The organism is uncultured Alteromonas sp., assembly GCF_963976965.1.
GTDB classification, from domain to species: Bacteria; Pseudomonadota; Gammaproteobacteria; order Enterobacterales; family Alteromonadaceae; genus Alteromonas; species Alteromonas naphthalenivorans.
The window spans coordinates 1-57,671 of the sequence record NZ_CAXBMP010000009.1; the positions used below are offsets into that span (position 1 = coordinate 1).

The 57,671-nt window shown below is 44.9% G+C and carries 42 protein-coding genes and 1 pseudogene (1 of these 43 running past the window's edge); 26 read left to right on the forward strand and 17 right to left on the reverse strand.

Annotated features, from left to right (window positions below; translation table 11 throughout):
• On the reverse strand, positions 1-233 hold a 233-nt coding region (locus AAC006_RS08985; RefSeq protein WP_339891144.1), incomplete at its 3' end, for a hypothetical protein.
• A 307-nt stretch (positions 234-540) separates the two neighbouring features.
• On the opposite strand from AAC006_RS08985, the gene AAC006_RS08990 reads away from it, so the two are divergent.
• From AAC006_RS08990 to yeiP, 7 genes are all read left to right on the forward strand, one after another.
• Entirely contained in the window at positions 541-2,451 is a 1,911-nt protein-coding gene (locus AAC006_RS08990; RefSeq protein WP_339348900.1) for a DUF885 domain-containing protein, read from the forward strand.
• A 64-nt stretch (positions 2,452-2,515) separates the two neighbouring features.
• Positions 2,516-3,655 carry a VCBS repeat-containing protein gene (locus AAC006_RS08995; protein WP_126874031.1) on the forward strand — a complete coding sequence of 380 codons (1,140 nt, stop codon included), beginning with the start codon at positions 2,516-2,518 and terminating at the stop codon, positions 3,653-3,655.
• 78 nt (positions 3,656-3,733) lie between these two features.
• On the forward strand, positions 3,734-3,892 hold the full coding sequence (locus AAC006_RS09000) for a hypothetical protein (protein WP_013786451.1): 159 nt from the start codon (positions 3,734-3,736) through the stop codon (positions 3,890-3,892).
• Between the two features lie 39 nt (positions 3,893-3,931).
• On the forward strand, positions 3,932-4,525 hold the full coding sequence (locus tag AAC006_RS09005; RefSeq protein ID WP_126874032.1) for a GNAT family protein: 594 nt from the start codon (positions 3,932-3,934) through the stop codon (positions 4,523-4,525).
• A gap of 33 nt (positions 4,526-4,558) precedes the next feature.
• Positions 4,559-5,065 (forward strand): AAA family ATPase, encoded by a 507-nt coding sequence (locus AAC006_RS09010; RefSeq protein ID WP_208804534.1) that lies wholly within the window; start codon positions 4,559-4,561, stop codon positions 5,063-5,065.
• Positions 5,066-5,081: 16 nt separating this feature from the next.
• Positions 5,082-5,477 carry an MmcQ/YjbR family DNA-binding protein gene (locus AAC006_RS09015; RefSeq protein ID WP_013786448.1) on the forward strand — a complete coding sequence of 132 codons (396 nt, stop codon included), beginning with the start codon at positions 5,082-5,084 and terminating at the stop codon, positions 5,475-5,477.
• A gap of 99 nt (positions 5,478-5,576) precedes the next feature.
• Complete coding sequence (yeiP, locus tag AAC006_RS09020) at positions 5,577-6,143, forward strand: elongation factor P-like protein YeiP (protein WP_013786447.1); 567 nt, start codon at positions 5,577-5,579, stop codon at positions 6,141-6,143.
• 121 nt (positions 6,144-6,264) lie between these two features.
• Here yeiP and AAC006_RS09025 read toward each other — a convergent pair whose 3' ends face one another.
• Positions 6,265-6,711 (reverse strand): DUF3015 family protein, encoded by a 447-nt coding sequence (locus AAC006_RS09025; RefSeq protein ID WP_013786446.1) that lies wholly within the window; start codon positions 6,709-6,711, stop codon positions 6,265-6,267.
• A 22-nt stretch (positions 6,712-6,733) separates the two neighbouring features.
• Entirely contained in the window at positions 6,734-8,563 is a 1,830-nt protein-coding gene (locus AAC006_RS09030; RefSeq protein WP_013786445.1) for a DUF4105 domain-containing protein, read from the reverse strand.
• A 255-nt stretch (positions 8,564-8,818) separates the two neighbouring features.
• Here AAC006_RS09030 and AAC006_RS09035 point away from each other — a divergent pair, with 255 nt between their 5' ends.
• On the forward strand, positions 8,819-9,589 hold the full coding sequence (locus AAC006_RS09035; RefSeq protein ID WP_013786444.1) for a sulfite exporter TauE/SafE family protein: 771 nt from the start codon (positions 8,819-8,821) through the stop codon (positions 9,587-9,589).
• Positions 9,590-9,728: 139 nt separating this feature from the next.
• On the opposite strand, the gene AAC006_RS09040 is transcribed toward AAC006_RS09035, so the two are convergent.
• The 3 genes from AAC006_RS09040 to AAC006_RS09050 all read right to left on the reverse strand — a co-directional run bounded on the left by AAC006_RS09040 (position 9,729) and on the right by AAC006_RS09050 (position 13,674).
• Positions 9,729-11,822 carry a TonB-dependent receptor gene (locus AAC006_RS09040; protein WP_013786443.1) on the reverse strand — a complete coding sequence of 698 codons (2,094 nt, stop codon included), beginning with the start codon at positions 11,820-11,822 and terminating at the stop codon, positions 9,729-9,731.
• 77 nt (positions 11,823-11,899) lie between these two features.
• Entirely contained in the window at positions 11,900-12,322 is a 423-nt protein-coding gene (locus tag AAC006_RS09045; RefSeq protein WP_232363159.1) for a hypothetical protein, read from the reverse strand.
• A gap of 86 nt (positions 12,323-12,408) precedes the next feature.
• On the reverse strand, positions 12,409-13,674 hold the full coding sequence (locus AAC006_RS09050) for a sigma-54-dependent Fis family transcriptional regulator (protein WP_041453156.1): 1,266 nt from the start codon (positions 13,672-13,674) through the stop codon (positions 12,409-12,411).
• A gap of 176 nt (positions 13,675-13,850) precedes the next feature.
• Here AAC006_RS09050 and AAC006_RS09055 point away from each other — a divergent pair, with 176 nt between their 5' ends.
• The 6 genes from AAC006_RS09055 to AAC006_RS09080 all read left to right on the forward strand — a co-directional run bounded on the left by AAC006_RS09055 (position 13,851) and on the right by AAC006_RS09080 (position 21,395).
• Entirely contained in the window at positions 13,851-14,489 is a 639-nt protein-coding gene (locus tag AAC006_RS09055) for a DUF3365 domain-containing protein (RefSeq protein WP_013786440.1), read from the forward strand.
• A gap of 449 nt (positions 14,490-14,938) precedes the next feature.
• Positions 14,939-16,519, forward strand: coding sequence for a cytochrome ubiquinol oxidase subunit I (locus AAC006_RS09060; RefSeq protein WP_208804533.1), 1,581 nt, complete (start codon positions 14,939-14,941; stop codon positions 16,517-16,519).
• Complete coding sequence (gene cydB, locus AAC006_RS09065) at positions 16,516-17,652, forward strand: cytochrome d ubiquinol oxidase subunit II (protein WP_013786437.1); 1,137 nt, start codon at positions 16,516-16,518, stop codon at positions 17,650-17,652. Before AAC006_RS09060 ends, cydB begins: the two co-directional genes overlap by 4 nt.
• 10 nt (positions 17,653-17,662) lie before the next feature.
• The gene (gene cydX, locus AAC006_RS09070; protein WP_013786436.1) at positions 17,663-17,776 is read left to right on the forward strand and encodes a cytochrome bd-I oxidase subunit CydX; all 114 of its coding nucleotides are present in this window, start codon (positions 17,663-17,665) and stop codon (positions 17,774-17,776) included.
• A 128-nt stretch (positions 17,777-17,904) separates the two neighbouring features.
• Complete coding sequence (locus tag AAC006_RS09075) at positions 17,905-19,545, forward strand: ATP-binding cassette domain-containing protein (protein ID WP_126873866.1); 1,641 nt, start codon at positions 17,905-17,907, stop codon at positions 19,543-19,545.
• Positions 19,542-21,395, forward strand: a complete 1,854-nt coding sequence (locus tag AAC006_RS09080) for an ATP-binding cassette domain-containing protein (protein ID WP_244360142.1) — start codon at positions 19,542-19,544, stop codon at positions 21,393-21,395. Before AAC006_RS09075 ends, AAC006_RS09080 begins: the two co-directional genes overlap by 4 nt.
• 108 nt (positions 21,396-21,503) lie before the next feature.
• Here AAC006_RS09080 and AAC006_RS09085 read toward each other — a convergent pair whose 3' ends face one another.
• Positions 21,504-23,882: a TonB-dependent receptor gene (locus tag AAC006_RS09085; RefSeq protein WP_339891149.1), complete on the reverse strand. Its 2,379-nt coding sequence runs from the start codon at positions 23,880-23,882 to the stop codon at positions 21,504-21,506.
• A 537-nt stretch (positions 23,883-24,419) separates the two neighbouring features.
• Here AAC006_RS09085 and AAC006_RS09090 point away from each other — a divergent pair.
• The gene (locus tag AAC006_RS09090) at positions 24,420-25,739 is read left to right on the forward strand and encodes a dienelactone hydrolase (RefSeq protein WP_126873864.1); all 1,320 of its coding nucleotides are present in this window, start codon (positions 24,420-24,422) and stop codon (positions 25,737-25,739) included.
• A 180-nt stretch (positions 25,740-25,919) separates the two neighbouring features.
• Here AAC006_RS09090 and AAC006_RS09095 read toward each other — a convergent pair whose 3' ends face one another.
• The 5 genes from AAC006_RS09095 to AAC006_RS09115 form a co-directional block, all read right to left on the reverse strand.
• On the reverse strand, positions 25,920-28,901 hold the full coding sequence (locus AAC006_RS09095; protein ID WP_126873863.1) for a TonB-dependent receptor: 2,982 nt from the start codon (positions 28,899-28,901) through the stop codon (positions 25,920-25,922).
• A 66-nt stretch (positions 28,902-28,967) separates the two neighbouring features.
• Positions 28,968-31,640, reverse strand: a complete 2,673-nt coding sequence (locus tag AAC006_RS09100) for a glycoside hydrolase family 16 protein (RefSeq protein ID WP_126873862.1) — start codon at positions 31,638-31,640, stop codon at positions 28,968-28,970.
• A gap of 405 nt (positions 31,641-32,045) precedes the next feature.
• Positions 32,046-35,186, reverse strand: coding sequence for a carboxypeptidase-like regulatory domain-containing protein (locus AAC006_RS09105; RefSeq protein WP_126873861.1), 3,141 nt, complete (start codon positions 35,184-35,186; stop codon positions 32,046-32,048).
• Positions 35,187-35,296: 110 nt separating this feature from the next.
• Complete coding sequence (locus tag AAC006_RS09110; RefSeq protein WP_013786428.1) at positions 35,297-36,073, reverse strand: fimbria/pilus periplasmic chaperone; 777 nt, start codon at positions 36,071-36,073, stop codon at positions 35,297-35,299.
• 62 nt (positions 36,074-36,135) lie between these two features.
• On the reverse strand, positions 36,136-36,630 hold the full coding sequence (locus AAC006_RS09115) for a hypothetical protein (protein ID WP_208806046.1): 495 nt from the start codon (positions 36,628-36,630) through the stop codon (positions 36,136-36,138).
• A 511-nt stretch (positions 36,631-37,141) separates the two neighbouring features.
• Between AAC006_RS09115 and AAC006_RS09120 the strand changes: the two genes are divergently transcribed.
• Positions 37,142-38,092 (forward strand): cation diffusion facilitator family transporter, encoded by a 951-nt coding sequence (locus AAC006_RS09120; RefSeq protein ID WP_013786426.1) that lies wholly within the window; start codon positions 37,142-37,144, stop codon positions 38,090-38,092.
• A gap of 28 nt (positions 38,093-38,120) precedes the next feature.
• Here the strand turns inward: AAC006_RS09120 and AAC006_RS09125 are convergent, their stop codons facing one another.
• From AAC006_RS09125 to AAC006_RS09135, 3 genes and pseudogenes are all read right to left on the reverse strand, one after another.
• Entirely contained in the window at positions 38,121-39,842 is a 1,722-nt protein-coding gene (locus tag AAC006_RS09125) for a solute:sodium symporter family transporter (protein WP_126873858.1), read from the reverse strand.
• 19 nt (positions 39,843-39,861) lie between these two features.
• Positions 39,862-41,961, reverse strand: a pseudogene (locus tag AAC006_RS09130) (alpha-xylosidase).
• Positions 41,962-42,122: 161 nt separating this feature from the next.
• Positions 42,123-42,884, reverse strand: coding sequence for a sulfite exporter TauE/SafE family protein (locus tag AAC006_RS09135; RefSeq protein WP_126873857.1), 762 nt, complete (start codon positions 42,882-42,884; stop codon positions 42,123-42,125).
• A gap of 101 nt (positions 42,885-42,985) precedes the next feature.
• Here AAC006_RS09135 and AAC006_RS09140 point away from each other — a divergent pair, with 101 nt between their 5' ends.
• From AAC006_RS09140 to AAC006_RS09165, 6 genes are all read left to right on the forward strand, one after another.
• The gene (locus tag AAC006_RS09140) at positions 42,986-43,735 is read left to right on the forward strand and encodes a GntR family transcriptional regulator (RefSeq protein WP_013786422.1); all 750 of its coding nucleotides are present in this window, start codon (positions 42,986-42,988) and stop codon (positions 43,733-43,735) included.
• Between the two features lie 345 nt (positions 43,736-44,080).
• Positions 44,081-45,043 (forward strand): aldo/keto reductase, encoded by a 963-nt coding sequence (locus AAC006_RS09145; RefSeq protein WP_126873856.1) that lies wholly within the window; start codon positions 44,081-44,083, stop codon positions 45,041-45,043.
• Between the two features lie 9 nt (positions 45,044-45,052).
• Positions 45,053-46,045, forward strand: coding sequence for a TauD/TfdA family dioxygenase (locus AAC006_RS09150; protein ID WP_126873855.1), 993 nt, complete (start codon positions 45,053-45,055; stop codon positions 46,043-46,045).
• A gap of 5 nt (positions 46,046-46,050) precedes the next feature.
• On the forward strand, positions 46,051-47,052 hold the full coding sequence (locus tag AAC006_RS09155; protein ID WP_126873854.1) for a putative sulfate exporter family transporter: 1,002 nt from the start codon (positions 46,051-46,053) through the stop codon (positions 47,050-47,052).
• 63 nt (positions 47,053-47,115) lie between these two features.
• Positions 47,116-48,495 (forward strand): sulfite oxidase, encoded by a 1,380-nt coding sequence (locus AAC006_RS09160; protein ID WP_126873853.1) that lies wholly within the window; start codon positions 47,116-47,118, stop codon positions 48,493-48,495.
• Positions 48,496-48,498: 3 nt separating this feature from the next.
• Positions 48,499-48,852 carry a hypothetical protein gene (locus AAC006_RS09165; RefSeq protein WP_126873852.1) on the forward strand — a complete coding sequence of 118 codons (354 nt, stop codon included), beginning with the start codon at positions 48,499-48,501 and terminating at the stop codon, positions 48,850-48,852.
• Positions 48,853-49,026: 174 nt separating this feature from the next.
• Here AAC006_RS09165 and AAC006_RS09170 read toward each other — a convergent pair whose 3' ends face one another.
• Together AAC006_RS09170 and AAC006_RS09175 are read right to left on the reverse strand one after the other, a co-directional pair.
• Positions 49,027-51,585, reverse strand: coding sequence for a glycoside hydrolase family 3 N-terminal domain-containing protein (locus AAC006_RS09170; RefSeq protein ID WP_339891153.1), 2,559 nt, complete (start codon positions 51,583-51,585; stop codon positions 49,027-49,029).
• 13 nt (positions 51,586-51,598) lie between these two features.
• The gene (locus AAC006_RS09175) at positions 51,599-52,843 is read right to left on the reverse strand and encodes a sugar MFS transporter (protein WP_339891155.1); all 1,245 of its coding nucleotides are present in this window, start codon (positions 52,841-52,843) and stop codon (positions 51,599-51,601) included.
• 338 nt (positions 52,844-53,181) lie between these two features.
• Here AAC006_RS09175 and AAC006_RS09180 point away from each other — a divergent pair, with 338 nt between their 5' ends.
• From AAC006_RS09180 to AAC006_RS09195, 4 genes are all read left to right on the forward strand, one after another.
• Positions 53,182-55,125, forward strand: a complete 1,944-nt coding sequence (locus tag AAC006_RS09180) for a TonB-dependent receptor (RefSeq protein ID WP_013786413.1) — start codon at positions 53,182-53,184, stop codon at positions 55,123-55,125.
• A gap of 176 nt (positions 55,126-55,301) precedes the next feature.
• A complete protein-coding gene (locus AAC006_RS09185) occupies positions 55,302-56,456 on the forward strand; it encodes an HmuY family protein (protein WP_339891158.1) in 1,155 nt (384 codons plus the stop codon).
• A 3-nt stretch (positions 56,457-56,459) separates the two neighbouring features.
• Positions 56,460-57,638 carry an ABC transporter substrate-binding protein gene (locus AAC006_RS09190; protein ID WP_208806049.1) on the forward strand — a complete coding sequence of 393 codons (1,179 nt, stop codon included), beginning with the start codon at positions 56,460-56,462 and terminating at the stop codon, positions 57,636-57,638.
• Positions 57,635-57,671 carry the 5' portion of an iron ABC transporter permease gene (locus AAC006_RS09195; RefSeq protein ID WP_288389075.1) on the forward strand. It continues 1,217 nt past the right edge of the window, so 37 of the gene's 1,254 nt are visible here — the first part of the coding sequence; the start codon lies at positions 57,635-57,637; its stop codon lies beyond the right edge, outside the window. Before AAC006_RS09190 ends, AAC006_RS09195 begins: the two co-directional genes overlap by 4 nt.

The following is a 57,671-nucleotide window of genomic DNA, read 5'->3' on the forward strand; positions in this document are numbered from 1 at the left end:
CACCATCTATACTGAGTTCGTACGGTAGTAATCGGCAAGCCCGTAAATGTTCCAAGGGGCTCCGCTGCCGCATCCTTGCGGCAGAGGGTATGAGACTCGCTCTCCACCCTCACTCTGAAACATAGCTGGCTACTTCGCCACAGCATCCATGCTGTGGAGGGTTCCGATAGCCCTTGCACACCATCTATACTGAGTTCGTACGGTAGTAATCGGCAAGCCCGTAAATGTTCCAATGGGCTCTGCTGCCGCATCCTTGCGGCAGAGGGTCATAAGGCATGCGCTCCACCCTCACGCTGAAACTTAACATAGCTAGCTACTTCGGCACAGCATCCATGCTGTGGAGGGTTCCGATAGCCCTTGCACACCATCTATATTGAGTTCGTGCGGTAATAATCGGTAAGTCTGTGAATGTCTGGAAGGGCGCGCTCCGCTTCCAAGTTTTAGCAATATGTAAAATTGTTACCCATTCGAATCGGTTTGTTTTAATGTCGTAGATGAAATTAAAAAATAACAAATATAGATGCTTTAGGAGAGAAACGAATGCGGGTAAGAAAATGTAGCGTTACAAAAGCCCTTCCTAAAAGTGCGGTGGCATTTGCTGTATGTGCAGTAGGCTTAAGTACTACTTTATTAAGTGGCTGCAATCCCGCACCTGAAGATGCGCCTAAGCATGCACAGCAGGCTAGTGTTGATAAGCCAGAAAGCGTTAAACAGCAAGAAGATAAGCGACTTGTCGCGTTTATAGAGGCGCGTTTTGATAGGTTGGTGGCACAAAGCCCAAATCTCCAATCTTACCTAGGTATTAACAATGGCGCGCAATCTACGTGGAGTGACACGTCTGATGCGTTTGCTCAAAAGCAGTTAGAAAACACAAAGGCCGATCTGGCTAAATTAACTGCCGAATTCGACCGCAGTGACTTAAGCGACGAAGGTAAATTGAATTTTGATTTGTTTAAGCGAGAGCTAACTAACGAAATTGAAAATGCAGCCTTTCGTAAGCAAAGTTATGTGGTTGATCAGTTTAGAGGTCAATACACTTCAGCCATTACCTTGCTTAAAAATAATCACCGTATTGTGAATGAAGCTGGTGCACAGGCGTATATAAATAGGCTTGTAGGTTTTGAATCGCTCATGGACGATATTGTAGCGAGAATGAAAGACCGGGCAGCCTTTGGTGTGTTACCGCCTGCATTTTCGTTTGATTCAATGATCAACGACGTGAGTGCTATGTTAACCGGTGCACCTTTAGATGCCCCGGTTACGAGTAGTAGCAAGCTTCACCCCTTGTATGCAGACTTCAAAGAAAAGTTAGCCGCACTGCATTTAGAAGAATCAAAAGAAAATGCATTGCTTGAAGAGGCTAGTAGCGCGCTTAAAGGGCCATTTAAAAGAGGCTACAGCAGCTTACTCGCCACGTTGAAACAACAAAAGCCATTACAAGCTAACAATGATGGTGTTTGGTCGTTGCCTAACGGCGATGCTTATTACGCGAATCGAGTAAAAGCTGAAACCACATTAGCGTTGTCACCAGAAGAAATTCATGTGATTGGTTTAAATGAAGTTGCACGTATTCATCAACAGATGCAGCAGATAATGGATGAGGTTGAGTTTACGGGAACACTACAAGCTTTTTTTGAATTCATACGCACCGACCCAAATAATTTTTATGCCAATAACGACGAGGGTCGAGCGGCGTTTTTGGCTGATGCAAAAGCGCAAACCAGTGAAATCTTTGCCGTTGCCGATCAATATTTCCATACTCTGCCAAAAGCGGATTTAGAAGTACGTAGAGTAGAGCCTTGGCGTGAGAACTCTACGTCTATTGCGTTTTATAATCGTCCCAGTTTAGATGGAAGCCGTCCTGGTATTTACTATGCTAATTTGGCTGATATGACAGGGGTTCAAAAGTATGTGTTCAAAGCGATAACTTATCATGAAGGCGTGCCCGGCCATCATTTTCAAATTGCCCAGGCACAAGAACTAGAAGGGCTGCCGCGCTTTAGGAAGTATTTAGGTGTAGGGGCTTATATAGAAGGTTGGGCCTTGTATGCAGAACAATTAGCGTTCGAGATGGGCTTTTATAAAAACCCATTGCATAATTTTGGCCGTTTGCAGAATGAGCTTTGGCGAGCGGTTCGCCTAGTGACCGATACCGGTATTCACTACAAACGCTGGTCGCGAGAACAAGCCATAGAATACTTTGCTACCAACACGCCTTTATCACCACAAGACATTGAAACGGAAGTAGAGCGTTATTTTGTAAATCCAGGGCAGGCGCTTTCATACAAAATGGGTATGCTAAAAATACTGGAATTACGTGAAAAAGCGCAAGCGCAGATAGGTGATAACTTCGATATTCGCGACTTCCATTCAAGCGTACTGGGTGCTGGCGCATTGCCTTTGGACGCGTTAGAAAAGCGGGTAGAGCAATACATCAACACTAAACAATAATAGCAGAAGGACAATGCCCTACTTCTTCTCTGCGATCGGCGGTATAAATATCTGTAGGTGAAACATGAATGTATTAACTTCTACAAGTTATTTCCTTTTGATAACTATTGGCTTAGTTGACGTTTACGCGTCAGCAGAGACTATTGAAATAGATAGCATAAAATACACATCGTCCATTATTGAAGTAGGGGCTGGGCAACCATCGATTATCGCGTCGGATATTAACGCTGATGACAACCAAGATGTGATAATCGCGAACGCGTCTGATAATAATATTATCACTTACCTTTCAGACGGGAAGGGTACCCTAAACCGCGGCGGAATTTTTGCTGCAGGGGATAGCCCTTCTGGGTTAGCGATATCAGATATAAACGCAGACGGACACGTTGATGTGGTTGTTGCCAATCATGAAACTTCGTACATTACTGTGCTCTTTGGCAAGGGGGATGGAACCTTTGTCGAGCCGCCGCATTCCCCCTTAAATATTAACGTAAAGCCTCATCCCCACGTTGTGAAATTGAGTGACATTGATGGTGATGAAACGCCAGATTTAATTGTAGATAACAGAAGCCACAATGGACTTCTGGTACTAAAAGGCTTAAGTGCAGGAAGATTTAAAACGCCTGGTAAGGTTATTAACGCAGGTGGAGACCCATACCGAGGGTTTGCTGTTGGCGACATCAATAACGATGGTTTTGAAGATATGGTTACTCCAAATCAGCGAGATATTGGCGTATTGGTAAATACTGGCGATAAGCAAATGCGCTTTTCTTTAAGCAAGTTAGCCCAACCGGAATCGCCCTTTGCTATTGAACTTGCTGATATGAATGGCGACGGAAACCAAGATGTCATTGTAGCGACAAATGAAAGTATGATTACCATTATGCTCGGCGATGGTCGCGGTAATTTTCTAAAAGTCGCTAAATCAGAAATTAGCGCTTCAGCAGGCGCTAAACAAATTGCCACGGGCGATATAAATGATGACGGAATTGATGATGCGTTAATCAGCAGTTGGTCAGGTGAAGTGCTTGCAATATTGGGAACTAAGTCGTCATTTAAGTCTATCAGTTTCAAGCACCCTCAAATTTCAAACCCCTGGAGCCTTGCCATTCTCGATATAAATCAAGATGGTAAAAGTGATTTTGTCATTGGAGATGGTGACAGTAAACGGGCTGCTGTGTATGTTAGTAGCAATGACTTGTAGGCGTTGAGTTATTTAGTGTAGCTTTTAAGTAATCAACAGCGTCAGAAATAATATTCGTGCGCTAATAAAAGGGATATTTTGACAGAGCTTACTGTCGAAGATGTTGAAAAGTACCTGAATTCACTTGGTTCGCAGGGCTGGGAAATTATCGACCTAGATTTTCAAATGGACCCGACGATGCTCGTTGGTCCTATGCCTTTGCTTAAAGTGGCCAAAAGACCTAAAAAACAATGCTAACGCTAGTTTAGTTAAACTGAAAAGGAAGCAGGATATACAATGTTTTTACCAGAAAATGAACTTGATGCCGGATCAGTCGTGCTGGTGCCTTTGCGGGAAGAACATGCTGATGATTTGGCAGACGCTGCGAGTGATGGAAAACTATGGGAGCTCTGGTTTACTTCGGTGCCACGACCAGACGCTATTGACACTTATATTTCTCTGGCATTGCAGCAGCAAAAAGATGGCTTGTCCCAACCCTTCGTGGTGGTTGAAAAACTAAGTGGGAAAGTGATCGGCAGTACCCGTTTTTGCAATCTAGATTATGCAAACAAGCGAGTAGAAATTGGTTATACCTGGTATGCAAAAAGTCATCAGCGCTCGTCGGTAAACACGGAATGTAAATTAGCGCTACTGAACCATGCATTCGAGGTGCTTGACGTTATTGCTGTTGAGTTTAGAACTCACTGGCACAATCTTGAATCGCGTAAGGCAATTGCTCGTCTTGGCGCAAAACAGGATGGGGTACTTAGGCAGCATCAACGTCTACCAGATGGTTCGTTTAGAGACACAGTGGTATTTTCCATTATTAATTCTGAATGGGCGGCGGTAAAAAATAACTTAGTGTACAAGTTGGCAAGTTTTCGACAATAGAGCCACGTGATAGCGCTAATAACAAGGTGAGTCATGACAAAAATTGTCGTTTTTGGAAACTCAGGTTCAGGAAAGTCTACCCTGGCTAAGAATTTGGTAAAGGGGCACCACATCGCTCATTTAGATTTGGACTCGGTGGCCTGGGCGCCCTCAAATGCGACCTCTAGCCCACCTAGTCGTTTGCCTATCAGCGAATCAAAGGTGCTTATTGAAACTTTCTTATCTAAAAATACATCGTGGGTTATTGAGGGTTGCTATTCCGATTTGCTCGCTGAAGTCTTGCCTCATGCCGATGAGCTCATCTTCTTAAATCTACCCATTAACCTTTGTGTAGAAAATGCTAAGGCTCGCCCATGGGAACCTCATAAGTATGCGTCTAAGCAAGCGCAAGATGCGAATTTAGATATGTTGATAGACTGGATAAAGGACTATGAAAATAGAACGGATACCTTTTCCAAGCAAAGTCATCAAGTCTTGTACGATAGTTTTGAGGGAACCAAAACCATGTACACCTCAAACAGCCACAGTGAAAGACAATGAAAGATAGCGAAGCACAGTGACCTACGACGAGTTTAATCAGTTTTGTGGTGGCTTAAAGGCTACAACTTATGTAATGCAATGGAATAACTCCCATGTATGGAAGGTGGGCGGTAAAGTATTTGCCATAGGCGGTTTAGGCAAAAACGGTGAACCCGCTTTTATTTTCAAAACCTCAGAGCTTAATTACCATTTTTTGAGCGAGAAACCCGGGTATCGCCCCGCGCCTTATTTTGCGTCTCGGGGCATGAAATGGATCCAGCAATTTGGCGGCGATGAAACTCAACCTAAAATTGAATTTGAACAAAGTGTAGAAGCACTCAACGAAGAGTTGAGCTACTACTTACACGAGTCTTATAAATTAGTGTCGCTAGGACTTACTAAGAAAAAACAAAAGGAACTAGGGTTGAGTTAATCTTATAGCTTTGACTATAACACTCAATTACCGGAAGATAGGGCGATAATTTAACATGGCCCGCCAATCGTTAAAGGCCATTAATAACAGGGTAAGACCATGCCAAAGGCAAGTGAAATTAAAAAGAATCACACCATCGTTTATGGTGGTAAAACGTGTATTGTGAGAGATATCGAACGTTCAGTACCTCAGGGCCGCGCGGGTGGTAGTATTTATCGCATGCGTATGTACGACGTGGTTAGCGGCGCTAAGTTTGATGAAACCTTCAAAGATTCAGACATGCTAGAAATGGCTGATTTAGTGCGTCGCCCAGTGATGTTTTCTTACATAGATGGCGACGAGTATGTATTCCTCGATAACGAAGATTACACGCCGTACCACCTAAACAAAGAAAGCATTGCTGACGAAGCCTTATTTATTAACGAAAAGACTGAGTCTATTCAGGTGTTAATTGTAAGCGATGTGCCAGTGGCGCTAGATTTACCAATGAGTGTAGAACTAGAGGTAACTGAAACCGACCCTTCTATTAAAGGTGCGTCTGCAACCTCGCGGACTAAGCCTGCTACGTTATCGACGGGGCTAGTGGTTCAAGTGCCTGAGTACATCAGTACTGGCGAGTGGATAAAGGTAAATACCGAAGAGCGTAAATTCCAAAGTCGCGCGTAATATTTATTTAAGTACGATTTAAAAAAACGAGGGCGCATTGCGCCCTCGTTTATTATTGCTATATCACCGCTATGCGACAGTGGCATTCCCGCAAGCGGTCATTTCGCCACTGCCTATATAACTAGATGTTTGCTACAACAGCGTTGTAGAAAGCTTCTGGGCTAGTTGCTTCGTTTGCTGCAACTGATAGTGCCATTTCAGCACGAACAGCAGTAACAACATCAGCACGTGCCGCTTCGTTTACTTCTAAAATATCAAGCATTGCCGTTAGGTGTGCGCCTGAACCTTGGCTAGTTTCTTCAATAATGTTGTTAAAGTTATTTTGAATGAATACCGCCGCAGTAGCCATTTTACCTTCACAAGAATCAGCAGATGATACTTTTGAAGAAACCGCAGTCGTACCTAAATCCCAAATGATGTTTGAAATGGCAGCAGCTGTGCCATTGTCATCAAAAATAGCCGCGCCAATACCACAGTGTTTCCACGGGTTGATGTTGTCGTCAGCCGATACGTTTCCAGCAATGGCAGTAGTCGTAAGAAGTGCAGCAAGCGTTAGTTTTTTAAACATTGTTATATTCCTCTGATTGTTATTAGTAATAATGTGAAATGAGCAAGCCGAAGTCAGTACCATGCTTGTTATCAATATTGGCTCTCACATCCCAGCGCTGATTAATTGAATATCGCGCGGTAATAGAGAGGTAATGTTGATCCTTCGATGGCTGGTTCACAAACCATTGTTGTCCTACTGCCAATGACATTGCTATTTCAGACGTAACATGTGCTACGCCTCCCACTTCTGAACCCACAGCGATAAAGCCGCCATTCAGATTAGAGCTGGTAATAGAAGTGCTGAGCGCGGCATAACCTACAAGGTTGTGACGAAAGGCCCAAGACTTCCCAATAAAACTGTCGATATAACCTGCGCCGCAGTGGGTACAGTTGTTAGCCTGTTCTCTGTAGCCAAAGGCCAGTTTCCAAGCCCAATTGCTATCAAGTGGCAATCCAGATTCAGACGCATTAAGGTTAATAATTCGTACTGGCGTAAACTCTCTTACTGCTAACTCTTCACCCTCTAGGTAACGAAGACGAAGATTAAAGGTGGTTAGCTCAGAGTAAGGAATTCGCCCCGCATTCAGCGTGAGCAGATCGTAATAATTGGCCCTAAAGTTCAACTCCCCCGCCACGTCGCCTGATGGTGTGTCGTATAAACCAAGACCAATACGCGTGGTATCTTGTGCTTCATGAGGAGGGCGTCTATCTATGCTTTTCCAGTTTGGTTTAACGGGTGCCATACCAAACCGTTTTATCATGGCTTGCCGCTTTTGTGCTTGTTGTATAGTGGTGAGGTCGTCTTCTTTTTGTTCAATAAACGCAAAGTAGTCGTAAAGGGTATCGATAACCCGTATCGCCGATGCGTCACCTAAAGCAGCAAGTTGCTGTTGCGTGTCTTTAGGCGCACTTTCTAGAATTTGCAGTAAGGTTTGCTGTTCCTTGCTGGTTAATTGTTGCCAGCGATCATAAAGTGTTTGCTGACGTGAACCATGGTAGATAACGTCATTAAACATTGTACGGCTAGTTTGATGGCGTTGCATCATTACCACTAAATCAAATGGCATCACCCACACCTTATTGGGGGCAATCAGAGATTCATCGAAAACTAAGCTGAGTAACTTTGCTAATTGGTAGGCACAGTTTTGCTCAAAGAAGTAATAGGTCATTGTGGCATTTTCTAGCTCCCATAAATGGGCAAGTAGAAATTGAATATCGTCTTGGGATAGGGCAAGTTTATATTCCCACATATCGCGAAGCTCGGTTTCGCTATAAGTTAAATGATGATGGTGGTATTGCTGGTTAGAGAACTTACCTTGATAGCCACCCAATATGCCTTTAGTGATGTAAACCAACTTGTTTTCGTTATCGGGTACTTTAGCCCCATAAGAGAAGGTGTTATCGAGTAAGCCGTCTTCTGATTCGCCATTAAACTTTAAAAATACATGACCAAACATCGACGCGGGGTTACCTAAGTAGCCTGAAGCAAAAATAAGGCTGGCGCTGTGGGTAGAAAAAGCATCTAAATAATCTTCATACTTTGGACATGCCACGTCAGGGAAGCTAAGTGTGGGTAACTGTTTTTCTATAAAACGTTTACGTGCGGGAAATTGACACTGGCTTTTTGGGTTTTGTGAGAAGGCATGAATAGTCGCTTCAAGTTCCGAAAGTGGATTTTCAAAGCCATTTTCTGCTAAATAGAAGTTACTGCCATTGTGGTGTAGCGTTACTGCGGTTTGCTCAGCATGTAATAGCTGCTTCCACACCTTGTGTGATGCTAGGTTATTTATATGTTGAGACGCATCGTTAGCGTAAACTAGCGTTACGGTACACAAAAATACTATGCAACAGCGGGTGAAAAAGGAATACAACGCAACTTCCTAGACTAAATCCATTTAAATTCGCGACAACGACGTAAAATAAACCGTTTCGTTGCGCAATGAAGATTGCAGAATATGCCTTCGCTGCAGGGTATATACAAGTTCCAATTACAGATAATTTGTTACTAATTGCTACTAGGTGCCTTAAATTTCGCTTCAAAAAGGTGAGGTTAAAACCATTTTCTTTCACCTCGTTTGTGCTTGAGGGAAACTAAAAATCAATAAATTAAAAAAGGAGGGCTGTAATTGGATCTCGTTACTTATTGGCTAACCGCTGATGGCGCTATCTCGTTAACTACCGCCGCAGTGCTAATAGCAACCTCTACGATGACGTCCTTGATAACCGCCACCTTTGGTATTGGCGGTGGCGTGTTGCTTATTGCGGTAATGGCGGGAAGCTTGCCAGTATCTGCACTTATTCCTGTGCATGGGTTGGTACAGTTAGGTTCAAACGGCAACCGAGCACTAATGACCTTTCGTTATGTTGATTGGTCTATGGTGAAGTTCTTTTCGTTTGGGGCGTTGTTGGGGGCGGTGCTGGCTACGTTTATAGTCGTGCAATTGCCCTTAGTCGTAATCCAATTTGCTGTAGCGGGTTTTATCTTATTTTTGGTGTGGGGCAGCAAACCAAAAGCGCAGGAAATGCAGCCCGCTGGGCGAAGTCTAGCGGGGCTGGTCACCACGTTAATCTCTATGTTTGTGGGGGCTACGGGGCCGCTAGTTGCCGCGTTTGTGCATCGGAACAATTACAATAAAATGCAGATAACCGCCACCATGGCCTCGTGCCTTACCTTTCAACATGGGTTAAAAGCGTTTGTGTTTACCTTTGTAGGATTCTCCTTTTTTCAATGGCTAGGATTAATTTTTGCCATGATTATAAGTGGCGCAGTGGGGACTTACGTGGGGCTAAAAGTACTCAAGAAGATTCCAGCCGATAAATTTCTCGTGCTGTTTAAGGTTATCGTTACCTTATTAGCAATCCGCTTAATTGTGCAGGCAGTGTCTGATTTAGTGTAGGTCAGCTTGTTCGATGTTGTTTGCCTATGAATTACTCAACGAAAGCGTGATAGGCGAATATCTTCGCCTATCACTTTACCTTTTTTATCGTAATTTACATGTTGGCTCGCTTTGGGAGTGGGCCAGTGAATAGTGGTCGCTAAAAGCGATAGCTCGCTGAGATCTGCCATTCTCTGCCAGTCCCAGGCAGTTTATCTCCTACCGCAATATCGGCATCTGATACGCGGTTAACACCTGCGGTATGAGCGGTATAGTACTTATCAAGCGCATTTTGAAGCTGTACCGACACGCTAAAGGCTTGAGTAAGTTGCCAGCGTGCGCCCAAATGTATAAGTCCGTAACCTGATGTACTGCTTTCATTTTGTAGGGCAGAGGTATGATTCTGTGCACCCACTAAATGAGACGTAACTGACAACATAAGCGGCGATTGCATAAGCTCGCTTTGCCACTCAATACGGGTAGTTAATTGCTCAGGGGCAATGCGAAATAACCCGTCGTCTATATCGTCTCTATTACCATGGCTCAAACTTGCTGTAGACGTTAGAAGCAGGTTGTCAGATAGCTTACCGTTAATCGTAACGTCTAGGCCTTTAATAACTGCGTCGGTATTCGTCCATTGAAACGGTGTATCAGACCCCATCATGGTCGAGAACATAACCGCAGCTGCATTGCTGCTCGGGGTGCCAGTAATATAGTCTTCTATGTCTTGATAATAAAGTCGTGGTGAAACGGTCCAGTCATTTTTGCTGTAAGTAACACCAAACTCAATTTGACGCGCAGTTTCGTTATCGAGTTCAAGGTTACCAATGTAATTGAACCCGTCTGCCATGCCGCCTGTAATGCCTAATGGTAACCAGGTGTAACGTTCATAATAATTAGGCGCGCGGTTCTTTTGGGAGATACCCGTAAAGACTGTCACCGTTTCGCTTACGGGTATTTGAATAGTCGCTGCCGCATCTAGCATATTGTAGGTTTCACTACGTTCGGCGGTGTTGAAGTTAGACGCTAGTGTGGCCACCGCATCGTTCATCATTACCATGTTAGAGTCTATTGCATCAGCGTCCATATCAATTTGGGTATAACGAAGGCCCAGCAGGTAATCAGCGGTGTCGGTTTTTCTATGCCATTCGGTAAAACCACTGTAAGTATCGCGGGTAATATCGCTAAAGTTATTGATATAAAATGCGCTGTTATTCGGGTTGGTGATAACAGAGCTATTTCGACTGTGTAAATGACTAAAGCCTACTTCAAGTTCACCATTAAGGGCTGGGGTGATGTAGCTTGCCTCTATTCCTTGTGCAACGGAATCGGCATCGTTTTGTCTTGCCGTGCTGGCCATCGAAACCGCGCGTTGAGAAAAATTGTCCATGGCGTGTTGGTTGCTATTTCCAAACACGCTGACTTTTAACATACGCTCATCATCGGCTTGGTATTGATAACCTAAGCGATACCACGCCGCATCTATAGACGTAATATCCATGGCAAGAGCCGCAGTACCGCTATTGTTAGTGTTCAGTGTTTGGTAGCTGACATCTAGGCTATGCTTGCCCCAACTATAGCCTGCACGAAGTTTACCGCCGTTTCTTTGGTACTGAGAATTAGGGATAGTTATGTTTGAGCCTGCATCGTTAGAGGCAGCCTCGCGCTCGTCACGTTGCTGGTGGGTAAATGCGCCGCTAAAAAAGCCATTGTCTGTGCCATAAAATGCATTGGCTTGGTACTGCTGTGCATCGCCGGGAGAAAACGCACCGGCGCTGGCATTAAACTGCAGGCCATTAGCTTGTGCAAACAAGTGCTGAGCGTCGGCACGAATGTCTAGTTTACCGCCTAAGGTTTCAACCCCTGCACTTACCGGTACTATTCCGCGATACAGCACGGCCTGAAGGCCGGGTTCAGGTAACACATGTGAAAGCGGGGAATCCATAGCGTTAGGGCCTGCGACCGCAATATCTACACCATCAATAGTCACGCCGACTCTATCACCATAAAGGCCACGGTATTGAATTAACCCGGTTACGGGGCCGTTTCGTGAAATAGTTACGCCAGGAAGGGCAGCGAGTTGATCGCCATAGTCAGCTTCGGTATTAGTAGAGGCCGAAACCGGCGCATTATTAGTGAGGGTGAGCGGCTCGCCAATAACGGTAATCACTTCTGTTGAAGCGGTGTCTTGAGCATACAAAAAAGGGGAAAAGCCAGCAGTACATACTGCTAGTGCAATGGCTGTTTTTTTCATAATTAGTCCATTTTAATTAAACAACGTCAGCGATAACGCTGATAAAAGCGCGTTATAAATAAAGTGTTATGGGAAAACTATGAAAGGGGTGGAGCGCGTGACAGCGGAGCCGCGTAGGCGTATGCGGTATAGGGCCGCTGTGCAATGGCAGTAGCAAGGTTGTTATAACTAACAAAGGTTATTAAGGGAAGTGAAAACTCAGGTGACTTTACCGCGTTGGGTAAATCAGAAAGTAGGCTATTGGTACAGTCGATATGTTCTACCGGTATTTTGCTAATATCGACACTAACATAAACAAACTCACCGGCATGTTCAGTCGCGCTTAATGATATCCAGCGCATGGTATTACCGGTACAGATAAGTTCTATATCGTTGTTGCTGTCGTTAAACTGGGTAGTAAATTGCTGGGCCTTTTCCATTGAAACAGCCGCAAGCCCCAATGCCATCGCATTTTGCAAAAGCAGGGTTAGGCATACTAGCAGTGTAAATAATGACTTCAATGGCAAAGCAGTATTCTATTTCTACCGGAACTTATCTAATAATACGTTAAAAATAGGATGTTGAAAGGGTTTTTACTGCGAGCTATTTAACCCTTAACCTTTAACCCTAGCGATTGAAGCTTACGATATAACGTCCGCTGGCTGACACCTAGTGCATTGGCAAGAGTGTCTATACTGCCTTCGTGCTTTGCCACTACCTTTTCAAGGTACTTAGCTTCAGCAGCTTCCAGAGTGAGGACTCTTTCATTTGTGTGGACAGTGGGTTCGCTAACTAGCTCGGGCAAATCGGTTGGGTAAATTACATTTTCATCTGCCAACAAGTACGCTTGTTCCACAATATTTTTAAGCTCTCGAATGTTACCTGGGTAGGTATAGTTGGTTAGCATTTCAATAGTGGATTTGTGTAAACGCTTTTTCGAAGGCAGTTCGTGCAACATGTGGCTGCACAGCAATTCAATGTCGCTTTGACGCTCACGAAGTGGCGGAAGGTGTATGGGGAAACCTGCAATACGGTAGTAAAGATCTTGTCTGAATTCACCTTTTTCCACTAAGGATTTTAAGTCTTTATGGCTAGCGCATACTAAACGGAAATCGGCTTTTTTTACTTGCACGCTTCCAACTGGGCGGTAGGTTTGAGTTTCAAACAACCGTAGTAACTTCACCTGCATGGTAAGAGGCACATCGCCAATTTCATCAAAAAATAGCGTTCCGCCTTGGGCGGCATCAACTAATCCTTTTTTGTTTGATTGCGCGCCAGTAAAAGCGCCTTTCTCGTAGCCGAATAACTCCGATTCAAAAAGCGTATCAGCTAACCCCGTACACTCTATTACCACAAAAGGTTTTTCAGCGCGGTGGCTACTGGTGTGCAGGGCATGAGAAACCAGCTCTTTACCTGTGCCCGTTTCGCCTTGAAGCAACACGGCTATATCGGATTTTGCGGCCCGATTAATTTTATTCAGCATGGCTTTAAAGGCGGCAGACTCACCTATCATTTTACCCTTGGTAGGGTAATTTGATGCAAACGCGAGTTTATCTAATATTTCTAAGTAACCAAGCAGGTCGCCATTAGCGTCGTGAACCGGCCGCATGAGAATATCACAATAGCTTTGACCGCTTTTTGTGGTGTGAATGTGAACCACACTTGCAGTCCGGCCGGTGTCTTTGCATTGCTGAATAGGGCAGCTTTCACCGCATTGATCACAAGGCTTAGTATTACCGTGTGACACCTTAAAACACTGACTTTTACCCGGAATAATATCCACAGGGTAGGTATTGCGATAAGGCTGGTTAACCGCCTCTATTACATACTGATGATTAATGAAAATAGCGGGTTTATCGATGGCATCTATCATTGCCTGAACAATCGAGATATTCATGTAACAGCTTCACCTAGCGATACGGGGTGGGTGCGCATGCGGTATAGATACAACCTACACCCATAAGGTAATTAATCTAGGTTTAAGGTATCACATTGGCACGAGCCTTGTACGTATCTTGGTAGGTAATGCTCCCCATTGAGGAAAAGAATATGAAAACGAGATTAACGGCTGTTGTGATAAGTGGGTTCTTTTTATCTGCTTCACTATTAATCGTACTATCAACCGCGCTAGCGGCTGAAATGCCGCAGCCGCAAGACAGCATAGCTACACAACACGCAACTGAAACCACCCTGGCAGGCCCCGAAGATAAGCTAAATCAAGCACGTAGCAATGCCAAAGCACTAGGGGGCGCGTTAAAGTCGAGGCTTCAGCAAGCTATTTCAAAAGGTGGTTTGGAAGCAGGGGTAGAAGAGTGCTATGTGGCTGCTGGGCCTATTGCAGAAGCGCTCAAGAAGGATGGTTGGACGGTAGGGCGCACCGCGCTGCAAGTGCGTAACCAAGACAACCAACCAGATGCATGGGAAGAAACCCAATTGCACGAGTTTGCAGATGCCTTATCTAAGCAATTGCCTATGCCGCTAGAGGCATCACAGTGGAATGAAGAAACAGGTGAATTGCGCTATATGTCAGCGATTGTTACGGGGCAAGTATGTACAGCCTGTCATGGCAATAACGTGGCCCCAGCAGTGTTAGATATTATTAAAGAGAAATACCCTGAAGATACCGCCACGGGTTTAGCGCCGGGCAGTTTAAGAGGGGCTTTCACGCTTACCTATTCACCCGAATAGCCATTTCTTTATTTAGAAGATGCAACGGGCCTTTACTGGCTCAGTTGCATCTCTATCGCCTCTCGCTTATTTCTTCTTACTCTCTTTACTTATTTCTATTCACCTAATTCCTTTCCAGTGCTTTTTGCAAACCCTCCACTTTCAGATTTTTTGACCTATTACTTCATTTAATTTTTATTTGTCAAAAATGGCGGGAATTGTCATTTTTGGCGCAATTTCCTCTCATCTTGTTTGAGATGGATCAACGCGGCTGGTTCGACTTAGTGGAATAATTGCGCCGCATGGTAGGGAATACAGGTGGTGATGGGCAATCGTGCCATAGCTGGCGCAAAGCTTGCTAAACCTCCGTCAGAAGTACAAGTCTTACGGTGCGGCCTTATTTTTAAGGTTATTGATTTAAAAGAATTTTAGCGGCTTGCCGTACTGTTTTTTAACTAGGGAGAAAACCCATGAGCGATACGTTAGTCGAGCTATCGCGGTGGCAATTTGCGCTAACTGCGATGTTCCACTTTATATTTGTGCCCTTAACCTTAGGGTTGAGTTTCATGCTTGCCATTATGGAATCCGTTTATGTGATGACAGGCAAAGAAATTTACAAACAAATGACTCAGTTTTGGGGCAAGTTGTTTGGTATTAACTTCGCCATTGGTGTGGCTACCGGCCTCACTATGGAGTTTCAGTTCGGTATGAATTGGTCCTACTATTCTCACTATGTAGGGGATATTTTTGGGGCACCGCTGGCTATTGAAGGTCTGATGGCGTTCTTCCTAGAATCGACTTTCGTTGGATTGTTCTTCTTCGGCTGGGATAAAATGTCGAAGGGAAGACACTTAATGACCACTTGGTTGGTGGCTATTGGTTCTAACTTCTCAGCTCTATGGATACTCATTGCCAATGGTTGGATGCAATACCCTGTAGGCGCAGAATTTAACTTTGAAGCCATGCGCATGGAAATGACAAGTTTTGCCGAGGTTATCTTCAATCCTGTCGCGCAAGTAAAGTTTGTGCATACCGTCTCAGCGGGCTACGTAACAGGTGCCATGTTTGTATTGGCTATTTCTAGTTATTACCTACTTAACCACAAGCATATCGCATTTGCCCGTCGTTCTTTCGCTATTGCGGCTAGCTTCGGCCTAGCGGCTACCTTGTCAGTGATTGTGCTTGGTGACGAAAGTGGTTACGAATTAGGTGAAGTGCAAAAAGTGAAATTGGCTGCGGTTGAAGCGGAATATGAGACCCACCCAGCACCTGCGCCTTTTACCGTATTTGGTATTCCTAATGATGAAAAAGAGGAAACCGAATACGCACTTCAAATTCCTTGGGCGATGGGCATTATTGCTACTCGTTCACTTACCGAGGAAGTGAAAGGCTTAAAAGATATTAAAGCAGAAAACCGCTTACGTATTCTTGATGGTATTAAAGCGTACGGTTTGCTCGATAGTGTTCGAGATGGAACGGCTTCTGCAGACGAACAAGCCCTGTTTGACGCACATAAAGATAATATGGGCTATGCCATGTTATTAGAGCCATTTACGGATGATGTCACACAGCCTTCTGAAGCGGCCTTAAAAAAAGCAGTAGATTACAGTATTCCTAAAGTCGCCCCCTTATTTTGGAGTTTCCGATTAATGGTGGTATCAGGCTTTATTATGCTAGCCGTATTCTTGGCTGCCTTCTATTACAGCACTCAACATAAAATTACGCAGCCTCGCTGGTTGTTGAAAGCATCATTGTATAGCTTGCCGCTGCCTTGGGTTGCGTGTGAAGCCGGTTGGTTTGTGGCTGAGTTTGGTCGCCAGCCTTGGTCCATTGCAGAGATTCTGCCAGTGCATGCATCAACGTCTAATTTGTCTATTTCTGACATTGTTACTACGTTAGTCGCCTACTCAGCGTTTTACACTGTAATGTTCATTGTTGCTTTTTACTTGATGAAGAAGTTCGCCAAAAAAGGGCCAGTACCGCCTGAAGATAATCATAGTGATGAAGATGACGACCTAATCGACTTTGATGCAAAAGGAGCAAACGCATGATTGATTATGAATTTCTTCGCGTAGCCTGGTGGTGCCTTATTGGTGTGCTATTGATTGGTTTCGCAGTAACAGATGGGTTCGATTTAGGTGTAGGTTCACTGCTGACCATTATTGGTAAAACAGACAAAGAACGTCGCGTAATGATTAATACCATTGGGCCGCATTGGGATGGAAATCAAGTGTGGTTTATTACGGCAGGTGGTGCCATTTTTGCAGCCTGGCCGATGATTTATGCTACTGCTTTCTCAGGGTTTTACTTAGCCCTAGCGCTAACGCTAATTGCGCTTTGGATGCGTCCAATTGGATTTGATTATCGCAGTAAACTGCCAAATGCTCAGTGGCGAAAAGCATGGGATTGGGCATTGTTTGCTGGTGGTTTCATTCCTGCGCTTATTTTTGGCGTGGCCTTTGGTAACTTGTTATTAGGTGTGCCGTTTGAATTCGACAACACACTTAAATCAACGTACACCGGCTCTTTCTTTGGTTTGCTTACTCCATTTGCGCTTGTATCTGGATTATTGTCAGTGGCTATCTTACTGAATCACGGCGCTACCTGGTTACAAATGAAAACGGATGGTTTCATTGAATCTAGAGCACGTGTAACGTCGTTTATATTAAGCCTAGTGGCAGTAGCCTTGTTTTTGATTGCCGGTGCGTGGGTAGCCTTTGGGTTAGATGGTTTTGTCATTACCTCTACCGTAGATACCTTAGCCACCTCAAATCCAATGAAAAAAGAAGTCGCTATTGAAGCGGGTGCATGGATGACGAACTACTCACGATATCCATGGATGATGCTTGCACCTGTATTAGGTGTGGTAGCAGGGCTTGCATGTGCCATGTTTTCTCGCAAAGGGAATGCAGGGATGGCATTTGTTTCAAGTGCACTACTGATTACTGGCGTTATTTTAACTGCGGGCTTCTCAATGTTCCCGTTCTTAATGCCCAGTATCACTATGCCAGAAGCTAGTCTTACGGTATGGGATGCCACCTCTAGTCATTTAACTCTAAATATCATGTTCATTGTGGCTTGTATCTTTGTGCCTATCATCTTGTGCTATACCGCCTATGGCTATTATGTAATGCGTGGCCGAGTCAAAAATAGCGACTTAGATCAATCTCACACTATTTATTAAGGAGTAGCATATGTGGTATTTCACTTGGATCCTCGGCGTACTGCTAGCATGTTCATTCGGTATTTTAAATGCCATGTGGCTTGAGTCTACCGAAGACATGGACCGTCCAGAAGACGCCGAATAACTGATTAATATTCATAGCGTAATATAAAACGTAAAAGGCAACGACCTTGTGTTTTCAAGGCTCGTTGTCTTTACTTAATCAGTTATTTTAACCCGCTATTTTAAAAGATAGGCAGTGCGATAAAGTCAATGATAAAGTTAGACAGGCAGACATTTCAAGCTAAGTTTAATCAACTCGATAATACGCACAAGCTTGGCGTGCGCAGACGGGTTTTAATAATTACTTTAGTCAAGTGTCTGTCTCTTTTTTCACTGATTGTCGCTTTCTATTTTTTCGCTCATGCCATGCACGAATGGGTGGTCGATACTCATAGAGCAAGCCTGTTTCATATTAAAGGTTTATGCGTTGCGCTGTTTATTTGTTGGATAGTTCAAGGGTTAGTGAACACGCTAACGTTGTCATACAAAAGCCAGTTAATGCAGGCTATGGAGCAAAACTTACAACTTATCTTCGCCGAGCAACAGCACGCCCTCATTCGTCAACATTCCCTTTTTTACTGGCAAACACTTTGGGTGAAGCATATTCGCGCTATCGCCAACTGGGCTTTCGATTACCGCGTACAGCAATATGTTGCTGTGCTTGTCCCATTGATGGCGCTAGTGGTTATTTTTTACGTAAACCCTGTCATAGGTATGGGGTTAGCTGTAGCCCTGCCGATTGTTCCTTTGTTTATGGTCATTGTCGGGAAAGGTGCCGCGAGCTTACATCGCAAGCATTTTGTGGCACTTGAGCGGCTTGGCGGGTTATTTACCGATAGACTCAATGCACTGCCTTTAATGGCGAGTTATCGTGCACACAACACGCAAATGCGGTTACTTAATAACGCCAGTGAACAACTTAACAAGCGCACCATGCGGGTGGTAGGCGTCGCATTTTTATCATCGTCAGTATTGGATTTTTTTGCCACTTTATCGGTAGCCTTAGTTGCGGTATTTATTGGTTTTTCACTGCTCGGCGAGCTTAACTTGGGGCCTGAAATTTCCTTACAGCAAGGGCTTTGGGTGTTGCTTTCTGTGCCACTGATTTTGAGCGAAATGAAAAAGCTCGGGCAGGTTTATCACCAAAAAGCTGAAGCTGAAGCGGCCAGCGAGTGTTTATTTCCCTTATTTACTACGTTGAACGACAATGCGCCTGCCCAGGAAAGAGAAGTGACTAAAGGCGAAATGAAGAACAAACCGTTTGTGGGGTTTGATGCGCAAGATTTTCGAGTGTCTAACTTGCTTAAAGCCGAACACCTGAAGGTTGCTTTAGGAGAGCATATTCGCCTAAACGGCGTTTCTGGTAGCGGTAAAACGGTATTGCTTGAGGCCCTAGCGGGTCAGCGTAAAGCTTCCCAAAGCTTTGACGGAAGCTATGTATGGGTGAGTCAAACCCCAGTTGTTTTACCTGGCAGTGTGAGAGACAACCTTTTACTGGATGCCCACTATAGCGATAGTGCGTTGTGCGAGGTGCTAAATTCAGTTGAGTTAGCGGATTGGCTTTCGTCGCTGCCTAATGGCCTAGATACCTTGATGACCGAGTATCCCAGCCTCTCTGGTGGCGAAGCGCAGCGGCTTGCGTTAGCTCGCGGACTGTTAAGAAACCCTGATATTTGGTTGTTAGATGAGCCCACTGCGCATATCCCCGATGAGCAGCACCACCGTCTTTCACAACTTATTGCTCGCGTCACACAAGACAAAACCGTTATTTGGGCGTCGCATAAATTATTGCCTGCGCATTGGTTTGACACCCATTGGCGTATTGCAGATGGCGAAGTAACCGTGAAATGAAATCTACCCCCAAATCTATAAAGCCTGCTGTATCTGCGCAAGGTATAGCTACATCAAAAGCGTCTTCGTCACTCACCGGGCAGACATCAATGGCTGCGTATGGCGCGCTGGGCTTAGCCTTGCTTCATGGTATAGCGGGTTTGAGTATTCTTATCATTTCATCTTGGTTTATTGCCATTAGCGCAATAGCTCCTTTAGGGTTTAACTACGTGATCCCTGCGGTGGTGATTCGTGGGCTCGCACTACTTCGTATCGCTTCTGGTTACACCACCATGTGGCTAGGACACAAGGATTTATTAACCCGAATTGCCAAAGCACGGTTAGCTGTGTTTGAGCAATTAGCGGCAAAACGCCTTGAAAGCAAAGCATGGACAGTTGAAGCGCTCGCGAACCACACTGAGCAACTTGCCTCAGCTTTTATTGCGTGGGTTTCTCCATTAGCCTCAGTTATGCTGCTAATGACAGGCTTGTTGCTCACGGGGTATTTCATTAATGTGCCAGGTTATGGTTTTTTCATAGCCCTAGCCATAGTGTGGTTGGTAATTAGCGTTGTTACTGCGGTTTACGGACTGAAAGCTGTGGCTAGTTCGGCTGAGGCAGAGCTTGAATTTCGGCAACAAAGCGCGACGTTTTTTCAAGCAAGTAGTTTATGGCACCTTAAGTCAAAAACGGTAAAGGGCTTGTTTAATGCACCCTCTACTCAGCGCGTACAAGATGCACAACTAAAAGAGCAGGCGCTAGTGTCTAAAGCTATGTGGCTGTTCCAAGGTGGCGTGTTCACTTTAGTGGCGCTGGTTGTTTTGACTGCCAATACGGCAGCCTATTTTGTTCCGCTAGCACTCATTACGCCAATGGTGCTGTTGGCTGCGCCGGACTGGGCGAGCGCCACTTTCAGCAGTGTCGTGAAGCTTGCTAAGTGGCGACATAGCAAGGCAGAGCTACACGCAATGCACACCCAGCCTTTGCCCTTACTAAATGCCCATAAACCCAGCATGTCACTTTCTTTAACGGGTTTTATCGCTAAAGAAAGAAACCTACCAGCGGTCAATATGCAGTTTGAGGCATTAGGGCTGAATGTGATTAAAGGCTATTCGGGGTGCGGTAAGTCGAGCGTACTACAAGCAATATGCGGGCTCCTTCCTTTTGAAGGTCGACGCTCTATAGACAATGTTGCCACCCCGCAAGGCATGCTAGAAAAATGGATTTATGTTGAACAGCAACCCATCATTTTGGCCGGTACTATTAAACTCAATTTAGATCCGGCAGCGTCTGGAATAAGCGAAGATGCTATGCACAATGTTTTAGCCCGGGTTGGTTTGCAGCACCTTACTACCTTGGCTGAATGGGTTGGTAAAGGAGGAAGGGCGTTATCTGGCGGTGAAGGTAAGCGTTTAGCATTGGCCAGAGCCTTACTAGCGATGCCCGATGTGTTGTTAATTGATGAGCCTTTTGAAGGGCTAGACTACGAAGCACAGCAGCGCGTCGCAGAGGTCATTAATGAGAGTGCGCATTCGCGGTTAGTCATTGTTGCTACCCATGTTGTTCCTGCGGCCCTTCAACCTAATACAACCTTCTCGCTTGATGAAAAAGGTTATCAGAGTAAATCTCCCCCCAGTCTTCATACTCAACTAAATGGCACCCAGCTAAGTTATAGCCAACCAAGACACAACCAACTAAGTCATAACCAAATAGATCATGCCCACCAAAACACGGTTGGCGAAGGTGGATGGCAGGTAACGTCGCCGAATTGCACGACGCTAACGCCTAGTGAACAGCAGCAACAGGCTTTGGCAGAGCTGCAACACCACGAGCGCAACACGGCTTTTGGTTTTAAGCCGCGAAGGAAATAAGACCCCAGTTGAAAGGTATGCACACTCTTAATAACTGGGCCCAAAGGGTGAAAAGCGAACAAAAAAGGCGCCATATAGGCGCCTTAAACACACATGTATAACTTGTTTTTAGAACTTAGCGCGTAGCTGCACACCGAAGTAACGGTCTGCATCACGAGGGATTTGATAACGGAAGTTATCGCCGCTGTAGGTGGTTACATAGCTTTCGTCAGTTAAGTTCTTACCGATAAGGCTGATGCGGTAGTCATCATCTTGGAACGAAAACGCAAAGCTTGCATTCACAATAGCGTAGTCAGGTAATACTGCCGGGTCGTTTTCGGCGGCAAATGCACCAGGTGCACCCACGAACATTTCATCAGTGTAAACGTACGAGCCGTTTAAAATGATATCCATGTTGTCCATTTCCCAAATGTACTCACCGGTTACAGAGTATTTTAGGTCTGGAGAGAAAGGCAAGTCAGCGCCTGAACTACCAGTACAGGTTGGGTCACTAACTGGGCATAAGAACTCATCTACTTCAGCATCTACTTTCGATAAACCACCAGTTAACGAGAGGTTATCTGTTGCTTGCCACATGAAATCAAACTCGAAACCCTGTGTGGTGACCGACCCTGCATTGGTTAAGCGAGTGATAGTAACTGAATCAAGTAACTCTGAGTTATTTGCTTGAAAACCATCGATATCCGTTCTGAAAATAGCAGCGTTAAAGATTACGCTGCGGCTAGCGTACTTATAACCTAGCTCGTAAGCATCCGATGTTTCTTCACCAATAGGCAAGGTATCTGTGTCTGACATGTTGTAGAACACGTTAAACGCAGGGCCTTTGTAGCCTTGTGAGAAGGTGAAATAAGTCATGCTGTTATCAGTTAAGTCATACTGCACACCCAACTTGCCTGATACATTAGTTTCGTCAGTCTTGCCGCTGTAGTCAGTATCGAAGCTACGTACACCTACACCAGTACGGCTGTATTGGTCATTACTGCTTCGGTTATGTGAGTAGCTAACTTCATCATCGGTATAACGAATACCGAATAGCAGACGCAAGTCGTCATTAATATGGTATTTACCATCAGCAAATAATGCCCAGTTATCAAACTGCGTTTCCATGTAAGCGGTTGCGCTAACAATATCGTTTGAATTACAGCTAAGACCTTCATCAGCAATAAACTGGTTAACTTGATCGTCAGTTGGATCAGCTATACCTAAGGTGTCAGTTAAGTAAGCGCTGATAGCCTTAGGGAATTGTAAATCGTTATTTTGACAACTTGCATCACGGGTAAAGTTACGTTCAGATTTTTGTGTCCACCAGAACGCACCCACTTGATAATCGAATGCCTCACCCACAGGCGATGCTATGCGGAATTCTTGTGACGTTTGCTTCCAGTTTTGTGCGCCAATATCATGTAACTGAAACGGTTCGCCAAACACAGGGAAAGGACGGGTGCCCGCAGTTGAGGTGAAGTCACCTTCACGGAATTCTGTATTGTCCCAATCGCGGTAAGCCGTGATTGAAGTGAACTGATGGTCACCAAACATGGTGTCAACTTGCATTGAGAAACCTGTGGTTTCATCTAATGTGCGAGTTTCAAAGTCATGATCAATAAGGCGCTGTTCTAAATCTAAGTCACCAGTACCAGTACTGTTAGGTAGTGCTTCAGAATCAGGGTGACGACCACTTGGTGAAAGTTCTAAATCGGCACAACAGCTATCATCAGATTTCACGTTTTCAAAGATGAAAAGCACATCAGTGTCGTTACCCGCTTCCATATCAAGCATGGCACGAACGCCTTCTTTATCGTAGCCGTTGGTCATTTCATTGTTATAAACGTTTTTAATATAGCCGTCGAACTGTGATTTAAGTACGGTTAGGCTACCGTTTACATTATCGTTTAACGCACCAGATACACTGGTTTTTAAACGGTATTCATTGTCTTGAAACAAGGATACTTCCGCAGTGCCTTCAAATTCATCAGAAGGGCGTTTAGTAGTAATGTTAACCACACCGGCAGACGCATTTTTACCAAACAAGGTACCCTGCGGGCCACGTAATACTTCAATGCGCTCAAGGTCATATAAGTCAACAAACGCTTGACCGGCACGGCCTAACACAACGCCGTCTACTACTGTAGAGACACTCGGCTCAGCAGCCACACTAAATGAAATAGTCCCAATACCACGAACGGTAATGGCGGAGTTCCGAGTGGTGTTACCTTTTCGGAAACTGACCGATGGTACTAATGCTTGTAGACCTTCAATGTTGTTAGAAAATGCAGCGTTAATTTGGTCTTCGCGTAAAACAGAAACCGCAACCGGCACTTCATTTAAGCTTTCTACACGCTTTTGTGAGGTAACGGTTATTTTTTCGAGCCCTTTAGGCTCAGCAGGTTCTGCTTCTTGTGCGCTGGCAGCAAAGCCAATGGTCATACAAGTACCAATGGCTAATGCCCGAGTAATACTTGAATGTAGTGTGCTAGGTCTTAGTAACATGGTGTTCTCCACGAATTCTTTTTTATGGGTTTAGTCCAGTTATATTTGCCGTGTGTCCGACGGTCTTCTCTTCAATTTCGCTTACGTTGTAGTTAACGCGTAATGCCTGTTTATCTTTTTGTCTTGCTCATTTGTCTTATATAAGACAGAAGATAGTCAAAATTTAACCAAAAAGTAAATCAATTGGAATCTTTTTGTTAATTAAGTGTTTGGTGGATGCAAAGTCAGTTTGAATTTGATTTGTTTTGGTTAAGTGTATGTTATTTATGGGGTTAAGTTTGTTAGTGGTGGATTTTGTTAGTTCGTAAATAGTCGTTATATGTTTTATTTATACAAGTTTATAACAATAAGGCTGCTGGTTTGTCTTGCATTAGACCGGTAAATTTAGGGGGTGTAGAGGCATAAAAGTAGGGTGGGCCAAATTTAATACGTAATTTGGTTAATGTGCTTTTAATGCTATCCCTAAAGTGTCACAGTTATGTGAGCATAATTATTGATTTAACTAGGAATATCAAAATGTATGGAAGGAAGTTAGGTATGGGTGTTAGTAAAAGTATTTTGTTTAAAGGCCTATGTATTGTGTTATGCATAGGTAGTGCGACAGGCAGTTATGCAGAGAATAGAATTGATACTCAACGCTCTGATGCACCAGCACTTTCAGCCTATGGCGAGTATGCTATTGGGGTTCGCAAGCTTGAGGTGGTCAACCCTAAGCAGATTGATATTCTTGCTCTTGATGCTACTAAGGCTAAGCCAAACCCACTTCCTACTTATGACCGCCCACTAACCCTAGAGGTTTGGTATCCGGCAGAGCAGGGTAGTACTGGCAATACAGTGTTAAACGCATTTATTCGCGATGGCAAACAGCAGGTTGAATTGCATGGTAAAGCGGTAAGAGATGCTGCGCCTTTAGAAACGAAAAAAGCCTTTCCATTAGTATTGGTATCTCATGGATATCCCGGTAACCGTTTTTTATTAGCGCATTTAGCGGAAAATATCGCTTCTAAAGGCTATGTAGTGGTATCGATTGACCACACCGACTCTACCTATCGTACACAAGCGGCCTTTGCATCTACGTTAGTGAATCGCTCTGTCGATCAGTTATTCGTGCTATCGCAAATTGAAACCATGGCAAAAGAGGAAGGTTCATTCTTATACCAATTAGCCGATGCCAGTAACACAGGTATTATTGGCTATTCTATGGGGGGATATGGTGCGGTAATTAACGCGGGTGCTGGCATTACCGAACAAGCGGTAAATAGCAAGCTGAGTGCGCCCTTTGGTACCTTGGCTCGCCATCAAACTGGTATTAGAGACAAGGTCGACTCTCGTGTCAAAACGATTATTGGTTTTGCGCCTTGGGGTATGAATTACCGTATGTTTAATTTAGACAGTGTGGCTATTCCTATGATGCTGGTGGCAGGTTCACAAGATGATGTGTCAGGGTATAAAAAAGGCGTGCGAGCCATTTGGGAAGGTGCAAAAAACGTAGATCGCACCTTGCTAACCTACGACAACGCAAACCACAATGCAGGTGCAGTTATGCCAGCGCCTGAAGAGTCTTTTGTATTTGATGAAGCACTAGGTTTTGATGTGAGTTCACACTATATCGACGCGGTATGGAATAACGCACGCATGAACAATATTGCACAGCACTTTGTTACCGCATGGTTAGGTAAATACCTTAAAAACGATAGTGGAATGCAAGCTTATTTAGACCTAGTACCAGTATCAAATGACGGCGTGTGGGCCATGGATGAAGATGGAAAACCGAAGGCAGAACATACTTATTGGGAAGGCTTCCCTCATCGCACTGCAAAAGGCTTGAGATTAGAGCAACTGCCAGCGGGGCAATAGTACCCTCGAAGTTTATACGGCGGCTCTTGCGTAGCCACGTGAAAAATTAACAATAAAAAAAGCGGCGTAGAGGTTTATTTCTACGCCGCTTTTATTTTTTTAGTTAGTGCTTTTAACTATGACTTCTAAACTATAACTTCTAACCTATTACCTCTAAATACGGCCTTCAGGCGTAAAGGATTAGAAGGTGTAGCGCGCACCGAAAGTGTAGCGAGGACCATATTGACGAGCAAATAAGAACTGCTCTTCAAAACGTCCGTAACCTTGTTCAGTTTCATCGTTAATGTTTACGCCTTCAAGGAACACGGTTAGGTTTTCGTTCACATCGTAGTTTACGCTGGCATCAACCTGTCCATAAGTATCGAACTGGGTTGCTGGGTTATCTGCAGAGCCTTGGTCTTGACCAATACCAACTATGTAGTCAGAACGCCATGCATACGTCACCTTCACAGATAAGCCTTCTTTTTCATAAAACACTTGGAAGTTAGCTGAATCACTAATACCCACAAGCGGATTTTGCTCAGAGCTTAAGTCGTAAGGGTCATACTTCACATCGCCATCTACTAAGGTTGCGTTTGCACCTACACCAAAGCCAGTATCACCAAATGTATGTTGAACCGCGAGTTCAATACCCTCTACCGTTCGTGTATCGCTTAGGTTACGAGGTTTGGTTACACGCCATGTAATTAAGGGGTCATCTGCGTTAGGAGTTACTACGCCATCGGCATCTGCATAGCCGTTATCTACAAAGTATCCATAGATAGCACTGTCAGTTGCTTGCACGCCTGCTGCTTCTAACGCTGATACTGCTTCGTTCCAACGAGGACCTTGATAAATATCGTTCAAGCCTTCGAAGGTTTCTTCAGATGCTGAATACGAAATATAGTTTTTAACTGACTTTCTAAATAAACCGACAGACGCGTAACTGGCTTCGTCGTAGTACCATTCAAAAGAAAGGTCTAAGTTAGTTGATTCGTAAGGTAACAAGCTTGTATTGCCTTCTGTTGCCGTACGAGAACCAATTTTAGGGCTTCCGCTGAATGAACGGCCACCTTGTAGTAGACCGATAGGCGCACGAGTAATCGATTTACCCCATGAGAAACGGGCTACTACGTCGTCGGTGACGTCTACTTTAATATCCAACATCGGTAGCAATACATCGTACTCACCCGTAAAGTCTTGAAGCTGTAAGTCAGCCTCAAATTGGGTTATCCATTCTGACGCTGCTACCCAGTTAACTTGAGTTGGCACGCGAACTTCTGCGGCACTAGGTACTTCCGTTTCTTCATAGCGCAGGCCAGCGTTTACTTGAACATAGTAATCGCTAACTTCGAATTCCCACTCTGATTGTACATAAATAGAGTCGGTGGTCTCTTCAACATTACTCACTGACGGATCGCCACTGAAATAAGGGTCAATCGAGTAAGCGTTACTTTCACCTACCACGTCAGCGGTAAGGTAAGCTAGCTGACGAGCAACGGCTTCATCAAAGTCAAACGTGTAATAGTACCCAGGATTCATGCTAGCGCCGCCACCAGAGAATGCGTCTAGGAAGCCGCTGGTGTCGTTTCTGACGAACATATCGTCTGGGAATATTTCAGTGTAAGAAGGGCTGAAGCCCGGCCCGCCACGCAAGCCACTCCATGCGGTAAATCCTGTTAAGGTTTGCTCAGTTCGTGCATAACCAAAATCAATTTTTACCAATGGAATATCAAAGGCTGAGTTGAACCAGGTTCCGTCTAACTGAAGCTGCTCGATGTCAGAGCGGCCTGGAGAATAGATGAACTGGCTGAAGTTAGAATCAATTTCACCTGGGTTAATTTCGTTCGTGCCGTTATTCCAGTTAACAAAAACTTGTGGAATTTCACCTTCACGGTAGTCATATACCTTAGAGATAAGTTGATCAGAACCCAAAATAACTTGGCCTGCACTACCTAACCCTTCATCGTAGCCATTGTCGGTTTCATTGTACGAATCATGGTAATCAAGAGTGAAAAACCAGTCGTCATTCAATTCCCAATCTAAATTTACACCTAAAGAGCGTGCATCAACCCGTGTTGTATTTCTGCTTGCAGTAAATGAAGCATCGTCGCCGCTAATATCAGCATAAACGGCGGTACCATTGGCATCTAACTCGTAAGCATTGATGTTAGAGCCAAAGTTATTCCATATACCCCAGCCAACCGTATTTGTGCCAGTTGTGGCGCGAGTAGCGGTGTAATCAACAGTAGCAGTGAAATTATCTACAGGGCGGAATTGAAAGGTAACTTGACCATTTGAGCGTTCGCGCTGTATATCATTAATGCTGTAGTTCATATCTTTTGGAAAGAAGGCAGCATCAGTGATATTGGTACGATTATCGATAACGTTAGCAGCATCTAAATCTGGTAAATCTGCGTTTTCTTGCAACACCCAACCTTGAACACTGGCAGCCTGTTGTTGGAAATCACGTTCTTGATGAGAAAAAGACACCCCAAAACCAAACATATCGTCAGCGAAGGTGTTGCTGTAGACCCCAGCAATTTCTGGTGTTACATCATCGCCTTCAACATTAGAGGTGTCGTAAATGCCCTTCGCCGAAAACGAGGCTTGTTGACCAGGGCGAGAAAGAGGCTTCATGGTAATGATATTTACCGTAGCACCTAACCCACCACTTGGGTTTTCAGCACGGGCTGTCTTGTGTAGCTCAAGAGTACTCACCCCTTCAGATGACAAGTTCTCTAAGTTAAATGAACGGGTGAAGCCGGTACCTGGCATTTGACGACCGTTAAGTGTCACCAAGTTAAATTCTGGGCCAAAACCACGAACGGTAATTTGGCTACCTTCACCGTTAGAACGGCTGATAGTCACACCGGTAATGCGCTGTAACGATTCCGCAAGGTTAGTATCTGGAAACTTACCTAATTCTTCTGCCGAGATGGCATCTACAACGCCGCTTGAGCTGCGTTTTACGTCCATTGAACGAATCATACTGCCGCGAATACCGCTAACCTGAATAACTTCAACTTCACTTGGTACGCTATTGTCAGAGGCCGCAGCTTCTGACGTTTGCGTTTCTGGTCTTTCTACTTCTTGCGCAGAAGTAGAAAATGCCAAAGTTGAACCCAACAACAAAGCCATTGATGTGGCGAGCTGGGTCTTTTTAAATGTTGTATTTTTCATAATTGACCTACTAAATCTTTATCAATTTATTGCTGCCGCTTGAGTGTGCAAGCGGCAGAAGCTTTGTTATTGCGCTGCAATTTCAGCATTATCTATACGGTATACCGCACCTTCACCGGCGCCCCACGCTGGGAACACCATCACAACATCGATAGCGCTGATGTCTAGCCCAGCGTCATACAAGGTTTGAAGTGGAAAGGTGTAGGTCTGCCATTCGCCAGTAATTGGATCTGCGCCTTCAAGGCTCTCTGAAATAGCAAGCTCAACGGCGGTTGAGGTATCGCCTGATTCAATCTTAAAGAGCCAAGGTGCTGATGCATCGTTAGGCGCCGAGCTTACTTTCATTTCGAAGCGCACTACGCCTGTTGAAAGCAATGAAGAGGCATCAAAATAAACATCGTCGTCGGCAAGAAAGCCCATTACGGTAGGTGTCGCACCAATACGGAATTCTGCCACTGTGCCGTGGTCGGCATCATCCACTTCTTCTGTGGGTGTAGAGCCGCCGCAGCAATCCCAAATTGACCATTGGTCAGCCGCTGTATCAGCGAATATAGTTAATTCGGTTGCAGCAGGGGTGTCGCCATCTGGGTGGTAAAACTTAACATTATCTAAGCGATATACCGCGCCTTCACCTGCTGCCCAAGTTGGAAATACCATAATCACATCAATGGCACTTAGGTCTAGGCCAGCAGCTTGTAGGTCAGCAATAGGAAAGGTATAGGTTTGCCATTCACCAGCAGTTGGCGCTTGTCCTTCAACGCTGTCAGAGATAGGTAACTCAACCGCAGTGGCACCGTCGCTAGACTCAACTTTAAATAACCAGCTGGCACTTGCGTCGTTTGGCATGCTAACAACGCGCATATCGAATTGCAGTAAACCGCCATCTGCTAAGGCAGAAGCATCAAATGGCGTGTCGCCACCGCCTGACGCTGAACGGGTGATAAAGCCCATAACAGTAGGTTCTGCGCCAATACGAAACTCGGCTGTTAAACCATGTTCTTCATTATCGATTTCTTCTGTAGGAGTTGAACCGCCACAGCAATCCCACATCGGCCAGTCTGGATTCATTTCATCTTCGAATATCACCAACTCTGGGTACGCAGACTCTTGCGAAATTTCAACATTGTTTACACGGTATACCGCACCTTCACCGGCACCCCATGCTGGGAATATCATGATGACATCAATAGCGCTGGTGTCTAAACCGGCATCAGCTAAAGCACTTAATGGAAACTCATATGACTCCCATACGCCTTGCTCAGGTGTATCGCCAGCGGTATCAGCAGGACCGACATAGCCAGTCATTAAAGGTAGCTCGACGGCGGTAGAGCCTTCACTACTTTCAATCTTAAACAACCAAGTAGCAGTGGTGTCGTTAGGGGCTGACATCATCTTCAGGTCGAATTTTACGCTACCGTTTTCTTCCATAGGCGAGGCATCGAAGGGTGATGCTTGACCTGCTGGCTCGGTAATAAATAACTCGCGACTAATAAAGCCCATGACAGTAGGTTCTGCACCAATGCTGAATTCATATACCTGACCTTCAGCGCTATCTTCTACTAACGCAGGTGTTGAACCACCGCAGCAATCCCATACTGGCCAATTAGGGTTGGTGGTACCGTCAAAAATAGTCAGGTTTTCTGCAATACCTGTTGAAGGTGGTGATGGAATTGGAGCGGCACCTTCTACAAGCGCATCGTCAAGTGAGTCGTAGCCTGGACGAACCGTTTCACAGCCAGCACCGGTATCTGGGTTTGAGGCACATTCATAAACCCGAACATAGTCGATATCAAAGCGCTGGCCATTTTCAAATGCTTCTGCATCAATGCCCGTTTCGTTGACCGCTTCAGGCCACTCTCCACCTACCGCTAAGTTTAGAATTAAGTAAAACTCTTGGTCATATGGTGCGTTATCCCAATGGGTAACTAGCTCACCCGTACCTTGTTCGAAGTATTCGGTGTACCAACCACGATGTGACAAGCCAGTGGCTTCGCCATTACTGTTGTAACGTACTTCAGAACGACGCTGGGTGGCATACAAGTAGTCGTCCATATACCAACGAATTTCACCTTCTTGCCACTCTATCGCGTAGGTATGAAAGTCATCTGCTGGGTTAGCGCCATCAGGCAATGAATAAGCTTGGCCTGAACTGTCGTTGTTTGGCCATTCTTGACCATAATGTAATGTGCCGTAGATATGCGCTTCAGGGTTGCCATCTGCATCTGCTGCTTTAAGGTTAACCGCTTCAAAAATATCGATTTCACCCGAACGCGGCCAGCCACCATACACTTCGTCAGTAGGCATCATCCAAAAAGCTGGCCAACTGCCTTGACCCGATGGCATTTTGGCGCGCATTTCAATGCGGCCGTATTTAAAATCTGCTTTGTAACGAGTAATTAAACGGGCTGATGTATAAGGCTTTTGTGCACCCTCTTCAGCGGGTAATGCAACAATGCTCAATGCACCATCACTAACGAATGCGTTTTCCTCGCTGTCGGTATAGCACTGAGCTTCATTATTGCCACCACCATCGCAGTTAACTTCACGTGTCCAGTTGTTATCGTCAATGGTCGCATTTTCGAATTCGTCGCTCCACACTAGTTCCCAGCCTGTTGCAGGGGCGCTAGTGTCAACGGCGTCTATATCCGTAGAAGTGGTTGCTCCACCACCACAGCCAATCAAAGTTGTGACCGTTAACGCGGCAGCAATCCGAGAAAGTTGAGTTACATTTTTAGTCATTATCTTCAGCCCTAATGCTAAGTAAATGGTTATCTAAAACGCCGCGTTGACCACGTCGAGTTATGCTTTGTAAGCGCTTCCATTTAAAGTTGTTATTTTTCTGTTTGAAAGCGCTTACATAAGATTAATGCACGTTAATTGAAAGATCAACAACACTCTTTGATATTTTTAACATTTGGTTTACTTGATGTGGGTGTGTTTACGTGAGGAGTGATTTTAACTTTATGTTATATATGAGTTTTATTTGGTGTGAAGCAAAATCACAGCAATTAGTACAAAAAATTAACCTTGTATTCAGGCGAATAAAAATAAAATGTTAATTGTTTAGTCGAAAGGTTTTTGGCAAAAACTGCTTAGAAATATTGCATCAGAAAACGTGTAGGTTAGCTGCTTCGATTAAAGCCTCTATTGTTTTGTTAGTAAGCTTTCACGAGTGACGGAAAGCGGGCCGCTACGGTATTTTGCATCGTAATAATCATCATCACAAACTGATGTCGCGCCCGCGGGAGCGACAAGGCGGTAAAACGAAGGAGACGCATGGTTATTAGGCAATAGCATCAGTTCAGGGTGCTCGATAAAAATCATGGGATTAATTGAGCTAAGGGCTTGATAGGCGGCAAGCTGACATAGGCGTTCGGCGGAACTGGATTCTATTTGACGAAGTGAGCTCTGAATAAGTTCTTGTATATCCTCTAATACAGACTCTAATCGCCAATGCTCACCGGTATATCGCGCTGATGGGCTTATGAATGCGTGACTAAAGGCTGGGTGTTGATTGAGTTTTTGTAATATCATTTTGGCTTCGCTAAATAGGTCAAACCTGCCTACCGTTACATAGGTTAATGCTGCACTATGATTGCGATGAAATTGAATAGACTCAGGTGCTATGGGTAAATGCTTCATCACTTCAAAAATAGAGCGAGAATGCCTGAATATACCAATTTGAATTTCATATTTGTGGAGGGTATCTGGGTTTGAAACAGGCTCAACGGTTGCAGAATGGTATGCAAGGTTTTCGTTAGATGAAGATGCTTCTCGCGCAAGCAAAATATCATCTATAAAAACAGAATCGCCTTGTGCTAGGGCGGTAAATGAAAGCGTACTGGTTTGAATCGTTAAGCCTTTCTGAATGAGGTAATCCTTATCTATTTCAATGCGATACTCACCAGGGGGAATAGCGTTAACATAGAAATAGCCATCGCTCTCTGTTCGCGTTTTAACGACGATTTGTTCAGTATTATCGATAAGTGCTATGTCAACATAACCCGCTCCACGGCTAGACGAATCACCGATTACGTAAATAGTGCCCTCAACATCATTAAAGGTATGTACTGGGAATTGAGTTTTATTAACCCCGCCGGCGTGGGTCAGTATTTGTACTTTGCCAGAGGCTGGCAACATATATGGGTCAGGAAGCGAATCTGGTTTTAAGGTGAGGTTTTGTACTCTGGCCCCAGTATTGAGCCTAACCATTCCATTTGCATCGGTACTTTTATCACGCCATAGTGAGCTTCCCGTAAACGTAACGCCTTCTATAGGCATTTCGTTAGGGTCTTTACGTAAATTTCTATTATCGTCTAGGTAGGCAAATGCATCTATGCGTCCAGCGGTGGCCCCCGCTGAGCGTTCAAAATTCAAACTTTGCGTATACGGGTTAACATTCGTATTGCCGGTTAAGGAAAGGTTTACTGACCAATCTCCGCCCTCCATTACGCTGGCTGCCAACCCAATATTTAACGACTCAAAGCGCCAGTTGTGTTGGTGTCTAATTTCCAAGACATTGTCAGTATCTCTTCTATAACGTATGCGAGTTTCTCGATGTTGGGTGAGCGATTGTGGCCACCGCATCGACACATAGAAATTGTCGGTTGAAAAGCGATCTGAAGGAATAAAGTTCCAAGCACTAGAAAGGTTCCATCCATTAACGTCTTTGGCGTAATACAATCGGCCAGTGACCGCATCGCTACTATTGTTAGAGACGCTGACCCCTGAAGCAAAAGTCCCCCCCAGAAAGTTGTCATTTAAATTCACGTTAAAAGCACTTTGGGGTTCATCGAATTCATAGGCTCGGTGGGTCATACTGGCGTTCCAACCAAAGCGCCCAAACCACTCAGTTTTACCGTTCAAACGTAACGAGGAAATGTGCTTAATATCCTCGCCTTGTGAGTATGCATCGCTATAAAAATTGTTAAAGTAACGGGTAGAAAAGTTCAAGTTGAGGTTATTGCTGAACCTGCCGTTCCAACCTAAAAACATACCATAACCACCCGTATCCTTATCTGACACCTCAAATTTGAGTGCCGAGCCGAAAAGTTGGGTATTGATACCGGCTGTGACATACGAGGCAATTTCATCTTCCAGCCAAAGACGTTGAACGCTAGCAGATAATGTTGCGCTATCCGTGAGGCCATAGCCGAGCCGGGCGACAGTGGCTTTTCCTATTCCTGTGGTAGATACTTGACCATCCAGTAAGCGAAATTGATTGTCGGTAAGCCCAAATAAAAAATCGAATTTTCCCTGCCTTAGCTGGTTATTACCCACATTGACGGTTTTAGTTCGAACCTCTTGCTGACCTTCAGGCCCATATAGCTTCAACTCGAATAAGTTTGCGCCATAGAAGGTTTCTATATCTTCGAAAAGTACCTTATTCTCCTCGTTACTGAATTGCTCATCGATAAATTGTCCATTTCTGAAAAGTTGTATCCGCCAGCCGGGTAATACGAACTCTTCAATACTAGTGCTTGAAAAACTGCGCCGCTGCCGTGTATCCCCATTATGTACAATCAAGCCGAGTGACTGTCCAGAGCGTGTAACCAGTTCATCTCTTTGCAGCTGTATATCGCCAAACTCATAGGCAAAGTTGTCTAAGGCGTTATCAGAACCTTGGTAGTTTTCGTTTAAGGTTTTGCCAAATCGCAGGTAATGGACACTGGTGTCATCAACTCTGCTCACACGTAGGTTTGCTGAATGATATAAGAAATCGAACCCTGCGTTTATATTGGCTGAAAAACGATTATCGCTGGTCGCACTATCTTGTTTTGATAGGCGGTAGGTAACCAGTGGCGAAGTGAAGAACTGATATTGATCTTCAACCACTTTACTTACAGGCACTACGCTAGGCTTAAAGTGTAGCTGCGGATTATCAGCGCTTACGTTTGAAGATGAATTTAGGGGAAGACGGCCAGTGAGGTTGAGCTGAAGCAACGTATAATTAAACGTTTGTTCAATCTGCAATAAAGCCGCAATCATGCGTGTATCGATATAGATATCAAAATCATCGGCTGCCCAAAGAAACGTATCAGGCGGCGTATTACTAAGAGTAGGCAAGGCTTGATTGAATGCATAGTTGAAGCTGCAGAAATCGTCATTACCTTGAGATTGTATAATTCCTTGAGTCATTGATATTTCCCAGTCTAGGGAAAGCGCGTCAGCGAACAGAGATGCGGGAACTAGGTATCGTTCACCAACAGGGTAAACGTCAAAGCCATCCCATAGGGGACGACCGTTAAGGCGTAATACACTGATTAATAATTGGTCTTCGTCCAATGCCACCCGAGCCGTTGAAGAAATGGGAGGACAGGGTTCCGCCCAAGAGACGAACACCGTAAGACACAAGAATATGAAGGATAGTATCCTCATGACACGTTAGCAGGCTGCTATTTTATAACGTGTTCAATAGATAGCGCTATATCGCCACCAAATTTATCAATTTCAGTAAACCGAATAACAACGGGCCCTTTTTTGGCGTTTTGCAAGGGAATCAGTACTTTTCGACGTTCAAGAGGGCGATAGACTGCTACGTTATTCAGTACACCGATCTCTTCCCCATTCGCATCCTCTATTATGAAGTTCCCGAATAGCGAACGATTGCCTGAACGTTTTAGCCAAACTTGTACGTGTGGCTTCCCGTTATAAATAATGGTGGAAGGATTCACCATTGAAGCTTCAGCGGTAATGCGTCCATGACGCACTATAATCGGAATATTGTATGCAAGTTTGCTGGCAAGGTTTACATTCCCGTTTGTACCAGGCGCTATTTCTGTTACTAAGCGAAGATTAGCGCGGTACTCGCCATCAGCAAGTCCAGCAGGCTTTCGTAACGCGAAGCGCAGCGCTTGACGCTCTCCGGGTAGAATATTGCCGCGTTTTGGAGAATATCTAATAAACGTTGATGCTGTAAGCGGGTCTTCTGTGACCGCGTACACTAATCCCTCCTCAGTCATCGCATTAATAGATAACTCTGCTTGGTAAGACATTGGCGTTGAGCTTGTGTTACGTATTTGGATAGAGTCTGAGCGAGATTTTGAATCAAAATAAATGCGAAATTTAGATAGCGAAACATCTGCATTAGCCACACTGGAAAAAAATAGAGCAACAGAGATAACAAGAAAAATAGAAAGGCGAATGGGTGTTAACAGCCGTATCAGTATCATATTTACTTCTGATTTCGAGTATAGAAAAGAATAGGCGAACGCAGCTCGCTCGCCTCGAACGATTACTGGAACGTAACGTCAACTATATAGTTAGCTGTATAAGAGTCGCCTGGCGATAACGCCGAGTCCACAGTCATGTCACCATATACATCGATAGTAAGATCTGTACCTGATGCGTCTGTAGTAACCGCAGTCAATGTGCCGTCTGCGATATTGTCGTGTGTTGCCACAGCTGAATTGATGTCGTAGTTCGCTTCAAAAGTCACATTGGTGCCAGATGCACCTGTCACTGTTACATTCACAGGAACATTCGAAGCTAAGCCTGATACCGTAATTAGACCAATAGCAATGTTAGCATTAGAAACATCGCAATCGCCCGATACTAAGCCCGCATCATTCATGGTACACACAGAGCCTACCGTCGGTTGCATTGCACCGAAGTGAAGCGTAGCAGTCTCTGCAATAGTGGCATCGGACATCGCGTCTACATTCGCTTGAAATGTTTCACTTGCTGCAAGTGTTGACGCAGAGATAGTAGAAAGTAGCGCTATTGTCATTATTCTTTTTTCATTTTGTTTCCTCTCATACCTTTAGTCGGGGCTGTCTAACGAAATAGATTACAATTGTTCTAAAATCAGTGAGTTGCTTTGAAGTTATTATTCGAACCCAATTGACAGCGAAAATATATAACCACAGTCTTTACCCTTTTAAAAGGCGTTAAACCTCATGCTTACTTATTGAATTTAATAACTATTATCGAGATGAAAAAAAGCAGATGTTCAACGTATTGATTATGTTTAAGTTTTTTTTAAGGTACTTTTTAAAGTTGTACTTTTGTATACAAGCATAAATTTTAAAATTTTCAATATTTTTTAAAAAAATTTTATTTGTGTGGGGTAGAGAGACGTTTTTAGTATTTTATTACGCACTTGAATGCTGACGGAAATTTATTATTGTGTTGTTGAGCGGACTTTAAACTGCATGTTTTTTTAACAAGTATCGTGTTTTCAAGGATGCGGTTTATAATTTCAGTATGCAGTGGACATGCTATTAAAGGAGTAACAAATAATGCACCATCATTCTCACGGTCATGCTCACGGACATAGCCATGCAGAAACTGATAGCACCCGTATAGGCTGGGCATTCTGGCTAAACTTCTGCTTTACCATCATAGAGTTTATCGGTGGGTGGTTAACTAACAGTGTTGCCATTATGGCCGATGCGGTGCACGATTTAGGTGATACCTTGTCTATTGGCCTTGCATGGTGCTTAAGTAAATTGGGTAATAAATCGGCTACCGACAAATACTCATATGGTTTTAAGCGATTGAGCCTCTTGGGCGCTATGATCAACGGGCTCATTCTTGTTGCAGGCTCAGCGTGGGTTTTATCAGAAGCTATTCCTCGGTTGGCGAACCCTGAAATGCCGATGACAGAGGGCATGATGGGCTTGGCAATAATGGGCATTTGCGTGAACGGATTTGCGGCTTATAAGTTAAGTGGCGGCCATTCAATGAATGAAAAGGTGCTCAACTGGCACCTTATTGAAGACACTATGGGCTGGGTAGCAGTACTCATTGTAGCTATCGTTTTACATTTTGTAGATTGGCCTATTCTCGACCCAATCCTATCTATTCTATTTACCCTATTTATCTTATTCAACGTGCTGAGATACGTAGTGCAAACCATGAAATTGTTTTTGCAAGGGTCGCCTGATGATACCCAGAAGCAGGCTATTTCTGATGTCTTGTTAAGCATTGAGCATGTTGAAGAGCTACATCATGTTCACTTTTGGTCTCTTGATGGCGAACAGCATGTGCTAACAGCGCACGTGGTAATTAATTGCAGCATTGATAACACTAAACTTCTGTCTCTAAAGCAAGAGGTGTCACATCGGTTAGCGCCGTTTAATTTGGCTCATACCACTATCGAATTTGAATTGCCTGGGGAGCCCTGTCGGGATGAAAGTGACAATTTACATGTTCATCCGCATCACCATGAACATGTTCATCTTAAATAACAAAGGCGGCCAAGGCCGCCTGTTTGTATTATGGGTGTGCTAAGCGTTTTAACCCTAGTTCGTATCTGGCACGCCACCACTTAAGGCTTATGCCGATGGCGACAAAGCAGGTGCTCCATAGCCCTACCAACGAGGGAATAAAGGCGTTGCTAATACCGCCCACGAAACCTACTGGTGAGAACATCAGGTACAAAGTAACAATTAAGCCAACCAGTATAATTGCGCAAGGAATAGCGTAGCGCCACGGTGTCATATCCACCTCTGCTTTAGGTACAAAGCGCCATGGCTTCGCCATAGGGTAGAAGTGACCGATGGCCAACATAATACCTAGCTCGATAGCAAATAAAATAGCGTAAATATGAATAAAGTTAATCTCTACTTGCCACACAAATTTCAATAAAGCGTAGGCAATTACGTGGAAGATAATGGCGACTTTGGCAGCAAGGGCAGGCACATTTTTAGTAAATAAACCAACTAGTACAATGGTAATAACGGGAATGTTATAAAAACCAGTAAAGATACGGATGATTTGCCACAACCCTTCTGGCGCCAGCATTAACAGCGGCGCAGTAATGAAAGACACCACAGCAATAACTAAACTGGTAATTTTGGCTACACGGATAAGCTGAGAATCACTCACCTTATCTTTCTTAAAGGGTTTGTATACGTCTAAACAAAACAGCGTGGCCGCACTATTTAATAGTGAGTTAAATGAGCTAAAAACCGCCCCTAATAATACGGCTAAGAAAAAACCAGACAAGTATTGTGGTAGCACTTCTTTCACTAAGTGGGGGTAAGCCAAGTCGATAGTTTGCAGGTTTTCATTTTGGTACAAGTGATACGCAATAACCCCGGGTAACATCATCATAAAGGGCACGAGTACTTTAAAGTATCCCGAAAACAACACGCCCTTTTGACCTTCAATTAAGTTCTTAGCACCAAGTGTGCGTTGAATCACGTATTGATTGGTACCCCAATAAAACAGGTTGGCCAATATCATACCGGTAAAAATAGTCCCGAAGGGCACGGGGTCATCCGCCCCACCTATGGCATTAAGCTTTTCAGTTTCGGTTGTTGCAATAGTGGTTAGGCCGGCCGCGAAGCTACCATCACCCAATGCAATTAAGCCTAAAATAGGCACCAATAACCCAACAATAAGAAGGCCCACACCGTTAATGGTATCTGACACTGCCACTGCTTTTAAACCGCCGAATATGGCGTACAAGGCACCGATACTGCCCACCATAATAATGGTGACAATAAGGCTGGCTTCATAACTTAAATTCAATAACCCAGGCACATCGAACAACCGAAGAACGGCAATAGAGCCTGAATAGAGCACTGAGGGAATAGTAATTAAGGTGTAACCCACCATAAATAACACCACGGTCATTCTTCTTACGTTATCGTCGAAACGGTCACGTAAAAATTCGGGTAGGGTGGAGAAGGCGCCCGCTAAATAGCGGGGCAAAAATATCAGCGCCATGATAATGGTAGAAATACCGGCGGTAACTTCCCATGCCATAGCACTTAAATTGTACCCAAACGCAGAGCCGTTAAGCCCAATAAGCTGCTCTGCAGACAGGTTGGTTAAGATCATCGAGCCCGCAATGAAGGTGCCGGTTAACCCCCGACCTGCTAAAAAATAGCCGTCTTGGGTATTCACTTCGCCTTTCGTTTTCATGTACGAAATAATGGCGACCACGGCCATAAAGGCCATGCAGGTCAGTAAGGTAAGCGTCACATTCATGCTAATACTCCGACGACTATTACGGCCACATAGTGGTAGCAGACATATCCATTTCGGTATGTTCTACCTCAGGGCCTAAAACCACTTGCTCACCTTTGCGAACAAATACCGCCAGCTCATTCAAACCTAGGATTTGCTCGTAGTACTTACCGCCTTGGTAAGTGTCTTCGTCGGTAGGTGAAGTGCTAGCAGCATTAAAACGAACCCAATCACCTTCTGGTAAATAGAACTTCACTTTACCGCCAGGCACAATACAAGGCACCACTAACAAGCTTTCGCCGCACATGAATTGTTGCTCAAACTGGCTAGCAAGTGGGTCGTTAGGGAAAGCGAGTGCCATAGAACGCTGCACTGGTAAGCCGGTTTCACTGGCTTGTTGCGTAGCTTTTTCTAAATAAGGCAGTAAGCGGTAACGCAGCTTTAGCGCATTAAAGACAGCATCAGACGCTGCTTCACCGTATGACCAAGGTTCGCGAGGGCCAATGCCATGCAGGCGCATGTGAGCAGAGAATACTGATGCCTGTGCCCAGCGAACGTAGAGTTCAGCGTCGCGGGTATCTTTATAGAACCCGCCTATGTCGGTGGCGAAGAATGGACCACCCGACATGCCCCAAGATAAGCTACCGCGGATACTCGCAGCTAGACCATGCCAGTCTGCTTGAGGATCGCCGCCCCACTGGGCAGGAAAACGTTGGCTGCCGGTCCATGCTGAACGACTGAACAGAAATGGCCCGGTTTTACAGTATTTCTCAGCCGCTTCGTACACGCAGCGGTTATACAGCATGCTGTATACGTTATGCAGGCGGTCACCTGAGTCACCACTGTAAGAGAGCATGTTGTCATCTTCTAACTGCTCACCAAAGTCGGCTTTAATCATATCAACACCCAATTCGAACAGAGGCTTGTGTGATTCTTTCCAAAATTCGTAAGCGTCAGGGTGGGTGAAATCTAAAATACCTGAATCAGGTAGTGGCGTAAGTACTTCACCGAAGGGGCTTAAATCCCATTCGTAGCGATAAGCTTCGCCCGTGCGTTTGTCTTTAATTAACCAGCCTTTTTCAGCGGCCTTTGCGTACAGTGGATTTTTCACTGAAATCATGGGGTATTCCCATACGCAAATTTTAAAGTCCATTGCTTTTAGTTCATCAAGAACCGGCTTAGGATCGGCATAGCGAGTTGGGTCCCATTCAAATGCAAAACGGGTATCGGTGTCTTGCCACGCTCGGCCATCTAGCGTAATGACGTCGCAAGGCATGTTCTTTTCACGCACTTCGCGGGCAACAGCTAATAGCTCTTGTGAGTCTTTATAGTAGGCCTTGGAAAGAATAACGCCTAGGCTCCACTTTGGTGGAACAGGGGCAAAGCCGGTTAAGCTACTGTAAGTATGAATACTTTTCGCCGGGCTATCACAATGATACAAGAACATATCTAGCAAGGTGTCTTCTACCACGCAAACGTATGCCCGCTGCGACCAAGGCGCATAGCCCACACCGTGCGTAACCGGCGTTGGCGTGTGAACAAAAAGGTTCCAGCCTTCAGGGCTCCAAGCGTAAGGGGTATTTTTATAAGACTTTTCCGTGTTTACGCCAAGTGCATCATGATTATATGAACGAACCAACTGGCCGCGTTTATCTAGCTTGCCCCACTTTTCACCTAAGCCGTATATGGATTCATCGTCGCCAAGTTCTAGGCAAACAATCCAGCCCGCATCGGTTTTCGCGAAAGGCGGTAGGCGATGTTGGCGCACAAAGTGACCGTCGGTAGCCGATTCTTGTACTACAATATCGTTTCGATAAAGTTTGAAATGAAGTGGAGCAGAAAAAAGCGCTAAACGATAGTCTCCTGCATTAACGGTGCAGTGTTGCTCATCGCCTGTGAAAACCAGTTGCTGAGTATCTGGCGTAGTAATAAGCATGCCATAGTCAAAGCCATCATCTAACGTGGCATTTTCTCCACCTTACTGAATACGTAGGCCGAATTGGCTGATAGAAAATAGTAAACTGCCATATTGGGTAGGCACCGCTAGGTGATGATCGTCTTTCAGATAAGGGCTCGCGGTAATGTCTGCCGCCTTTATGCTGTTCCAGTCTGGCTCGGTTACCGAAAATGCATTACTCATATCACTTCACTCTTCGTGTCTTATATAAGACATAAGTTAATGAAATGTAACTTGGCTGTCAACGAGCAATTACACTTTTCAGTGCAAAATATTACAAGTGTGGGTTGTATGAGAAACGGCGAATGGCGTTATTGCTATTAGTTGATGCTTCTAGCCTGTGTTTAGTTAAACACGTGGGGCACGTTTTGAAGAATCAAGGTTAGCCCACTAAGCGCTAATGTACTAATGGCCAGTAATCTTACCACGCTTGGTTCAACTCGCGCAGCTAGTAGCCTACCAATGCGCGTAAAGATTAAGATCAGGGGGATAGCAAAGAGGGTAGATACAACCGTAGTATGATCGGGCAGTGTCCCAAAAGGTACCATGGCTAAACGGATAAGCGCGGTAACACTAAAGATTGCAAGCAGGGTATATCGCACTTCGTGCACAGACCAATTCTGGCGATAACACTGAAATACAACAGGTGGCCCAAAAGTAGAAAATAACCCGCCTAATATGCCGCCCAATGCACCAGACACCAAAAAGCCCCACCCTTTGCCTGAGGCAGCAGATTGGCTTCTTTTCACAATAAGTAGCAAACAGCAGGTTAATATTGCCAGCCCAAGCAGAATATTTAACCAAATCGACAATCCAGCGGAAAGGTATTCAAGCAGAGCATAGCCTACTGCGATAAAAGGTATGCCACCAATCAACACAAGCGTGAAGGCTTTGCGGTGGATAAGGTGAACATTCTTCAAGACAATACTGGTTGAGTTAACTAACCCTAAAGCGCTAATTAAAAAAGTGGTGGCGGTAAGGGGAAGTAAATTAAACAAGGTAAAACTAGATACCACCATTAACCCAAAGCCAAACCCACTTAAGGTTTGCAGTACAGTAGCAAAGCCCAATAGAATGAACATAGGGACTAGGGTTTCAAGTAACATTTTGCATCTACACCTGTAGTTGAGTGTGATTTACATCAAAAATGCGCTATAACTCTTGTGTATGATATAACAACAAAAATTAAGCATTAGGTTAGGGTTTCATGTCTTCATCTCAGTTCGACCACAAACTAAGTGGTCCCAGTCTTGCGTTCCAACCGCTCTATCAGCAAGTTGCCGAGTATATAAAGCAGCTCATTGTGGAGCGCCGGTGGCAGCCTGGTGAAATGTTGCCAAGCGAGTTCAGACTAGCTGATGAATTTAACGTTAGCCAAGGCACAGTTCGTAAAGCGTTAACCTTGCTTACCGACACGAAAATTGTAACACGTCGCCAGGGTGTAGGTACCTTCGTTTCCGAGCATACTGCACAAGATGCCCTGTTTCGATTTTTCCCGTTGCAAGCTGATGGCAAGGGGGCAGACCTACCCAAAGCCGAGCTGCTTGGCATAGAACTCATATCCCCAGATAAAAACGTACAAACCGCGCTAAATCTATCCGGTAAAGAGCGAGTGACAAAACTTGAACGTCGCCGCATTTTAGATAACGAGTTTTGTATGCTGGAAACGATTTTCCTGCCTGCTAAATACTTTGCCGGTATGCACGAACGCAAAGATATTCCACATACCTTATACCATTTTTACCAAACAGATTTTAATCAAACCGTCTTTAAAACCCGAGACGGTATTAAAGCGGTACTGGCCTCAGATAACGATGCCAAGCTACTACAAATAAAGGCCGGCGAGCCGTTGTTGCTGGTAACACGGGTGACAGAGTCTATAGACGGTAAACTGATTGAATATCGCGAAAGCAAATGTAGGAGCGATCACTATCATTACCAAGTAGAGCTCGATTAAATCAGGGCTAGCAACCCTTCTACTCGCTTAGCGCACAACCTTTTTAAATCGCCACACTCTGTACATATTGCTGCTACTTTTAATGCAGCTCCTATCAGCATTCTACGCTTTAATAGCGATGCCTTTAAAACCAGGGACCTTTAAAGTTATACCTACAAAATAAGGGCTTCGGTAGACCGTCATTCAATAACGTCACTTCGTTATAAACACAAAAACCACTTCGCGAGTATCAAAAAGTGAGTGCCCAATTTATTTTGTTAACACTTTGTTGACATGGCATGCGTCCTATAATAACTTATGTCTTATACAAGACTAAAGTCTTTTTTATTAAACAGGATTAAAGATATGAACGCGTTAGAGAAAATTCCTGAGGTTGGGTTTGGTTTCTGGAAGGTAGATACCGCCATTTGTGCTGATACAGCATACGAGGCCATAAAGGCAGGCTATCGTCATTTAGACTGTGCCGCTGATTATGGTAATGAAAAAGAAGTGGGCGAAGGTATTCAGCGTGCTATTAAAGATGGTCTTTGTACCCGTGAAGAGCTTTGGATCACATCTAAGCTTTGGAATACCTTCCACGCGCCAGAGCATGTGCCGCTAGCACTTGAAAAAACATTGAGCGATTTACAGCTAGATTATATCGACTTGTACCTTATTCATTTCCCAATAGCGCAAAAGTTTGTACCTATTGAAACTCGTTATCCACCAGAGTGGTTTTACGATACTACGCAAGAGAACCCAACGATGGAGTTGGCGCCTGTTCCACTTTATAAAACATGGGAAGCCATGGAAAGTTTGGTAGATAGCAAAAAAGTAAGCCGTATTGGTGTGTGTAATTACAACACTGGGCTACTTCACGACCTAATGAGCTATGCCCGTATCAAGCCTGCCATGTTGCAAATTGAGTCACACCCTTACCTAACACAAGAACGATTGATTCGTTTAGCGAAAGACTACGACATGAACGTTACTGCGTTCTCGCCACTTGGTGCACTGTCTTATCTTGAGCTAGAAATGGCGGATAAAACGGAGTCGGTACTAGAGCAAGACGTCGTGAAAAAAGCAGCTACGGCTCATGGAAGAACACCTGCACAAGTGGTACTTCGCTGGGGCGTACAACGTGGCAATGCCATTATCCCTAAAACGTCGAAGCCTGAAAGAATGCGTGAGAACTTAGCGTTGTTTGATTTTGAACTTACCGACGAAGAAATGCAGGCTATTTGTGCGCTTAACATGAATCGACGTTTTAACGATCCGGGGCACTTCTGTGAAGCAGCCTTTAATCGTTTCCACCCTATTTACGACTAGGAGAGTACTATGAGCAACGCAATCGAATATGCCAATGTGCCAACCCAACACCGCTATAACGGTCAAGTCTTCCCGCAAATTGTGGTGAATAACGATGGCTGTAAAACCGTTGAAGAAACGGTGATGTTTATTCAACAAAATCAGGCTGAGCTAGAAGCACAACTCGCCATATCGGGGGCGTTGTTGTTTAGAGGGTTTCCTTTAAACTCTGCGGAAACCTTTGATATTTTTTCAGCCGGTTTTGGTTATGCAAACTTCACCTACAAAGAGTCGCTATCTAATGCAGTTCGCATTAATTTCACAGAACGGGTTTTTACTGCAAACGAAGCGCCTAAAGATGTAGAAATTTTCTTACATCACGAAATGGCACAAACGCCAATTTCACCTAGCAAAGTATTCTTTTACTGCCAGTCAGCAGCCGACGAGGGTGGTGCGACACCCTTATGCCGTTCAGATAAATTGTTTGAAGCATTAAAGGCTGAAAACCCAACGCTTGCTAGCGATTTTGCTGAAAAAGGCTTGAAGTACACTACCACCATGCCTGCTGCCGATGATGCTAATTCTGGTCAAGGCCGCAGCTGGAAAAGCACGTTAAGTGTAAAAAGTACAGCAGAAGGCGAAGCCAAATTAAAAGAGCTCGGCTACAGCTGGGAATGGTTGGAAGATGGTAGCTTACGCGCCGTTACTCCTGAGTTACCCGCGGTTATTGATTTAGGCGATGGTTCACATTCATTTTATAACCAATTAATCGCGGCTTACATGGGGTGGAAAGGTGTGCGTGAAAATCCATCTTCAGCCATCACCTTTGGCGATGGCTCTGCTATTCCAAAAGAAGGGTTAGAGCGAATTGCTGAATTGTCGCAGCAGTTTACTTTCGACCTCGAGTGGCAAGACGGTGATGTTGCCTTGGTTGATAACTATCGTGCGATGCATGGCCGCCGTCCCTTCTCGGGTGAAAGAAAGCGCCAAGTGTTAGTGGCACTTGTTGCTGCTGAGCGTTAATTGTTATGACCGAGTTTGCCGCAAAGTGTAAATCGATTTGGCCTGGTTTTGGTATTGCTACAATAACCGGTATGGCAGCGCTTTTTTTAAGTGAGCATTATGGCGCCCCTGCCATGTTGTTCGCGCTGTTACTGGGTATGGCAATCTCATTTTTGTATCAGGCCGATGGGGTGTGCAAATGCGGCATTGATTTCACTGCCAGCACGCTATTGCGTGCCGGTGTAGTGCTGCTTGGTTTGCGCATTGCTTTGGACGACTTAGTCGTACTCGGTTGGCAAACTGCGGCAATGCTTGCCTTTGCTATTTTCTCAACCATAGTGTTGGGCGTGGTAATGGCAAAAAGCGTAGGAATGCAGAAACGCTTTGGCGCACTAACTGGCGGCTCGGTAGCCATTTGTGGCGCCTCTGCGGCATTAGCGATTTCTACTATTCTGCCTGCTGGCAAAAACCATGAACGAGATACTTTGCTCACGGTGATTGGTGTAACGGCCATGTCGACTATCGCTATGATTGTTTACCCGATTATCGCAGGTCAGCTAAACATGAACGATACCGAAGCGGGTATTTTCCTAGGCGGTACTATTCATGATGTGGCCCAAGTGGTAGGGGCCGGTTATTCGGTATCTGAAGATGCCGGCGATATGGCTACGCTCACTAAACTCGTGCGAGTTGCCATGTTATTGCCTGTTGTTATGATCATGATGGTGATAGTAAAACGTGCACACAGCAGCGTGCAGGATCTCGATGGCGAGATGCCTAAACTACCCGTGTTCTTAGTGGGTTTTGTGGCTCTTATGCTATTAAATAGTTTTGTTACCCTACCTGAAGTGGTTATCGATTCAGGTTCACAGATATCACGCTTTTTCCTTGTGGTATCAATTACTGCCATCGGTATGAAATCAAACTTAGGTAAATTGGCTGAAGTGGGCATGTTACCTATTGTACTTATTGTGACTGAAACCCTGTGGATAGCTTTGCTTATTTTAGGTTATCTGTTTTTGAACTAGTTCTTGAGTTAGCTTTTTTAAGTTAGTTTTTCGTCAAAAATGCACTCGTAAAGGAGGCAATGCGTGCCTATCTCAAACAAATCTAAGCAGGGTGTGAGCACGCATTCTGAATCATCAGACCAACAGCCTTTAGTAAACAAAACCGGTATACATGCCCTTTACGCCGAAAATCCTATCGCCGCCGACGAACAGGTATTTGGCAGAAAAACCGATGGCCTTACACGCCGTGGTTTTCTATCAGGATTTAAAACCCTCTCATTATTACTAGGCGCAGAAATTGTTTATGGCCGTTTTATGCCAGCAGGGCTTATTCCCGCAGCATTAGCACAGACAGAAACGCCCTTTAGCATTGAAGGTAAAGACGGGTTAGTGGTATTAAACGACAGGCCTATTAACGCCGAAACACCCGCGCATTTACTTGACGATAAGATTACGCCAGCGTCGAAATTATTTGTGCGAAACAACGGGATTGTACCTGAAATAACGCCTAAAGATTTTGATGAAAATGCGTGGACACTCACTATTGAAGGGGAGTCGGCAGCAACATCACGCACTTTCACGTTAAGTGAGCTTAAAGCCAATTTTAAACACTACACCTATCAATTAACGCTTGAGTGTGGCGGTAATGGTAGAGCTGAATTTTCGCCTGCGGCCAGCGGAAATCAATGGACTACCGGCGCGGTAGGCTGCCCGTCATGGACGGGAGTACGTTTAAAAGACGTACTTAACGCAGTAGGTATCAAAGATGATGCTGTCTACATTGGTTACTACGGTGAAGACTTGCATTTGAGTCGAACGCCGGGCAAAGCAGCTATCTCTCGTGGCGTACCTATTGGCAAAGCGCTAGAAGATGAATCGTTAATTGCTTTTGAAATGAATGGCGAACCGTTACCGCTTATGAACGGCTTCCCTATGCGGTTAATGTTTGGCGGTTGGCCTGCTTCCACATCGGGTAAGTGGCTGTCTAAAATTGTTATTCGCGATCGGGTACACGATGGCGCGAAAATGGGCGGCAATGCCTATCGTGTGCCGTGCAAACCAGTCGCACCAGGCACGAGTGTGCCAGAAGACGAAATGTGTATTATTGAAGCCATGCCGGTGAAATCCTTGATTACCCACCCCAAGTCCGGTGCCGAGCACAACAAGGGCAAAGCGTTGGCAGTACGCGGGCATGCATGGAGCGGCGAAGCTTCAATAGCCAAGGTGTTCACCTCAATTGATTTTGGGCAAACTTGGCAACAAAGTACTTTGTCGAAGCCAGTTAATAGGCATGCTTGGCAGCACTTTAATTCAGAAATTAACTTCAAGCAGGCTGGCTACTATGAAATTTGGGCGCGAGCTGAAGATGCAAATGGCCGTTCTCAGCCAATGGTGTTACCTGGTTGGAACCCCAAAGGTTACTTAAACAATGCGTGTCATCGCATTGCAGTAAAGGTAGTGTAGCCAATGAGCAGGCAGAGAAGCGCGCTAATGCTATCGGTGTTATGTGCTACATCACTAGTAACGCTAGCTAACGAACATAAGCTCAACCCCGCGACAGGGCTTGTTGATGCTACGGGGCATAATATGGTGGCTGCACACTGTACTGCCTGTCATTCCGCTAAGCTTATTTCGCAAAATCAAATGAGCCGCGAACGTTGGCTTGAAACTATTCGCTGGATGCAAAGCACACAAAAGTTATGGCCCTTAGGTGAGGCTGAACCTGTCATCTTAGATTACCTTACGACGTGGTATGGGCCCAAAATCCAAAGTCGACGTGCACCTATTCCAGCTCATCTAATGCCACAAGGATCAGACTAGTTTCATCGCGGCTAAAAACTAAAACACCTAGTTTACAAACATCAAAAACGGGAGCCTATGCTCCCGTTTTTGATGTTTGTAATCTAGATGCTAGGTAAGGTTAACTTAAGCCCAGATAGGCGAAGCTAAGCCCAGCTAAACTAAACATTAACTCGCTAGCCCAGCAATCACTCGCTATGGGCACGCAATGTCTGACATTAGCGCATCATCACTAGGAGCATTTGCTTCAAAGCGTACATTAGATACCAATAACGATGCCGACGCGTTAGCGTTAAGCGCAAATGGTGAGAAAAGCTCAGCAAATGACGCGCCTGCTTCTACGAAACAGCGTGAAGGAATAACAATCGTCTGCCATTCGTTTGAATTCGCCGCGAAGCTATTTAACGGCAACGACACACCGCATTCACTGCTACTACAACCAATAGACACACTAAGGTTATCTAGGCCTTCTGCTAATTTCACATCAAGCACAAGTGCCGATTCATCTTCACTGTAATCACGCATATCTTCAGGGAAGGGCGAATAGAAGCCTACAGTCGCTTGGTCAGTAAACGTTAGCGATAGGCTATCTTCTTGCACCATGCGGTCAGTGGTACGTACACTTGCGCCTTCAGATTCCACCGTATTGCTTGCTACCCTAGTATCACCCGAGGCGTCTTTAATTATTAACTGCCAGGGCTTTTGTGTAGAAAGTACGTAAATATCATGAGCAGGTAACGGTGCGTTCGCATCAACGCCAGTTGATTCAGACAGCGGTGCTTCGATAGGATCAGACTCGCCGAATGCTAAACCATAACCGTAAGCAAATTGTGCAGTATTGCCATCATCTTTATTCACAATTTGGTTCGGCGTTGCTGGCCATGAAAATGACAATTTACCGTGCATAGGGTAGTTAATGTCACCATTTTGCTTGGTGAACAATACATCGGCAACACCTTGGCCTTCAGAGCCAGGTAACCAGGCTACTACAAATGCATCACTGGCGTTAATTTCTGGGTTTACCCACAATGGGCGACCGGTAATGAAAACCGATACCACAGGAATACCTTGGGCTTGGAAGGATTTCAACAGCGCAAGATCTGACTTGTCGCCACGTTGATATTCAACATTTGAAATATCGCCATTGCCTTCAGCATAAGGGTTTTCACCAAATACGATAATCGCCACATCAGGTTTGCTGTCTGTTGAACCTTGTGCATCAAACGCTGTTCCTTCAAATAGCGTAGCGGTTCCGCCAGCTGAGTTAACCGCTTGCTCAATACCCTCAAAAATAGAGGTGGCGCCTGGGAAATCACTATTTTGGTTACCCGTGCCTTGCCACGTTATAGTCCAGCCGCCTGATTGCTTGCCAATATTATGCGCAGCATCACCCGCTACCACTACGTTCATATCAGGTGCTAGTGGTAGTAATTTATCTTGGTTTTTAAGCATCACTAAAGACTTACGAACCGCAGCGCGAGCAATATCGCGATGGGCTTGTGCACCGATAATCTCGCTATTGCCTGATAACGCACGGTTAGCCGGAGAAGGTTGCTCAAACAAGCCCATGCGCACTTTAACCCGCAATACACGGCGTACCGCATCGTCTAAACGAGACTGTGGAATAACCCCAGATTTAACCTGTGCAATGGTGTTTTCGTACAAAGGTTTCCAAGCACTGGTAGGCACCATAAAGACATCAAGCCCAGCATTCATAGCCTGAGGGCAGCTTTCGTTAGTACAGCCTTCAATTTGACCATGACCGTTCCAGTCACCCACGATGAAGCCGTCAAAACCCATTTTGTCTTTTAGCACATCAGTAAGTAAATATTTGCTGCCGTGAATTTTCTTGCCATGCCAGCTGTTGAATGAGGCCATTACCGACTGTGAGCCGGCATTTAAGCCTTCAACGTAGCCTTGTGCGTGAATGCGAAATAAGGTTTCTTCGTCAGCAATGTTATTACCTTGATCGTCGCCACCTTGTGTTCCGCCATCGCCAATAAAGTGCTTTACCGTTGAGATAACATGGTTATCGTCAATGCTGCCACTGGCAATATCGCCTTGCATACCAGATACAATGGCTTTAGCATAAGCGCCTACAATGGCAGGGTCTTCTGAATAGCTTTCATAGGTTCTTCCCCAACGATCATCACGGGCTACCGCAACAGTTGGCGCGAATATCCAATCAATGCCAGTCGCACGTACTTCTTTGGCAGTCGCTTCGGCAATTTGAGTGATAATGGCAGGGTCGTTCATCGCACCCAAACCAATATTATGTGGAAACAAGGTAGCGCCAATGACGTTGTTGTGACCATGTACTGCATCGGTTCCCCACATGGTTGGAATGGTGCTTCCGTCAACAGAGTCGTCTATTGATGCTTGATACATGGCATCGGCAATGGCAATCCAATCTTGAGGTGTAGCGTGCTTATCATTATTGGGAAATGCACCACCGCCATTTAAGTACGAACCAAAACCGTAGGTACGCATGTCTTCAAGGGTAACATCGCGAATTTCAGGCTGTATAGTTTGCGCCACTTTTTGCTCAAGGGTCATAGTCGCTAAAATAGCGTCTACTTTTTCTTCTACCGCTTCGCTATTTTCTGTACTAAAGGTAATTTCAGGCCAAAAGTCGGGTACTGTATTGTTAACGGTTTGCTCAGCGTTAGCCTTGGCGCTAGCATCGTCCTTGGCTGGCTGACAACCCGCCATGACCAATGCTGCGGCAATTAATGAATATGTACTTAGTTTCATAAAAATCCCTTGTTTATTTGTGGCTAGCAGCCAAGTTAACGGTAGCACCACGAAGCCCGTAATAAGCAATATATAAATAGCAAATAACCGGCAATAAGAAAGAAAGTTGAACACCCACGTTGTCAGCAATAACACCTTGCAGCAGCGGTACAATAGCACCGCCAACTATGGCTAAACACAACATACCAGAGGCTTGTGCTGTTTTTTGGCCTAGGCCCTTTAATGCCAAGCTGAAAATGGTGGGGAACATAATAGAGTTGCAAAGACCTACTGCTAAAATTGACCACATGGCGATATTGCCGCTGCTGCATACTGACACAACAATGAGTGTACATGAGGCAAATGAATTAACGGCGAGTAGTTTGCCCGCGGCCACTTTTTGCATTACCGCGGCGCCAATGAAACGCCCTACCATAGCGCCACCCCAATAATAGGCTATGTACTTAGATGCTTGGCTTTCGCTCATGCCTTTAATGCTTTCTAGTCCAAAGTAGTTGACTAAAAAGCTGCCAATCGCAACTTCAGCGCCTACGTATAAAAACAAACCTAGCGCACCCAATGACAGGTGGCGATGTTTTAATAAACCGGTATCTGTCGTGGTAGCGACATCCATTTCACTGTGCGTGGGTGAGGGAAGCTTCACTTTAACCATAACCACAGCCATGGCCACTAATACAGCGGCCAATGTTAAATAGGGAAGGACTACCGCATTTGCATCTACTGCTGCGTTTTCCATTCCTTCATGGGCACCAAATAACACGATGCCACCAATAATTGGCGCGACTGTAGTACCCAACGAGTTAAACCCTTGGGTCATGGTGAGTCGACTAGAAGCGGTATCTGGGTTACCCATAATGGTTACCAAGGGGTTTGCAGCCACTTGCAAAATAGTGATACCTGAAGCTAATACAAACAATGCCCCTAAGAACATCCAATACTGAGTGAAAAGCGCTGAAGGAATAAATAGCACACAGCCCACTGCAGCAGTAATTAACCCCACACCAATGCCTTTTTGATATCCGGTCGCACTCACTAACTTTCCGGCTGGAATAGAAATAAGAAAGTAGGCGCCAAAGAAGCACGATTGCACCAGCATAGCTTGAGTATAAGAAAGCGAGAATAACGCTTTCAAATGGGGGATCAGAATATCGTTAAGTGCGGTAATAAAACCCCACATAAAAAATAACGACGTTAACGTAGCTAACGCAAGTTGACTGGTGGTTGTAGACCCAGCCGTGGTTTTTATTGTTTGATTCATAGGTAACGCCCTGAATTCACTTGTTAGTAAACGAAATTTCGTGTTCGCATTTGGCTTGTTGGTTACTTTGCGTTAACGAATTGGTTCGGTATTTGTTAACACTTTGTTGGTCAGTATAGGGGGCGAAAATGAAAATGCAAGCGCTTACATTGTTTGATTGTATGCGTTTACATTTTTATTTAAATATTACAATTACCTGCTGTGTTCTCCTGCCTTTTTAATAGTTTGACCTTGCATAGTTAATATTATTTACCAATAGCACTTGCTTTTTCTCCTTAAATAAATAAGATCAAATGCAAATTGTTATCATTTGCATTATTGATTAGAAAGTAAATTAAATGAATCATTCTTACACTGTTACTTTGCTATTAGCGAGCACGCTACTGCCAACATACGCCCTAGCCGAAACCGAGGCGCCGGTTGAACGCGTTGTGGTAACGGGAACACGTACACCCAAGCTTCTAGGTGCATCTCCGGTAAAAGTCGATGTGATAGATAAAGCGGAAATTTCAAGGCTCAGCAAGGGAACGCTTCGGCAAGTGCTGGAAGTTATGCCTGGGGTTGTGGTTAGGCGCAGTCAAAAAGACGGGTATAACGTACAGTTAAATGGCTTTAATGGCGACCATGTATTGGTGTTAATTAACGGTCAGCCAGTTATTTCTCCAACAGGCTCTTCAGTCGATTTAGATCAAATTAGCGTTGCCAACATTCGACAGATTGAAATTGTACGCGGCGCAGCATCGGTTCTTTACGGTAGTTCAGCCATGGGGGGCGTTATCAATATTATTACTGATGTGCCAGAAGGCTCACAGTTATCCGCCGACTATGAACTTTCTCACTACAGTGATGATGGGCTCGACAGCGATACCCTAGGGCACACGGCTAAGGTTAGCGCGGCTAAAGAGATAAAGCACTGGCAGCTAGGATTGACCGCACAGCATATTACGAACCCCGGCTTCGATTATGACCCTGATACCGTGTCTCAAGATGGTGGTGCGGTGGATAAATCCTTCGTGCAGTTTTCCTTATCAACAGGTATCAATGACCTCGATTTTAGTTACAAAGGCCAATGGCTAGATGAACAGAAAGACAAACCTCAGTCCTCTATTCCAGGGCAAGCTAGCATTATTAGTTATGTGTCTAGCGTTACCCAATGGCAGCACGATGTAAAACTTGCTGAACAGCAGAATTGGCATGTTAATGGGCGCTATTTGTCTCACGATGAACAAAGCGGTAATACCAATGGCTTGCGCCAAACCGATATTCAATTAGCGGAAATTGAGGCGCAGAAAATTCTATCTTTGGGTGATGTTGAGTGGGTAGGGGGGTTGGTAGCCCATGCTGATAACTTAGACCAGCAAAATGTGGCAACGGGAACGGTAGAAGTTGACGATGTTAGCCGAGAAAGTACCGAAGCGTACTTGCAAGCCAATTGGCAGCAAAACGATACTCAAGCCTTATTGGGCCTTCGAGTACAAAATGATTCTGATTTTGGTTGGCATACGGCAGCAAAGCTCAGTGGTAGTCAAAGCTGGAAACTTGATGAAACCACACTACAAGTACGTGGCGGCGGTGGTACCAGTTATCGAGTACCTAATTTAAAAGAGCGTTACTACGTGTTCGATCACAGCAACCTAGGTTACATGGTATTGGGCAATGAAGACCTTGTGCCAGAAACGGCGCTAAGCGCCAATGTAGGATTGAATGGGCGATTAACTCCGAAACAAAGTCGATGGTGGTATCAGGCCGATATCGATTTTCATTACACAGAAGCAGAAGACTTTATTACCACCGCGGTAGATGTAGAAGCATCACAAGAGGCCGGACTTGATATCTCTGTGTACGAAAACCTCGATGAAGCCACGCTTTACGGTGCTGATTTGAGCGTAAGCGCGCAAAACGATAACTGGCAGTGGCAACTTAACTATAGCTACTTACATGCCGAAGATGGTGATTCTGAGCGCTTGCCCGAACGGCCCACTCATTTAGTGAAAGCCTCAGTGACCTACCAATTTGATAAAAGTGATACCAGCGTTCAATTGTATGGCGTGCATGAAAACGACGTTTCTCCCACCTCTGGTTACACCGTTACCGCGAAAGACAGCTACACCACCTTAAATGCCGTGGTGCAGCATGACTTTTCTCGCCACTGGCAAACCCGCTTGGGGGTTGAAAACCTTACCGATGAACATCGCTCACCCGATTCACTTTCGGCGGGGGCTTTTGATGCTCGGCCTATTTCAGCTCGCCGAGTTTATTTGGGCGTGAGTTACCAATACTAACCCTCTGGAAAGATCCAGTACTTAAAAACAAAAAACTTAAAAATAGAGAACTTAGGAACCAATATCTAAAGACAGAAAAAGCCAGCAATAAGAAACAATAACAGAATTAGATCATAGCGCCGTTTACTCAATTAATCCCAACGGCTAAACACACAATATAGAAAAGGAAAGAACACATGAATAAAAAATACTTAGCATTATTACTTGCTGTGTCTCTGGGGCTTGTGGCCTGTGGTGGCTCTGATAGTAGCGATCCAATCGTTGAAACGCCTGACCAAAGCGGTGAAGACAGTGACGAGGAAGCAGATGACAGCTCGGGTGATGAAGGTGAAAGCAGCAATGAAGTGGCCACAATTTACGGGCCATATAGCACAGGCAGTACATCTGAACCTGTTGCTGTTTATTTTGATTTAGATACACAAACCCAAGTGACCCTGACTGAAGAAGAAGCCGCGATCGACACCACCTGGGATATAGGCTTTAAACGCACTTCGGTATTTTTAAACACAGCACAAGAGACGCCGGTAAGCGTCTACTTTACTGCCAACAACAGTGATTTCTACGACGAAAATGGCGCAGCTGTGGCAGATTTATTTCTAAATGCGACCGCTGATAGCGAACTTGATGATTATTTAGCGGTGACAACGAGCGACGTGCCAGATGCAGAGGCATTTTCTACTGATGCTGAGTCTGCCGTTATTGGCGAAACCTTTTATAATTATGACACCACAACCCATGTAGTAAGCGCGGCTAGCGATATCTACTACGTAGTGTCATCCGATGAAAACTACACCAAATTCCATGTGACTGACATTGTGACTGAAGGGCGCGGTATTGGTGAAATCACATTGGGCGTCATGCATCAAAGTGTACTCGATGGACAAACTACGTTTGCTGAAGAAGTGTCGCTAAGTGTTAATGCAGTAGGCTGTACTGCGCCTATTTACATCGATTTCGATGTGCAGCAAGAGGTGACTGAAACCGATGCATGGGATATCACTATCCCTTGCGCTGATGAAGCGGGTGAATTTACCCTGTCTATTGCCGATGATGCAACTGTACTTCGTACCGATGCTGACACCTATGCCGGAATAGATACCGAAGCCGCTGCATTTTATGGTTTCAGTGCTGAAACCGTTAGTGACTATGCGTTTACGGCTAACAACTGGTACTACTACGACAGCACAAGTCACTTACTGTATTCCCAGTTTGGGGTATACCTTATTCAAGCGGGCGACAGCGTATTTAAATTCCAAATAACTAGCTACTACGATGAAGACGGAACGTCGGGCGCTTACAGCTTCCGCGCTGACCCCGTTACCGAGGAGTAATTAATGGCTAAAACCAAATTACCCAGCTTATTCAGCACGAGAAAAATGCTATATGTACTAAGCGTAATGAGTGTATTTTGGTGTTTAAGTAGTGGCAGCGTTCATGCTGCCACTACATCCTCAGCACCTAATACCCACACAGCACCTAATACCCACACAGCACTGTCCGCATCTTCGGTACATGAAAACCAGCAAGCTGACACGCCTCGAATTATTGCTGCGGGCGGTAGTGTAACGGAAATCATCTACGCGCTAGGGCGGGGTGATTGGGTGGTGGCAACAGACAGCACAAGTATGTTTCCCGCGGCGGCGACTGAGGTAACAAAACTAGGCTATTTTCGTCAACTTAGTACAGAAGGCGTGCTTGCCCAACAGCCTTCTTTGCTATTAGGGGCGAGTGCCACAGGCCCAGAACCCATGTTAGAGCAAGTTGCCAAAGCAGGGGTTGATGTACACGTTTATCATGTCTCAAAAGACATAGACGGTTTAAGCGAGATGATACTTGATATTGGTCACAGAGTGTCGGCGGTAGAGAAAGCCGAGCAGCTTGTTACTGACTTACATCGTCAAGTGGACGTTCAGCAAAGGCAATATTCCGAAGCAATAGCATCTTACGCAAGTACAGGTTACCCCAACACTATTAGTGCGCTTTTCGTGGTAGCGAATAATGATAGAGGCATTACCGTGGCAGGGGCCAAAACTGTACCGCAAGCACTGTTTGATACCTTGGGTATGACCAATATTGCAAGCGATCTCAATGGCTACAAATTGATGGATGCCGAGTCAGTGCTTATGCGAAATCCCGATGTCGTGTTTGCAGCAGGACATATGTTGCATGGCGAAAATGCCCTGAATTCTCTGTGTTCACACCATGCTATTGCCGCAACATTTGCGGGCCAACATTGTTTGGTCAAAGCAATGGATAGCAGTATTGGTCTAGGATTGTCCCCCCGTTTTGCGATTGCGCTAAAAGCCGTTGCTGAACATGGCTTACGTGCTTTATCTATCAAAGCGGCAGATACCCCAATGCTAGAACCGGTTAGCTCCCAGTCTGCAATTCAAAATGGTGTCATTCAAGAGCAGGCTATTCAAGTGAGTATTGCTAAAAGCCCTATTGCAGAAAGTACCGGCGTAGATAAAAGCACAAAGACAGACACCCAGGGTATGGGAAGGTTCGAGTGACAGCGTCTACCTCAACCCACGGCTCTGCCACTA

Bases quoted from the DNA above. Each gene is read 5' to 3' on its own strand.
- AAC006_RS09005 (WP_126874032.1), top strand. From the start codon at position 3,932: ATGTTTTTACCAGAAAATGAACTTGATGCCGGATCAGTCGTGCTGGTG.
- AAC006_RS09090 (WP_126873864.1), top strand. From the start codon at position 24,420: ATGGGTGTTAGTAAAAGTATTTTGTTTAAAGGCCTATGTATTGTGTTA.
- AAC006_RS09050 (WP_041453156.1), bottom strand. From the start codon at position 13,674: ATGATAGATGCCATCGATAAACCCGCTATTTTCATTAATCATCAGTAT.
- AAC006_RS09165 (WP_126873852.1), top strand. From the start codon at position 48,499: ATGAGCAGGCAGAGAAGCGCGCTAATGCTATCGGTGTTATGTGCTACA.
- AAC006_RS09010 (WP_208804534.1), top strand. From the start codon at position 4,559: ATGACAAAAATTGTCGTTTTTGGAAACTCAGGTTCAGGAAAGTCTACC.
- AAC006_RS09155 (WP_126873854.1), top strand. From the start codon at position 46,051: ATGACCGAGTTTGCCGCAAAGTGTAAATCGATTTGGCCTGGTTTTGGT.
- AAC006_RS09110 (WP_013786428.1), bottom strand. From the start codon at position 36,073: ATGATACTGATACGGCTGTTAACACCCATTCGCCTTTCTATTTTTCTT.
- AAC006_RS09025 (WP_013786446.1), bottom strand. From the start codon at position 6,711: ATGTTTAAAAAACTAACGCTTGCTGCACTTCTTACGACTACTGCCATT.
- yeiP (WP_013786447.1), top strand. From the start codon at position 5,577: ATGCCAAAGGCAAGTGAAATTAAAAAGAATCACACCATCGTTTATGGT.
- AAC006_RS09185 (WP_339891158.1), top strand. From the start codon at position 55,302: ATGAATAAAAAATACTTAGCATTATTACTTGCTGTGTCTCTGGGGCTT.
- AAC006_RS09125 (WP_126873858.1), bottom strand. From the start codon at position 39,842: ATGAATGTGACGCTTACCTTACTGACCTGCATGGCCTTTATGGCCGTG.
- AAC006_RS09115 (WP_208806046.1), bottom strand. From the start codon at position 36,630: ATGACAATAGCGCTACTTTCTACTATCTCTGCGTCAACACTTGCAGCA.
- AAC006_RS09140 (WP_013786422.1), top strand. From the start codon at position 42,986: ATGTCTTCATCTCAGTTCGACCACAAACTAAGTGGTCCCAGTCTTGCG.
- AAC006_RS08990 (WP_339348900.1), top strand. From the start codon at position 541: ATGCGGGTAAGAAAATGTAGCGTTACAAAAGCCCTTCCTAAAAGTGCG.
- AAC006_RS09170 (WP_339891153.1), bottom strand. From the start codon at position 51,585: ATGAAACTAAGTACATATTCATTAATTGCCGCAGCATTGGTCATGGCG.
- AAC006_RS09175 (WP_339891155.1), bottom strand. From the start codon at position 52,843: ATGAATCAAACAATAAAAACCACGGCTGGGTCTACAACCACCAGTCAA.
- AAC006_RS08995 (WP_126874031.1), top strand. From the start codon at position 2,516: ATGAATGTATTAACTTCTACAAGTTATTTCCTTTTGATAACTATTGGC.
- AAC006_RS09085 (WP_339891149.1), bottom strand. From the start codon at position 23,882: ATGTTACTAAGACCTAGCACACTACATTCAAGTATTACTCGGGCATTA.
- AAC006_RS09190 (WP_208806049.1), top strand. From the start codon at position 56,460: ATGGCTAAAACCAAATTACCCAGCTTATTCAGCACGAGAAAAATGCTA.
- AAC006_RS09100 (WP_126873862.1), bottom strand. From the start codon at position 31,640: ATGACTAAAAATGTAACTCAACTTTCTCGGATTGCTGCCGCGTTAACG.
- AAC006_RS09075 (WP_126873866.1), top strand. From the start codon at position 17,905: ATGATAAAGTTAGACAGGCAGACATTTCAAGCTAAGTTTAATCAACTC.
- AAC006_RS09135 (WP_126873857.1), bottom strand. From the start codon at position 42,884: ATGTTACTTGAAACCCTAGTCCCTATGTTCATTCTATTGGGCTTTGCT.
- AAC006_RS09150 (WP_126873855.1), top strand. From the start codon at position 45,053: ATGAGCAACGCAATCGAATATGCCAATGTGCCAACCCAACACCGCTAT.
- AAC006_RS09180 (WP_013786413.1), top strand. From the start codon at position 53,182: ATGAATCATTCTTACACTGTTACTTTGCTATTAGCGAGCACGCTACTG.
- AAC006_RS09040 (WP_013786443.1), bottom strand. From the start codon at position 11,822: ATGAAAAAAACAGCCATTGCACTAGCAGTATGTACTGCTGGCTTTTCC.
- AAC006_RS09095 (WP_126873863.1), bottom strand. From the start codon at position 28,901: ATGAAAAATACAACATTTAAAAAGACCCAGCTCGCCACATCAATGGCT.
- AAC006_RS09145 (WP_126873856.1), top strand. From the start codon at position 44,081: ATGAACGCGTTAGAGAAAATTCCTGAGGTTGGGTTTGGTTTCTGGAAG.
- cydB (WP_013786437.1), top strand. From the start codon at position 16,516: ATGATTGATTATGAATTTCTTCGCGTAGCCTGGTGGTGCCTTATTGGT.
- AAC006_RS09120 (WP_013786426.1), top strand. From the start codon at position 37,142: ATGCACCATCATTCTCACGGTCATGCTCACGGACATAGCCATGCAGAA.
- AAC006_RS09060 (WP_208804533.1), top strand. From the start codon at position 14,939: ATGAGCGATACGTTAGTCGAGCTATCGCGGTGGCAATTTGCGCTAACT.
- AAC006_RS09080 (WP_244360142.1), top strand. From the start codon at position 19,542: ATGAAATCTACCCCCAAATCTATAAAGCCTGCTGTATCTGCGCAAGGT.
- cydX (WP_013786436.1), top strand. From the start codon at position 17,663: ATGTGGTATTTCACTTGGATCCTCGGCGTACTGCTAGCATGTTCATTC.
- AAC006_RS09055 (WP_013786440.1), top strand. From the start codon at position 13,851: ATGAAAACGAGATTAACGGCTGTTGTGATAAGTGGGTTCTTTTTATCT.